Origin of the sequence: Dickeya sp. Secpp 1600, assembly GCF_003049805.1 — a bacterium.
Taxonomy (GTDB): domain Bacteria; phylum Pseudomonadota; class Gammaproteobacteria; order Enterobacterales; family Enterobacteriaceae; genus Dickeya; species Dickeya fangzhongdai.
Genome location: NZ_CP023484.1, coordinates 4841030 through 4898302, shown reverse-complemented (window position 1 = coordinate 4898302; position 57273 = coordinate 4841030). Strand labels below are relative to the sequence as shown.

Annotated in this window: 53 protein-coding genes and 1 pseudogene (2 of these 54 only partly in view); 31 read left to right on the top strand and 23 right to left on the bottom strand. The window is 57.1% G+C overall.

Annotated features, from left to right (window positions below; all coding sequences use genetic code 11):
• Together CPA59_RS21905 and CPA59_RS21900 are read left to right on the top strand one after the other, a co-directional pair.
• Nucleotides 1-81, top strand: the final stretch of a protein-coding gene (locus CPA59_RS21905; RefSeq protein WP_042858155.1) for a dicarboxylate/amino acid:cation symporter. The gene continues 1206 nt to the left of window position 1, outside the view; the window shows 81 of its 1287 coding nt (coding positions 1207-1287); its start codon lies beyond the left edge, outside the window; its stop codon occupies nt 79-81.
• Nucleotides 82-516: 435 nt separating this feature from the next.
• Nucleotides 517-2010 carry a pitrilysin family protein gene (locus CPA59_RS21900; protein WP_038917425.1) on the top strand — a complete coding sequence of 498 codons (1494 nt, stop codon included), beginning with the start codon at nt 517-519 and terminating at the stop codon, nt 2008-2010.
• 131 nt (nt 2011-2141) lie between these two features.
• On the opposite strand, the gene kdgK is transcribed toward CPA59_RS21900, so the two are convergent.
• The 3 genes from kdgK to yhjD all read right to left on the bottom strand — a co-directional run bounded on the left by kdgK (nt 2142) and on the right by yhjD (nt 4475).
• The gene (gene kdgK, locus CPA59_RS21895; RefSeq protein ID WP_107760687.1) at nt 2142-3074 is read right to left on the bottom strand and encodes a 2-dehydro-3-deoxygluconokinase; all 933 of its coding nucleotides are present in this window, start codon (nt 3072-3074) and stop codon (nt 2142-2144) included.
• Nucleotides 3075-3256: 182 nt separating this feature from the next.
• Complete coding sequence (locus tag CPA59_RS21890; RefSeq protein WP_015848366.1) at nt 3257-3460, bottom strand: 2-hydroxymuconate tautomerase family protein; 204 nt, start codon at nt 3458-3460, stop codon at nt 3257-3259.
• A gap of 28 nt (nt 3461-3488) precedes the next feature.
• Complete coding sequence (yhjD, locus tag CPA59_RS21885) at nt 3489-4475, bottom strand: inner membrane protein YhjD (RefSeq protein WP_049853787.1); 987 nt, start codon at nt 4473-4475, stop codon at nt 3489-3491.
• Between the two features lie 223 nt (nt 4476-4698).
• Between yhjD and CPA59_RS21880 the strand changes: the two genes are divergently transcribed.
• Nucleotides 4699-5922 (top strand): MFS transporter, encoded by a 1224-nt coding sequence (locus CPA59_RS21880; protein ID WP_038917428.1) that lies wholly within the window; start codon nt 4699-4701, stop codon nt 5920-5922.
• A gap of 55 nt (nt 5923-5977) precedes the next feature.
• Here the strand turns inward: CPA59_RS21880 and CPA59_RS21875 are convergent, their stop codons facing one another.
• Together CPA59_RS21875 and CPA59_RS21870 are read right to left on the bottom strand one after the other, a co-directional pair.
• Nucleotides 5978-6541, bottom strand: coding sequence for a DcrB family lipoprotein (locus CPA59_RS21875; protein ID WP_038917429.1), 564 nt, complete (start codon nt 6539-6541; stop codon nt 5978-5980).
• 171 nt (nt 6542-6712) lie between these two features.
• Nucleotides 6713-7384 (bottom strand): 7-cyano-7-deazaguanine/7-aminomethyl-7-deazaguanine transporter, encoded by a 672-nt coding sequence (locus CPA59_RS21870; protein ID WP_100850311.1) that lies wholly within the window; start codon nt 7382-7384, stop codon nt 6713-6715.
• 414 nt (nt 7385-7798) lie between these two features.
• Between CPA59_RS21870 and tusA the strand changes: the two genes are divergently transcribed.
• Nucleotides 7799-8044, top strand: coding sequence for a sulfurtransferase TusA (tusA, locus tag CPA59_RS21865; protein WP_038917431.1), 246 nt, complete (start codon nt 7799-7801; stop codon nt 8042-8044).
• Between the two features lie 44 nt (nt 8045-8088).
• Here tusA and CPA59_RS21860 read toward each other — a convergent pair whose 3' ends face one another.
• The gene (locus tag CPA59_RS21860; protein ID WP_107760686.1) at nt 8089-8718 is read right to left on the bottom strand and encodes a lysoplasmalogenase; all 630 of its coding nucleotides are present in this window, start codon (nt 8716-8718) and stop codon (nt 8089-8091) included.
• A gap of 273 nt (nt 8719-8991) precedes the next feature.
• On the opposite strand from CPA59_RS21860, the gene CPA59_RS21850 reads away from it, so the two are divergent.
• Entirely contained in the window at nt 8992-9318 is a 327-nt protein-coding gene (locus CPA59_RS21850; protein WP_038664391.1) for a DUF1820 family protein, read from the top strand.
• 60 nt (nt 9319-9378) lie between these two features.
• Here the strand turns inward: CPA59_RS21850 and CPA59_RS21845 are convergent, their stop codons facing one another.
• Both CPA59_RS21845 and rsmD read right to left on the bottom strand, forming a co-directional pair.
• Nucleotides 9379-9660 (bottom strand): DUF1145 family protein, encoded by a 282-nt coding sequence (locus CPA59_RS21845; RefSeq protein ID WP_038920753.1) that lies wholly within the window; start codon nt 9658-9660, stop codon nt 9379-9381.
• Nucleotides 9650-10270, bottom strand: a complete 621-nt coding sequence (gene rsmD / locus CPA59_RS21840; protein ID WP_038917435.1) for a 16S rRNA (guanine(966)-N(2))-methyltransferase — start codon at nt 10268-10270, stop codon at nt 9650-9652. Before rsmD ends, CPA59_RS21845 begins: the two co-directional genes overlap by 11 nt.
• Before the next feature lie 299 nt (nt 10271-10569).
• On the opposite strand from rsmD, the gene ftsY reads away from it, so the two are divergent.
• From ftsY to rpoH, 4 genes are all read left to right on the top strand, one after another.
• Nucleotides 10570-11916: a signal recognition particle-docking protein FtsY gene (ftsY, locus tag CPA59_RS21835; protein WP_038917437.1), complete on the top strand. Its 1347-nt coding sequence runs from the start codon at nt 10570-10572 to the stop codon at nt 11914-11916.
• Between the two features lie 5 nt (nt 11917-11921).
• Nucleotides 11922-12590 (top strand): cell division ATP-binding protein FtsE, encoded by a 669-nt coding sequence (gene ftsE / locus CPA59_RS21830; protein WP_038917438.1) that lies wholly within the window; start codon nt 11922-11924, stop codon nt 12588-12590.
• Nucleotides 12580-13545 carry a permease-like cell division protein FtsX gene (gene ftsX, locus CPA59_RS21825; protein WP_038917439.1) on the top strand — a complete coding sequence of 322 codons (966 nt, stop codon included), beginning with the start codon at nt 12580-12582 and terminating at the stop codon, nt 13543-13545. The genes ftsE and ftsX overlap by 11 nt, the downstream gene beginning before the upstream one ends.
• Before the next feature lie 335 nt (nt 13546-13880).
• The gene (gene rpoH, locus CPA59_RS21820) at nt 13881-14738 is read left to right on the top strand and encodes an RNA polymerase sigma factor RpoH (protein WP_038664402.1); all 858 of its coding nucleotides are present in this window, start codon (nt 13881-13883) and stop codon (nt 14736-14738) included.
• Nucleotides 14739-14870: 132 nt separating this feature from the next.
• Here the strand turns inward: rpoH and panM are convergent, their stop codons facing one another.
• Complete coding sequence (panM, locus tag CPA59_RS21815; protein ID WP_038664405.1) at nt 14871-15290, bottom strand: aspartate 1-decarboxylase autocleavage activator PanM; 420 nt, start codon at nt 15288-15290, stop codon at nt 14871-14873.
• A gap of 403 nt (nt 15291-15693) precedes the next feature.
• Here panM and CPA59_RS21810 point away from each other — a divergent pair, with 403 nt between their 5' ends.
• The 6 genes from CPA59_RS21810 to CPA59_RS21785 all read left to right on the top strand — a co-directional run bounded on the left by CPA59_RS21810 (nt 15694) and on the right by CPA59_RS21785 (nt 21828).
• Nucleotides 15694-16806: a branched-chain amino acid ABC transporter substrate-binding protein gene (locus tag CPA59_RS21810; RefSeq protein ID WP_107760684.1), complete on the top strand. Its 1113-nt coding sequence runs from the start codon at nt 15694-15696 to the stop codon at nt 16804-16806.
• 78 nt (nt 16807-16884) lie between these two features.
• A complete protein-coding gene (gene livH / locus CPA59_RS21805) occupies nt 16885-17811 on the top strand; it encodes a high-affinity branched-chain amino acid ABC transporter permease LivH (protein ID WP_038664411.1) in 927 nt (308 codons plus the stop codon).
• Nucleotides 17808-19082, top strand: coding sequence for a high-affinity branched-chain amino acid ABC transporter permease LivM (locus tag CPA59_RS21800; RefSeq protein ID WP_038917443.1), 1275 nt, complete (start codon nt 17808-17810; stop codon nt 19080-19082). Before livH ends, CPA59_RS21800 begins: the two co-directional genes overlap by 4 nt.
• On the top strand, nt 19079-19849 hold the full coding sequence (livG, locus tag CPA59_RS21795; RefSeq protein ID WP_038664417.1) for a high-affinity branched-chain amino acid ABC transporter ATP-binding protein LivG: 771 nt from the start codon (nt 19079-19081) through the stop codon (nt 19847-19849). Before CPA59_RS21800 ends, livG begins: the two co-directional genes overlap by 4 nt.
• A gap of 5 nt (nt 19850-19854) precedes the next feature.
• Nucleotides 19855-20556: a high-affinity branched-chain amino acid ABC transporter ATP-binding protein LivF gene (gene livF / locus CPA59_RS21790; RefSeq protein ID WP_107760683.1), complete on the top strand. Its 702-nt coding sequence runs from the start codon at nt 19855-19857 to the stop codon at nt 20554-20556.
• Between the two features lie 87 nt (nt 20557-20643).
• On the top strand, nt 20644-21828 hold the full coding sequence (locus tag CPA59_RS21785; protein WP_049853779.1) for a PLP-dependent aminotransferase family protein: 1185 nt from the start codon (nt 20644-20646) through the stop codon (nt 21826-21828).
• Between the two features lie 53 nt (nt 21829-21881).
• Here CPA59_RS21785 and CPA59_RS21780 read toward each other — a convergent pair whose 3' ends face one another.
• From CPA59_RS21780 to CPA59_RS21765, 4 genes are all read right to left on the bottom strand, one after another.
• A complete protein-coding gene (locus CPA59_RS21780) occupies nt 21882-22769 on the bottom strand; it encodes a fumarylacetoacetate hydrolase family protein (RefSeq protein WP_107760682.1) in 888 nt (295 codons plus the stop codon).
• 79 nt (nt 22770-22848) lie between these two features.
• The gene (gene ttdB / locus CPA59_RS21775) at nt 22849-23457 is read right to left on the bottom strand and encodes a L(+)-tartrate dehydratase subunit beta (RefSeq protein ID WP_107760681.1); all 609 of its coding nucleotides are present in this window, start codon (nt 23455-23457) and stop codon (nt 22849-22851) included.
• Complete coding sequence (gene ttdA / locus CPA59_RS21770) at nt 23454-24314, bottom strand: L(+)-tartrate dehydratase subunit alpha (RefSeq protein WP_245167398.1); 861 nt, start codon at nt 24312-24314, stop codon at nt 23454-23456. The genes ttdB and ttdA overlap by 4 nt, the downstream gene beginning before the upstream one ends.
• A 101-nt stretch (nt 24315-24415) precedes the next feature.
• On the bottom strand, nt 24416-25711 hold the full coding sequence (locus CPA59_RS21765; RefSeq protein ID WP_107760679.1) for an MFS transporter: 1296 nt from the start codon (nt 25709-25711) through the stop codon (nt 24416-24418).
• 388 nt (nt 25712-26099) lie between these two features.
• On the opposite strand from CPA59_RS21765, the gene CPA59_RS21760 reads away from it, so the two are divergent.
• Nucleotides 26100-27014: a LysR family transcriptional regulator gene (locus CPA59_RS21760; RefSeq protein WP_049853776.1), complete on the top strand. Its 915-nt coding sequence runs from the start codon at nt 26100-26102 to the stop codon at nt 27012-27014.
• 66 nt (nt 27015-27080) lie between these two features.
• Here CPA59_RS21760 and CPA59_RS21755 read toward each other — a convergent pair whose 3' ends face one another.
• Entirely contained in the window at nt 27081-28718 is a 1638-nt protein-coding gene (locus CPA59_RS21755; protein WP_162942954.1) for a methyl-accepting chemotaxis protein, read from the bottom strand.
• Between the two features lie 762 nt (nt 28719-29480).
• Here CPA59_RS21755 and CPA59_RS21750 point away from each other — a divergent pair.
• Nucleotides 29481-30404: a cell envelope biogenesis protein TolA gene (locus tag CPA59_RS21750; protein ID WP_107760678.1), complete on the top strand. Its 924-nt coding sequence runs from the start codon at nt 29481-29483 to the stop codon at nt 30402-30404.
• Between the two features lie 97 nt (nt 30405-30501).
• Here the strand turns inward: CPA59_RS21750 and CPA59_RS21745 are convergent, their stop codons facing one another.
• The 4 genes from CPA59_RS21745 to CPA59_RS21730 form a co-directional block, all read right to left on the bottom strand.
• Nucleotides 30502-32127, bottom strand: coding sequence for a methyl-accepting chemotaxis protein (locus tag CPA59_RS21745; RefSeq protein ID WP_107760677.1), 1626 nt, complete (start codon nt 32125-32127; stop codon nt 30502-30504).
• 572 nt (nt 32128-32699) lie between these two features.
• Entirely contained in the window at nt 32700-34328 is a 1629-nt protein-coding gene (locus tag CPA59_RS21740; RefSeq protein WP_049853775.1) for a methyl-accepting chemotaxis protein, read from the bottom strand.
• 671 nt (nt 34329-34999) lie between these two features.
• The gene (locus CPA59_RS21735) at nt 35000-36691 is read right to left on the bottom strand and encodes a methyl-accepting chemotaxis protein (RefSeq protein ID WP_107760676.1); all 1692 of its coding nucleotides are present in this window, start codon (nt 36689-36691) and stop codon (nt 35000-35002) included.
• Between the two features lie 341 nt (nt 36692-37032).
• Nucleotides 37033-38706: a methyl-accepting chemotaxis protein gene (locus CPA59_RS21730; RefSeq protein WP_107760675.1), complete on the bottom strand. Its 1674-nt coding sequence runs from the start codon at nt 38704-38706 to the stop codon at nt 37033-37035.
• 476 nt (nt 38707-39182) lie between these two features.
• Here CPA59_RS21730 and CPA59_RS21725 point away from each other — a divergent pair.
• The 7 genes and pseudogenes from CPA59_RS21725 to CPA59_RS21695 form a co-directional block, all read left to right on the top strand.
• Nucleotides 39183-39320 (top strand): annotated as a pseudogene (locus CPA59_RS21725) (serine hydrolase); the annotation flags it as partial.
• Between the two features lie 333 nt (nt 39321-39653).
• The gene (gene ugpB / locus CPA59_RS21720; RefSeq protein WP_038664440.1) at nt 39654-40973 is read left to right on the top strand and encodes a sn-glycerol-3-phosphate ABC transporter substrate-binding protein UgpB; all 1320 of its coding nucleotides are present in this window, start codon (nt 39654-39656) and stop codon (nt 40971-40973) included.
• An 83-nt stretch (nt 40974-41056) separates the two neighbouring features.
• Entirely contained in the window at nt 41057-41944 is an 888-nt protein-coding gene (gene ugpA, locus CPA59_RS21715) for a sn-glycerol-3-phosphate ABC transporter permease UgpA (RefSeq protein WP_038664443.1), read from the top strand.
• Nucleotides 41945-41973: 29 nt separating this feature from the next.
• On the top strand, nt 41974-42822 hold the full coding sequence (gene ugpE / locus CPA59_RS21710; RefSeq protein ID WP_100850300.1) for a sn-glycerol-3-phosphate ABC transporter permease UgpE: 849 nt from the start codon (nt 41974-41976) through the stop codon (nt 42820-42822).
• 6 nt (nt 42823-42828) lie between these two features.
• On the top strand, nt 42829-43905 hold the full coding sequence (locus tag CPA59_RS21705; protein WP_049853771.1) for a sn-glycerol-3-phosphate import ATP-binding protein UgpC: 1077 nt from the start codon (nt 42829-42831) through the stop codon (nt 43903-43905).
• Nucleotides 43902-44645 carry a glycerophosphodiester phosphodiesterase gene (gene ugpQ / locus CPA59_RS21700; protein WP_038917460.1) on the top strand — a complete coding sequence of 248 codons (744 nt, stop codon included), beginning with the start codon at nt 43902-43904 and terminating at the stop codon, nt 44643-44645. Before CPA59_RS21705 ends, ugpQ begins: the two co-directional genes overlap by 4 nt.
• Nucleotides 44646-44831: 186 nt before the next feature.
• Nucleotides 44832-45788 (top strand): AEC family transporter, encoded by a 957-nt coding sequence (locus tag CPA59_RS21695; RefSeq protein WP_038917461.1) that lies wholly within the window; start codon nt 44832-44834, stop codon nt 45786-45788.
• A 74-nt stretch (nt 45789-45862) separates the two neighbouring features.
• Here CPA59_RS21695 and CPA59_RS21690 read toward each other — a convergent pair whose 3' ends face one another.
• A complete protein-coding gene (locus tag CPA59_RS21690; protein ID WP_039695771.1) occupies nt 45863-46144 on the bottom strand; it encodes a DUF2756 domain-containing protein in 282 nt (93 codons plus the stop codon).
• A gap of 217 nt (nt 46145-46361) precedes the next feature.
• Between CPA59_RS21690 and CPA59_RS21685 the strand changes: the two genes are divergently transcribed.
• Both CPA59_RS21685 and CPA59_RS21680 read left to right on the top strand, forming a co-directional pair.
• Entirely contained in the window at nt 46362-46826 is a 465-nt protein-coding gene (locus CPA59_RS21685) for a tRNA (cytidine(34)-2'-O)-methyltransferase (RefSeq protein ID WP_038917463.1), read from the top strand.
• An 88-nt stretch (nt 46827-46914) separates the two neighbouring features.
• Nucleotides 46915-47460: a hypothetical protein gene (locus CPA59_RS21680; RefSeq protein ID WP_038917464.1), complete on the top strand. Its 546-nt coding sequence runs from the start codon at nt 46915-46917 to the stop codon at nt 47458-47460.
• Between the two features lie 17 nt (nt 47461-47477).
• On the opposite strand, the gene CPA59_RS21675 is transcribed toward CPA59_RS21680, so the two are convergent.
• From CPA59_RS21675 to cpxR, 4 genes are all read right to left on the bottom strand, one after another.
• Nucleotides 47478-48251, bottom strand: coding sequence for a DUF3142 domain-containing protein (locus tag CPA59_RS21675; RefSeq protein ID WP_107760674.1), 774 nt, complete (start codon nt 48249-48251; stop codon nt 47478-47480).
• On the bottom strand, nt 48221-50413 hold the full coding sequence (locus CPA59_RS21670; protein ID WP_107760673.1) for a hypothetical protein: 2193 nt from the start codon (nt 50411-50413) through the stop codon (nt 48221-48223). Before CPA59_RS21670 ends, CPA59_RS21675 begins: the two co-directional genes overlap by 31 nt.
• A 239-nt stretch (nt 50414-50652) precedes the next feature.
• Nucleotides 50653-52023, bottom strand: coding sequence for an envelope stress sensor histidine kinase CpxA (cpxA, locus tag CPA59_RS21665; protein WP_038917467.1), 1371 nt, complete (start codon nt 52021-52023; stop codon nt 50653-50655).
• A 16-nt stretch (nt 52024-52039) separates the two neighbouring features.
• A complete protein-coding gene (gene cpxR, locus CPA59_RS21660) occupies nt 52040-52738 on the bottom strand; it encodes an envelope stress response regulator transcription factor CpxR (protein ID WP_038664473.1) in 699 nt (232 codons plus the stop codon).
• Between the two features lie 185 nt (nt 52739-52923).
• Between cpxR and cpxP the strand changes: the two genes are divergently transcribed.
• The 5 genes from cpxP to CPA59_RS21635 all read left to right on the top strand — a co-directional run.
• On the top strand, nt 52924-53448 hold the full coding sequence (gene cpxP, locus CPA59_RS21655; RefSeq protein ID WP_107760672.1) for a cell-envelope stress modulator CpxP: 525 nt from the start codon (nt 52924-52926) through the stop codon (nt 53446-53448).
• 331 nt (nt 53449-53779) lie between these two features.
• Nucleotides 53780-55057 (top strand): phage tail protein, encoded by a 1278-nt coding sequence (locus CPA59_RS23215; RefSeq protein WP_255412253.1) that lies wholly within the window; start codon nt 53780-53782, stop codon nt 55055-55057.
• A gap of 213 nt (nt 55058-55270) precedes the next feature.
• Complete coding sequence (locus CPA59_RS21645; RefSeq protein WP_107760671.1) at nt 55271-56497, top strand: phage tail protein; 1227 nt, start codon at nt 55271-55273, stop codon at nt 56495-56497.
• A gap of 8 nt (nt 56498-56505) precedes the next feature.
• A complete protein-coding gene (locus CPA59_RS21640; protein WP_107760670.1) occupies nt 56506-56883 on the top strand; it encodes a tail fiber assembly protein in 378 nt (125 codons plus the stop codon).
• 232 nt (nt 56884-57115) lie between these two features.
• Nucleotides 57116-57273: the 5' end (the start) of a phage tail protein gene (locus tag CPA59_RS21635; protein ID WP_038917469.1), read on the top strand. Its footprint extends 961 nt past the window's final position; 158 of the gene's 1119 nt are visible here — the first part of the coding sequence; its start codon is at nt 57116-57118; the stop codon falls past the right edge of the window.

Below are 57273 nucleotides of genomic sequence, written 5' to 3'. Positions count from 1 at the left end.
AAGCAGCTTGATTCCAAACAGATGAACAACGTGCTGTCCGGCCGCGATGACGGCCCGGCGGCGGAATCCCGTCCGTCCTGATAGCGCGTTAACGCGGATTCACTCCTGCCAGTTACCCACAGTTCGCTTCGCGGACTGTGGGTAATTCTTATCCATTCTGTGCTAGATTTAGACGCCTTTAACTTTTTTACTCTTTATTTCACGTCGTTGAGTGACATAGACGAAAGCACGCTGTCTAACGGGATGGTACACTTCGCTTCTCTTTTTTGTGAGGCGAATATACCCGTCATACTTCATGTTGCAGGTGCGTTGGCTGCCCTCACTCACCCGGTTGCCGCGTTACAAGGCTCGTATGCGCCTTGCCCTTGAAGGGCCGACGCGTTGTGTTGTTCAAAGCGCGATCGTTTTGCCCTGCAACTCGACTTATTTTGGGTATAACACGTGAGGCGGCAGGACGATGCCGCCCGAATTCACAAAAACATACTGTATTGGTTAGTGATTAAAGTAGGGGTTCACATGCAAGGCACCAAATTTGGCCTTTTTGTTGGTGGAGTGTTGCTGGCGGCTGCCGTCGGCAACGTGCAGGCTGAAGCACTACAACCCGATCCCGCCTGGCAACAGGGCAAGCTGGATAACGGCTTTAGCTGGCAGCTTCTTGCAACACCCCAGCGTCCCAGCGACCGGATTGAACTACGGTTGATGATTAATACTGGTTCACTGACGGAAAATGCGCAACAGACGGGGTTTTCCCATTTTATTCCGCGTCTGGCGTTGTTGCCGCGCGACACCTTTTCCGCCGGGCAGCTACCGTCGTTGTGGCAGCAGTCTGAGAGCGAAACCCGACCATTGCCCCCGGCTACCACATCGTATGACTTTACCTCTTACAATCTGAGTCTGCCGAATAACCGGCCTGACCTGTTGAAAGATGCGTTGAGCTGGCTGGCGGATACCGCGGGCCAGTTGCAGATTAATGATAAACGCATCGCGTCGGCGATGAAGATGATTGATCCGGTGGCGACCGCGCCCACCAATCCGCAAGACCCGAGCTGGCGCTACCGCCTAAAAGGGTCGTCGCTGTTGTCGTATGCGCCGGGGCAACCGCTCAAGGCGTCGGTGAATGCCGAACAGCTGAACAAATACTACAAAACCTGGTACACCCCGGACGCCATGACGCTGTATGTAGTGGGCAATGTCGACAGCCGCGTCATCGCCGAGCAGATCGACAGAGTGTTTTCGCCGTTGCAGGGCAAGCGGGTGACGCCTTCTCCGTTGCCGACGCTGTCCGCGATGCCGTCGACGCCGATCAGCCTGATGGACAGCAGCGCGAAGCAGGATATCCTGTCGTTGGTATGGGACATGCCGTGGCAGCCTATCCGCGATTCTCAGGCGCTGGCCCGCTACTGGCATAGCGATTTGGCGCGCGAAGCGCTGTTCTGGCATATGCAGCAGGTGCTGACCAAAAGCCCGCTGAAAGACACCAACGTGCGTTTTGACTGCAATGTGGTGTATGCCCGCGCCCAGTGCGCCATCCATCTGGACAATGTCACCAGCGAATCGGCGCAGGCCGGCGTGACTTTCCTGAGCAAAGAGCTACTGGCGCTGCGGGATAAAGGACTGTCTCAGGCGGAGTTTGACACGCTGATGGCGCGTAAAGCGGAAGAGCTGAGCAAGCTGTTCGCCACGTATGCCCGCGCCAGTACCGATATTCTGATGGACCAGCGTCTGCGTTCGCAGAAAAACGGGGTGGTGGACATTGCGCCGGAGCAGTATCAGAAGCTGCGCCAGAACTACCTGTCGTCGGTCACGCTGGAGATGCTGAATCAGGAACTGCATCAGCAGTTGTCTCAGGAAGCGACGTTGGTGATGCTACAGCCGCAGGGCGAGCCGGAAGCCAACATGAAGGCGTTGCGGGAAACCTACATGAGCATCATGCAGCCGGATAGTGGCGCCGCTGCCGTCGCGCCGGATGCCGCCAAAGCGTCGCAAGACGAAACCTCGGCGGTGCGTTAAGCCAGCTTGCCGTGTGCCTGCGGGCACGGCGCGTTGAGACTGATACGTTGGTCGCACCGACAAACACGACAACGCCGGTTCAGCATGAGACTGAACCGGCGTTTTTTATTGAGTCAGCCGTGTGACCCTGCTCAGGCAGGCATTGCTTCCAGCGGAATAATCGCGCCGCGATACTGGATGACGGTGCTGGCGGTGAGATGGCCGCGTTTGGCGGCATCCTGCGCGCTGCCGCCGTTCAGGCGCACAGACAGGTAGCCGGCGCTGAACGAGTCGCCCGCCGCCGTGGTGTCGACGACTTTCTCTTTGGGCAACTTAATCGCCGGAACTTCCAGCAGCGATTCGCCCTGGATAGAAACCAGACAGGAGTCTGCGCCGCGTTTGATCACCACTTCCGTCACTCCGGCGCTATGGGTGCGTTTCAGCACCTCGTCTACCGGCAGTTCGCCCCACAGCATATCTTCGTCGTCCAGCGTCAGGAACGCGATATCCGTACAGGCCAGCATATCGCTGTACGATTGACGGGTTTCTTCTTTGCTCTGCCACAGGCGCGGGCGATAGTTGTTGTCGAAAATTACCTTGCCGCCGTTGGCGCGGCAGGCGCGCAGCACCGTCAGCAGGCGCGCACGGCTGGCTTGATTCAGGATCGCCAGGCTGATGCCGCTCAGGTAGATGTAATCGAACTGCGCCAGTTGCTGACTGATGGTGTCGGCATCCGGGCTTTCCAGCCAGTAACGGGCCGCGGCATCGTTACGCCAGTAGTAAAAGGTGCGCTCGCCGGTGGCGTCGGTTTCGATGAAATACAGCCCCGGCAGTTTGTTGTCCAGACGTTGGATCAGGTCGGTTTTGACCCCTTCCTTTTGCCAGGCAGCTATCATTTCGCTACTGAAGGAATCGGTACCCAGCGCGGTGACGTAATGTACGCCAAGCGCGTCCGGTTTTACCTGACGGGAGATGTAGACGGCAGTGTTGAGGGTATCGCCACCAAAACCGCGGTTGAGATCCGCGCCTTTCTGTGACAGTTCAATCATGCACTCGCCAATAATCGCAATGTTCTTCGTCGTCATGACAGCTGACCTGTAAAAAGAGAAGGTGAACCAAACGGAAACTAGCGCCAGTCTCAACATTACGCAGCATGGAGTCAATAGCGATGAAACGATGTTTTATTTTTTCATGATGTGGATCGGGAAAACCGTTTGTAATCCCGATCCTTAGCGGACTGTTGCCTATTGATACGTTGTGTGTCCGGTTATGAAGCCTGCTGGCGGCGCTCGGTGACGCTCTGTCCGCCAATGCCCCAGTTGTCGGTTTCCACCTCATCAATGATGACCACGGTCGTGGCCGGATTTTTTCCCAGCGTATCTACCAGCAGCTGGGTTACGCCGGCAATCAGCTGCTTTTTTTGTTCGGCGGTGGCGCCGTCTTTGGTGATGCGAATGTTGACGAAAGGCATGGTCGCTCCTGTTGATGGACTATGGGGGTCAGGCGCCGGGCAGCGGCGTCTGCGTGTTGGTATCGGTTTTCGGGTCCGCCGTGGCGATCCAGGCGGCGCAGAATAGCGTCAGGCGGGCAAAGAAATAGAAAAACGTCATTAAGCCGATGACGGAACCAAACGCGGCGCCGGAAGGCGATGTCGCCAGTTGAGGCAGTGCCACGGTCATGGCGAACTTCAGCATTTCAAAGCCGATGGCCGCCATCAGCGTGCCGCGCAACAACGGTCCGCGCCGGGGGTTATGGCGCGGCAGCACCCACAGTATCCACAAAAACAGCAGATAGTTGGCGAAGATGGAGATAGACAGCGCAATCAGCGTCATCACCGGGCGCAACCAATCAATGCCGTCCAGACCCAGGGCCCGGACGATCGTCGCCTGCGCGCTGCCGGCCACCGAGGTGAGAAACAGCGTGATCACCAGCGCCAGCAGCAGCCCGATCAGCGACAGAAAATCCCACAGGTAGCGCAGATAGATTTTCTCTTCCTCGTGCGGCTGGCGTTCCCACACATCGCGTGACTGGGCATGGATCGCTTCCCGCAGGTTGCCTATCCAGTTTACGCCGGAATAGAGCGCGATCAGTAAACCGGTCAGCCCGACGGTGGTGCGCTGTCGTACCGCGGTATTAACGGTGTTCTTCAGGGTGCGGGCGAGACTCGGGTCGCTGATGCTGTTGACGATACGGTTGATGAGACCGGTCAGCAGGTCGGGGTTGGACGCCAGCACAAACCCTGCCGTGGCGAACGATACCATCAGAATCGGAATCAGCGACAGAAACGAAAAGTAGGTGATGGCGGCGCCGAACTGGTTGCCCATCCGGTCGTTAAAGCGGTCTCCCGCGCGGATAAAATGGGCGACAACGGGCACCGACCTGATGCGGTGCAGCCAGCCTGCTAGGTACCCGAACCGCTGACGGGAAGCGCCGGATGGCGTGTCCTGTTCGGTCGAGGGGCGTGGCTGGTTGAGCTTCACAGGCATGCAATCTCTCCTGACGACGTATCCCATTGAGTATAACGCAGGCGCGGTTCTGTCATATAAGCGTAAAAGAGGTCATATAAGCGTAAAAGCGCAGAGGTCAAAGTCGTATGACGACGCACGCTAATTGGTGCTGAAAGACGCAAGTGTCTTGTTTATACTCAGAATCTCACAATGTCTGCCGCGTTCGCCTGTCGACGCGACCCGTAAGCGAGCCGATTTCTCCATGCCAGCTTCCACACCGCCTGTGTCTACGCCGCCCAAGCCCTCTCCCGGCGGCTTGCGTCTAAACTTGCGCATCATGTCCGTAGTGATGTTTAACTTTGCCAGCTATCTGAATATCGGGTTGCCGCTGGCGGTGTTGCCGGGCTATGTGCATGAACAGCTTGGGTTCAGCGCCTTCTGGGCCGGGCTGGTGATCAGTCTGCAGTATTTTTCTACTCTGCTCAGTCGCCCGCGAGCCGGTCGTCATGCGGATGAGAAAGGGCCGAAGCAGGTGGTGGTGTTCGGGCTGTCCGGCGTGCTGCTGAGCGGCGTATTTTATGCGCTGGCGGCCTGGAATGACGGCTCGCCGGTGCTGGCGCTGGCGCTGTTGTGCGTCGGCCGTCTGGTGCTGGGCATTGGGCAGAGCTTCGCCGGCACCGGCGCAACCTTGTGGGGCGTCGGCGTAGTCGGGTCGCTGCATATCGGCCGGGTGATTTCGTGGAACGGCGTGGCGACCTATGGCGCGATGGCGATTGGCGCGCCGCTGGGGGTGTGGATTTATCATCTGGGCGGGTTGTGGCTGCTGTCGATCGTGATCGTGCTGGTGGCCGGCGCGGCGATTCTGCTGGCGTTGCCCCGTCCGGCGGTGACGGTGACGCCGGGCAAGAAGCTGCCGTTCCGCGAGGTGCTCGGCAAGGTCTGGCTGTACGGCGTGATTCTGTCGCTGGCGTCCGCCGGGTTCGGCGTGATCTCGACTTTTATCACCCTGTTTTACGCCAGCCGTCAGTGGGACGGCGCCGCGCTGACCCTGAGCCTGTTCAGCTGCGCCTTTGTCGGCACCCGGCTGTTGTTCCCGAATGTCATTAACCGTTTTGGCGGCCTGCGGGTCGCGCTGGCCTGCTTTCTCGTAGAGGGCGCCGGTCTGGTGCTGGTATGGCTGGCATCGCACCCGCTGATGGCGGAAGCGGGCGCGTTTTTTGCCGGCGCCGGATTTTCGCTGGTGTTCCCGGCGTTGGGCGTGGTGGCGGTCAAGGCGGTGTCGGCGCAGAATCAGGGCAGCGCGTTGGCGACGTACACTATCTTTCTGGATTTGTCGCTGGGGGTGGTTGGACCGGCGGCCGGCGTCATGATGGCTTATACCGATATCGATGCCATTTATCTGGCGGCGGCGGGGCTGGCGCTGGCTGGGCTGCTGCTGACGGTACGGTTGTATCAGCGCGGGTTGCGCGACGCGAAAGCGGTGTGAACAGAATCCCGCCGACAACCGTTGCCGGCGCGGCGGGGATGACGCTGTGTGGGGATCAGTTCAGCTTCAGCGAGCTGATTACCTTAGCGGCGTCGGCTTGCGCCTGCTGCAGATTATCCGCCGGCAGCGTGATTTGCAGCGTCAGCAGACGATTGTCCGCTTTGGCCAGCACGATGGACGAAAACGCTTTCTGCCCGTTGCTGGTCAGGACGCTGTCCAGTTGCTGAATCTGATGGCCGTTGATCTCGGCGGTTTTGTTACCCAGTACCTGAAGGTTGGCATCGCGCCCGCGTTGCTGCTCTTCAAGACGTTGACCCAGAGCCGGCAGATCCAGCGGCGTGTCATCACCCACAATCACGATGATGGCTTTCTGGCCGCTCTGATCCGCATAGACGTGCATGTTGTTGTTCTGATTGCCCAGTTTGCCGCTCTGATCGCTCAGGCCGTCCGGCAGGGTAAAGGTCAGTTTGCCGGAGAGCAGGGACACGTTCTGCGCTGTGGTTTTCTCCGCTGCGGGGCTGGCGGCCGGCGCGTTGGTTTTCTTATCGCTGTTGCCGTCGCAGGCGGCCAGCGTGGCGGCCAGCAGACCAATACCGATATATTTCGCTAAATTTGGCATGGGTATCCTTTCTTTATCACGAACAAAAACAGAAGTGGCGCTATGGCACCTGATTCGGGGCGTAAAAACAAGCGTTTTGTTATCACGGTCCCTGTCTTGCACCCGAATCAGGTGGGGGAGGGCAATTTTTCCGGTTATTCCGAAACCCTGTTTATGAGCGAAAACAGCGTATCAGGCGGTTTGATCCTGGTACGGCGCGTTGTTCCCCGGCTGGCTCAGACGGCGCAGCAGCATGTTAAGCAGTACGCCGTACATCGGCAGGAAGAAAACCAGGTTGATGGCGATCTTGAAGAAATAATCCACCGTAGCGATTTCCATCCAGTGCGTGGCCATGAACGGATCGGTGCTGCGATAGAAGGCGATAAAGAAGAACGCCACCGTATCGCTGAGGTTGCCCAGCACCGCGGAAGCGGCCGGCGCCGCCCACCAGGCTTTGAGCCGGCGCAGACGGTTGAAGACATGCACGTCGAGAATCTGGCCCAGCACATAGGCCATCAGGCTGGCGGCGGCGATACGCGCCACCATCGGGTTCACCTGGCTCAGCGCGCCAAACCCCTGCCATTCGCCCTTGTAGAATAGGGAAGAAACCAGATACGAAGCGATCAGCGCCGGCACCATCACCGTCAGAATAATGCGGCGTGCCAGCGGAGCGCCGAAGATCCGCACGGTCAGATCGGAAGCCAGGAAGATGAACGGGAAAGTAAATGCGCCCCAGGTGGTATGAAAGCCGAAAAGCGTAATCGGCAGCTGAACCAGATAGTTGCTGGAAATAATCACCAGGATGTGAAAGAGGGATAGCCAGCACAGCGCTGTCAGCCGCTGTTGTGCGGAAAACTGAAACATAATGTGACCTTTTTTTGGTTATTGGGGTGAGGGAACCCAGACAAATTGCCTCGTTATACCCGTCATACTTCACGTTGCGGCATGACTCGGCCCACATACATGGCCTTACCCCCGAAGGGCCAACGCAACTCGAGTTATTTAGGGTATCTGCGCCTTTTTAACGCTAACGTGTCGGCATCATACCGCGTTGTTGCGGCTTTGCAATCGTTAGGCGATGTCTCAATTATGCGTGTAATTAGCGCAGGCTCAACTGACCGCGATCAAGGCGGAGGGCGCCTAAAAGGGAGAGACATTCACTGCCGTCACGCGTTATTCGCCGCTTATTGCGGCCTGCTAAACCGCGCGGCTTGCCCCCCTTTGCGGGAAGCGTAAACTAAGCCGCAATTTGTTCGACAATCGTTAATGAGACGCTGAATGACCGATATGTTCGCCAATCCGGACCGCACTCTGGATGCTCAGGGGCTACGCTGTCCGGAACCGGTAATGATGGTGCGCAAAACGGTGCGCCAGATGGAGGCGGGGCAAACCCTGCTGATTATCGCCGACGATCCGGCAACCACCCGCGATATCCCCGGCTTTTGCCGTTATATGGAACATGAGCTGCTGGCGCAGATGACCGAGCAATTGCCTTATCGTTACCTGCTGCGCAAAGGCGCGTGAGCACCGGCTTACGGCCCTCCGGCCAATCCGGAAGGCCGCTGTCGCTAGACGTAAAGCGAGCGTACTATCAGGAAGTGGCCGCCAAAGTAGCAGATGGCGACCAGCGCCTGATGGGCGCGGAAGTTCACGCGGAAGTGGTTCACCAGCCAGATGGCGTGGCCGGCAAATAACAGCAGCGTACCCACCAGCAGCGAGAAGTTGGATTCGTTGCCCAGCGCGAAGTAGTGTTCCCCCGCCACCCACGCCATGAAGGCGGTCACCAGCACCAGCGCGGCGACCGTCAGGCGCTCGGCTTCCAGCCGCGACCACAGCAGTGCCAGCAACAACGCCGACAGAATAATCAGCGCCAGCGGCAGCGGCCAGAAAAACCCCAGCGATGGCTGGGAGGCGAAAAAGCTGATGGTGTAGAGCAGGTGCGACGCCAGATAGGCCGACAGCGCGAACCGCAGTTTATCGCCGGAGAGCTGCATCAGCGCGTCGCCGACCAGCGTCGCGGCCAGCCCCAGCACCACCAGATAACCGGGGATGCCGAGCATCGGCGTTTGCCAGACCATCAGCATCATCAACAACAGGGTGACGGGTTTAAACAGCCAGCGCTGCCAGGCCGGACTACGGTAACTGGCATCGACATACAGCCAGCCGGAAAAAAATACGGCAATAAAAGACCAGAGCATACAGTGTCCTTAAACGTGGTGAATCGGGTGGAACTCCGCCATGCGGCGAAAGTCGGCGCACCGTCTTTTCTTGCTGACGTACCCGGCAATGTTTGTTATCCCAGCGGGCGCAGCCAGCCTAAGTATAGTAGGCGGATCCTGCGCGGATTCGTTCCGACAGCGAGTCTCCGCCCGCGCGGGGCTGCGGGTCGCCGGGCTTCATGCTATGTTAGCGGCCAGTTTTTGTGACGGAATAATGATACCCGGCGGTCTGTCGGAGGAGACGAACCTTTAATGAGCAATGAACCCGTACTTTACCGCATTCAGTTCATGAATAACGGCAAGAACTATCAGCTGTATGTGCGCGAGCTGGTGCAGAGCAATCTGTTCGGATTTATTGAAATCGCCGACTTTGTTTTCGACAACCCCTCCGCCGTGCTGGTCGACCCGACCACGGAAAAACTGAAAACGGAGTTTGCCGGCGTCGATCGCAGCTATATTCCGCTGCAGGCGGTCATTCGTATTGACGCCGTGACCGGGCGTGAACGCGATAGCGCGCGTATTTCGGAACTGGGCGACAACGTTACCCATTTCCCTTCTCTGCCAGGTAAGAAACCCTGATCTGTCCGGCGGCGCTTTGCGGTATCGCGTCGCCGTTTCCCCGGATTGCAAGTCTGCCGGTCAACGCCGTTTGCGCGGCGGCGTCGGCTGTTTGCGCTGCCAGTCCAGTAATTCAAATACCCCGAACAGGAAGATGCGCAATTGCAGCAGCCCGCTGAGCGGCGGCGCGTCTTTGGGCTGGCTCGCTTTGAGCAGCAGGAACTGCACGCCGTGCATCAGCAGCATGAATCCCATCGCCAGGATCATGAAAATATTCAGCGGGCGGGGAAAAGGGTGAATCAGGTTCATAACCAAAAATCCCCATACGCCCAACATCAGTAGCCGGCCAAGGTTAATCCAGATGCTCATCGTTGCCTCCTGGGGTCGCGTCGGATGCGTGACGGATATAAAGACGGTAGGAAACCTGCCCCGCGGTTTTTTCCCGATGCAGCGTCCAGGTGGACGGGATGGCTAGCGTGCGGTTTTCCGCTTCAGTTTCAATATAGATCCAGGCTTCCTCTGCCAGCCAGTCGCCGGCTTCCAGCAACCGCAGCGTATCGTCCAACAAACCGCGGCGAAACGGCGGGTCGAGGAACACCACGTCGTAAGGCTGCGGAGCCGGTTTAGCCAGCCATTGCAGCGTATCGGCATTCGCCACTTCAGCGTTGTCGGCGCGCAGCAGCGACAGGTTCTGCGTCAGTTGACGCGCCACATTGCGTTCGGCTTCCAGCAGCGTGGCGTGAGCGGCATAACGCGACAGCGCTTCCAGCCCCAGCGCGCCGCTGCCGGCGAAACAGTCCAGACAGCGTGATTGCTGAATCACCGGCGCCAGCCAGTTGAACAAGGTTTCGCGTACGCGGTCGGTGGTGGGGCGCAAACCGGGGCTGTCCGGCACGGGGAGTTTTCTGCCGCGCCACTGACCGCCAATGATGCGGATTTGACCGGGTGCGGATGTCGCTTGATGTTTTGCCATAGCCTGTATTTTGCTGAAATGAGGTACCGGCGGCGGCCCGCCGGATTTGATGAGGCGTTATTCTAACGGCGCCAGCCGGTGTAGCAAATGTAAAGATGCAGTTAATGGGAGACGGCGCGGAAAAATCCCTCAAATCAGTGGACATAGCCTGGGTTTGACACACCTGGTTACGGAGATTGTCGCCCTCCCCGGTGGTCCGGCGCGTGTTGCTGGCGGCGGGAAAGTGTTAAACTCGTTGTTTTATTGACTTCTATTGGTTATTGATTAGCCGCACTGGGTGGCAGGAGCGCAATTACACGATGGCGAAAGAGAAAAAGCGCGGATTTTTTTCCTGGCTGGGGTTAGGACGTCAGGACGAGGATAAAACCGAACAACCGCAACCGTCACCGGAAGCGCCGCAGGCGGATGACGCAACGCCCGCCGCTCCGGAACCGGCGCAGCACACGAGCGATGAAGCGCCGGAGCAGCCGGCGCTGAATAGTACGTTGGCTGAAACCGCGCTGGCTGAAACCGGGGAAACGCCGCCGCCAGAATCGCAACCGATTGAGGCTGAGGCGGAGGTACCGCCGACGCCGGTCGAACCGCCGGAAACGGTAGCAGAGGCGGCCGCGCCCGTCGCTGAACCGCAGACAGACGCGGAAGCGGAAGACGATGTCGAGTCCGAGCCCGAAACGGTGATTGCTCCGGCTGCGCCGGTGGTGTCGCAGGAGCAGGAACGCCCGACCAAAGAGGGTTTTTTCGCTCGCCTGAAACGCAGTCTGGTGAAAACCCGCCAGAATCTGGGGTCCGGATTTGTCGGGCTGTTTCGCGGCAAGAAAATTGACGACGATCTGTTTGACGAGCTGGAAGAGCAACTGCTGATTGCCGACGTCGGGGTGGAAACCACCCGTAAAATTATCGATCGGCTGACCGAGCACGCCAGCCGCAAGCAACTGAAAGACGCCGAAGCGTTGATTGCGTTGCTGAAAACGGAAATGAGCGACATTTTGGCGAAAGTGGATGCGCCGCTGGATATCGACAGCAAGACGCCGTTCGTCATTTTGATGGTGGGTGTCAACGGCGTGGGTAAAACCACCACCATCGGCAAACTGGCGCGGCAATATCAGGCGCAGGGCAAGTCGGTGATGCTGGCCGCGGGCGATACCTTCCGTGCGGCGGCGGTGGAGCAGCTGCAGGTGTGGGGCCAGCGCAATAATGTGCCGGTGGTGGCGCAGCATACCGGCGCGGACTCCGCCTCGGTGATCTTCGATGCGCTGCAGGCCGCCAAAGCGCGCGGCGTCGACGTGCTGATCGCCGATACCGCCGGGCGTTTGCAGAACAAATCGCACCTGATGGAGGAGTTGAAGAAGATCGTGCGCGTTATGAAGAAGCTGGACGAAAACGCGCCGCACGAAGTGATGCTGACGCTGGACGCCAGCACCGGTCAGAACGCCGTCAGTCAGGCCAAACTGTTCAACGAGGCGGTCGGACTGAGCGGCATCACGCTGACCAAACTGGACGGCACCGCCAAGGGCGGGGTGATCTTCTCCATCGCCGACCAGTTTGGCATTCCCATCCGTTACATCGGGGTGGGGGAAAGTATCGATGACTTAAGGCCGTTCAAGGCGGATGATTTTATTGAAGCCCTGTTTGCCCGTGAGGATTAAAACGGATGATTCGGTTTGAGCAGGTCAGTAAGGCGTATCTCGGCGGCCGTCAGGCGTTGCAAGGGGTGGACTTTCATATCCGCCCGGCCGAGATGGTATTTCTGACCGGTCACTCTGGCGCGGGGAAAAGTACCCTGCTGAAACTGATTTGCGGGATTGAGCGCCCAAGCGCGGGCCACATCCTGTTCGGCGGTCACGATATCAGCCGCCTGAGGAAAAGCGAGGTGCCGTTTCTGCGTCGGCAGATCGGCATGATCTTTCAGGATCACCATTTGCTGATGGATCGCACGGTGTATGAAAACGTCGCCATGCCGCTCGTTATCGCCGGCGCCAGCGCCGAAGATATCCGCCGTCGGGTGTCGGCGGCGCTGGATAAAGTCGGGCTGCTCGACAAGGCGCGCAGCTATCCGATTCAGCTCTCCGGCGGTGAACAGCAGCGCGTGGGTATCGCCCGCGCGGTGGTGAACAAACCGGCCGTGCTGCTGGCGGACGAACCGACCGGCAACCTGGATGATGCGCTGTCCGAAGGCATTCTGCGCTTGTTTGAAGAGTTTAACCGCGTGGGCGTCACGGTGTTGATGGCTACGCACGATACCGGGCTTATCGCCCGCCGCCATTACCGGGTGCTGACATTGTCGCAGGGGCGCATGCTGGGAGGTCACGATGGCGAATAATACCCGCGCGCAGCGAGCCGGTAGCAAAACCCGCTCTCTGCAAGGCGGCTGGCAGGAACAGTGGCGTTATGCCTGGGCCAATACGCTGCGCGATATGCTGCGCCAACCGCTGGCGACGTTGTTGACCATCATGGTGATCGCCATTTCGCTAACGCTGCCCAGCATCTGCTATCTGGTGTGGAAAAACGTCAGTCAGGCGGCGTCGCAGTGGTATCCCACGCCACAGCTGACGGTGTATCTGGACAAATCGCTGGACGACAACGCCGCCGAAGCGGTGATTGGCAAGATCAAGGCGGAAGAAGGCGTAGACAAGGTTAATTACCTGTCCCGCAACGAGGCGATGGGCGAGTTCCGCAACTGGTCCGGCTTTGGCGGCGCGCTGGATATGCTGGAGGAGAATCCGCTGCCGGCGGTGGCGGTCGTCTCGCCCAAACTGAGTTTTCAGGATAACCAGACGCTCAACACCCTGCGCGATCGCATCGCCGCCGTTCAGGGCGTGGCCGAGGTCCGCATGGACGACAGCTGGTTCTCCCGTCTGGTGGCGTTGACCGGACTGGTGGGCCAGATAGCGGCTACCATCGGGATTCTGATGGTGGCGGCGGTATTTCTGGTGATCGGCAACAGCGTGCGGCTAAGCATTTTCAGCCGCCGCGAAACCATCAATGTGATGAAGCTGATCGGCGCCACCGACGGTTTCATCCTGCGGCCGTTCCTGCATGGCGGCGCGCTGCTGGGGTTCTGCGGCGCTATCTTGTCGCTGATTCTGTCGCAGGCGCTGGTGTGGAAACTGTCGAGCGCGGTGACGCAGGTGGCGGCGGTATTCGGCACCACCTTCACGGTGCGTGGGCTGGGCTGGGATGAGACGTTATTGTTGATTCTGATCGCGGTGATGATTGGCTGGCTGGCCGCCTGGCTGGCAACGGTACAACATTTACGCCGTTTTACACCGGAATAATCTGTATTGACGCCCGGCGCGGGCGTTTTCTGGTATACTCTTCCCTCGTGATAGCGGCGAGCAGCGAGGGAAGCGTATTGCCAGCGTCTTCGATGCGCACCTTCCTTCATCACTCGCCAGCCTGCACCCCACGACGCCTATCTTGACAGGTAAAATAAGAGGGGCAAAAGTGGAACTTGTGCAGTCAATCACACTCTAACCAGAGTTAATCCAGAACTAGCGTTAATCCGGTTTTTGGGCACAGTAATTCTGTTTTTAGGCACAGAAAGTGCAGCAAAGATCGGTATGCTGTTCGATGATGCGCAACGATTTGAATGATCTATGAGAGGGGTGGAATGACCAAAGATATGCAAACTTTCGCCTTAGTTCCCCAGGGCAGTCTGGAAGGGTACATCCGTGCCGCCAATGCCTATCCGATGCTGACGGCGGAGGAAGAGCGGGCGCTGGCTGAACGGCTGCATTATCACGGGGATCTGGACGCCGCCAAGCAGCTGATTCTTTCACACCTGCGTTTCGTTATTCATGTTGCCCGTAACTATTCAGGGTACGGCCTGCCGCAGGCGGATCTGATTCAGGAAGGCAACATCGGCTTGATGAAAGCGGTGCGCCGCTTCAACCCGGATGTGGGCGTACGCCTGGTGTCGTTCGCCGTGCACTGGATCAAGGCCGAAATTCACGAATACGTGCTACGTAACTGGCGTATCGTCAAGGTGGCGACCACCAAGGCGCAGCGCAAGCTGTTCTTCAACCTGCGTAAGACCAAGCAGCGTCTGGGCTGGTTTAATCAGGACGAAGTGGAACTGGTGGCGCGTGAACTGGGTGTGACCAGCAAGGATGTCCGCGAAATGGAATCCCGCATGGCCGCGCAGGACATGACGTTTGATCCGTCGCCGGAAGATGATGCGCAGCCGGGCCAGCCGATGGCGCCGATGCTGTACCTGCAGGACAAATCTTCCGATTTTGCCGATGGCATTGAAGAGGACAACTGGGAAACCCATGCGGCGGACAAGTTGACCTATGCGCTGGAAGGGTTGGACGAACGCAGCCAGCATATTATCCGCGCTCGCTGGCTGGATGACGACAATAAGTCCACGTTGCAGGAACTGGCTGATCATTACGGCGTGTCCGCTGAGCGTGTACGTCAGCTGGAAAAGAATGCCATGAAGAAATTGCGGGCGGCCATTGAAGCGTAACGCATGCCGCAGCTAACGCATTATTCATCGTAAACGACCGGGACAGCCGCAAGCCGCCCGGTCTTTTTGTTTTATCACCCGAAGTTTTTTTATCGCCATCTGTCCTACGGGCGCCACTGCTTTTCCTGCTGTTTATTTCTCTTCCTGATTAACGACATATTCCCAGCCGCCGGACACCGGATAGAAGCCGCAGGACTGCATGAATGTGTCCATCACCGCTTCGCTGACCAGCGCATGGTCGGCGGCGTCGAGCCACCATTCCTTAACGTCAGGGCAGGCGCGCAGCACTTCTTCCACCAGATACTTACCGACGCCATGCCGCCGGGTGGAGGTTCTGACCTGCAGGTCGGTCAGTTCCGCGCTGTCGCTGTTATTGTCGATTTCGACGATGACGCCCGCCAGCAGATGGCCGTTAAAACGGGCGGCAAACAGACGATGCTCATGGTTCAGGTCGCGCTCCAGCGCGTCGAAATTCTGGTGTGGCCAGATATGGGCCAAATCATGCCTGTCCTGCTCGCTGATTTTTGTGAGGCGTTCAACCGAGAGTCTCATACGCGGGTGCTCCTGTTAATTCTTAAGAATATTGTAGCGAACCTGTAGAAAAAGGGTTGTGTAACTTTTTCTGTACGGTTATCAGGGAAAAAGGTTTCTCTGCCATTAATTTTTCGAGTAATCAATTATCTCTCAGTGGTAAAACCAGCATAACTGACTATTTTAGAAACAAAATACGGATTTTAAGAGCGGTATTTTATGCTGTTTACACCGTGTTTTACTGAGAATCCCAGTTGATTTACAGCATAAAACTCCTGTTTAATATCATGAATAATAAAGTCTTATTACAAACTATTGCTTATAATAGAGCCTAACTCGTTATTACTTATGAAAAAGTGCGAGTAATAGCGGTTGATGACAATAATTATAGCAATATCCAAAAATGACAGATGGGGTAAAACGGATGAAATTAAGCAAAGGTAACGCGCTGCTGATGGGATGCCTGGCAGCGGCGATGAGCCATGCGGTGAACGCTGCGGATATCAAGGTCGCGATCGTCGGAGCCATGTCCGGTCCGGTAGCGCAGTACGGCGATATGGAGTTTACCGGCGCCCGTCAGGCGATTGCTGATATCAATGCTAAAGGCGGAGTCAACGGCAACAAACTGGTGGGTATGGAATATGATGACGCCTGCGACCCGAAACAGGCGGTTGCCGTCGCCAACAAGGTGATCAACGACGGTATCCACTACGTGATCGGTCATCTGTGCTCGTCGTCCACGCAGCCGGCATCCGACATTTACGAGGATGAAGGCGTAATCATGATTACGCCGGCGGCCACTGCGCCTGACCTGACTACCCGTGGCTACAAGCTGGTTCTGCGCACTACCGGTCTGGATTCCGACCAGGGCCCGACTGCGGCGAAATACATTCTGGAACACGTGAAACCGCAGCGTATCGCCGTGGTGCACGACAAACAGCAGTACGGCGAAGGTCTGGCTCGCGCCGTGCAGGACAGCCTGAAAAAAGCCAACGCCAACGTGGTGCTGTTCGAAGGGGTGACCGCCGGGGATAAAGACTTCTCCACGCTGGTGGCGCGCCTGAAGAAAGAGAACGTCGATTTCGTTTATTTCGGCGGCTACTACCCGGAAATGGGGCAGATTCTGCGTCAGGCGCGCGCTGCCGGCCTGACCACCAAGTTCATGGGACCGGAAGGCGTGGGTAACTCGTCGCTGTCCAACATTGCGGGCGCGGCGTCCGAAGGCATGCTGGTGACGCTGCCGAAGCGTTATGACCAGGTGCCGGCCAACCAGCCGATCGTCGACGCGCTGAAAGCCAGGAAACTGGACCCGACCGGCCCGTTCGTGTGGACCACTTATGCCGCGCTGCAGTCGCTGACCACCGCGATGCAACGTACCAGCAGCACCGAGCCGGCCAAGCTGGCGGCCGACCTGAAAGCCAAGTCCGTGGACACGGTGATGGGCCCGCTGAGCTGGGATGAAAAAGGCGACCTGAAAGGGTTTGAATTTGGCGTATTCGAGTGGCACGCAGACGGTACTTCCTCTCCCGTGAAGTAATTGACCGAATCCGTAATACTCCCAATACCGATGCCCCCTCAGCCGTCAGGCTGCGGGGGCAATGTCTAAGGTTAAGGTATGTCCGAGCAGTTCCTCTATTTCCTTCAGCAGATGTTCAACGGCGTGACGTTGGGCAGCACCTATGCGCTGATCGCCATTGGCTACACCATGGTTTACGGCATTATCGGCATGATTAACTTCGCCCACGGCGAGGTCTACATGATCGGTAGTTATGTTTCTTTTATCGTGATTGCCGCCCTGATGATGATGGGCATTGACGCCGGCTGGTTGCTGATCGGCGTCGCGTTCATCGCGGCGGTGGTGATCTCCAGCGCCTACGGCTGGAGCATCGAGCGTGTGGCCTATAAGCCGGTGCGCAATTCCAAACGGCTGATCGCGCTGATTTCCGCCATCGGCATGTCGATTTTCCTGCAGAACTACGTCAGCCTGACGCAAGGGTCGCGCGATGTGGCGCTGCCGAGCCTGATCCACGGCCAGTGGGTGCTGGGCGAAAGCAACGGTTTTGCCGCTACGCTTTCCTCCATGCAGCTCACCATCTGGATTGTCACCTTCCTGGCGATGCTGGCGCTGACGCTGTTTATCCGTTACTCCCGCATGGGGCGCGCCTGCCGCGCCTGCGCGGAAGACCTGAAAATGGCGAGCCTGCTGGGCATCAGCACCGACCGCGTGATTTCTTTGACCTTCGTCATCGGCGCCGTGATGGCGGCGGTGGCCGGGGTGTTGCTGGGCCAATTCTATGGCGTGATTAACCCCTATATCGGCTTCATGGCCGGGATGAAAGCGTTTACCGCCGCAGTGCTGGGTGGTATCGGCAGTATTCCGGGAGCGATGATCGGCGGTCTGGTGCTGGGTATCGCCGAAGCGCTGACCTCCGCTTACCTCAGCACCGAATACAAGGACGTGGTGTCCTTCGCGCTGCTGATTGTGGTGCTGCTGGTCATGCCGACCGGGATTCTTGGCCGTCCGGAGGTGGAGAAGGTATGAAACTGCACACGCTGGTTAATGCCGTTGTATCGGCGCTGGTGCTGCTGGTACTGGCCACGTTCGTGATGGGAATGCAACTGAGTCTGGATGGGACTCAACTGGTGGTGCACGGCGCGGAAAAAGTGCGTTGGTACTGGATCGGCGCCGCCTGCGCGCTGGTGTTCCTGTTTCAACTGCTGCGGCCTGCGCTGGCTCAGGGGGCGAAGAAAGTGTCCGGCCCCGGTTTTGTGCTGCCGAGCTTTGACGGCAGTACGCCGCGGCAGAAACTGCTGGCGCTGGCGCTGATCATCGCCGCGGTTGCCTGGCCGTTTGTGGTATCGCGCGGCACGGTGGATATCGCCACGCTGACCATGATTTACATCATTCTGGGCCTCGGCCTGAACGTGGTGGTGGGGTTGTCCGGTCTGCTGGTGCTGGGGTACGGCGGTTTCTACGCTATCGGCGCCTACACCTACGCGCTGTTGAGTCACTACTACGGTCTTGGCTTCTGGCAGTGTCTGCCGCTGGCGGGCCTGACGGCGGCGCTGTCCGGTTTCCTGCTGGGGTTCCCGGTGCTGCGGCTGCGCGGCGACTATCTGGCGATCGTCACGCTGGGATTTGGCGAAATCGTGCGTATCCTGCTGCTCAACAATACCGGTTTCACCGGTGGGCCGAACGGCATCAGCCAGATTCCGAAGCCGACCTTCTTCGGTCTGGAGTTCAGCCGTTCGCCGCGCGAAGGCGGTTGGGATACCTTCCATCACTTCTTTGGCCTGACCTATGACCCCAGCGATCGCATCATCTTCCTGTACATGGTGGCGCTGCTGCTGGTATTGCTGACGCTGTTTATCATCAACCGTCTGCTGCGTATGCCGCTGGGTCGCGCCTGGGAGGCGCTGCGTGAAGATGAAATCGCCTGCCGTTCGCTGGGCCTGAGCCCGACCAAAATCAAGCTGACCGCGTTTACCATCAGCGCGGCGTTCGCCGGTTTCGCCGGGACGCTGTTCGCCGCCCGTCAGGGGTTCGTCAGCCCGGAATCTTTCACCTTCGTCGAGTCGGCCTTCGTGCTGGCGATCGTGGTGCTGGGCGGAATGGGGTCGCAGTTTGCGGTGATTCTGGCCGCCATTCTGCTGGTGGTGTCTCGTGAGCTGATGCGTGACCTGAACGAATACAGCATGCTGCTGCTGGGCGCCCTGATGGTGCTGATGATGATTTGGCGCCCGCAAGGGCTGTTGCCGATGAAACGCCCGCAGATGAAGTTGCAGATTGAGAAGAAGGAAGAGCAGGCATGAGTACGCAGCCATTATTGTCGGTCCGGGGCCTGATGATGCGCTTCGGCGGCCTGCTGGCGGTCAACAACGTCGAGCTGGATTTGCATCAGGGCGAGGTCGTGTCGCTGATCGGCCCCAACGGCGCCGGTAAAACCACGGTGTTTAACTGCCTGACCGGTTTCTACCGCCCCACCGGCGGCACCATTTTGTTGCGTGACCAGCATCTGGAAGGCTTGCCGGGCCAGCAGATTGCCCGCATGGGCGTGGTGCGCACCTTCCAGCACGTGCGTCTGTTCCGTGAAATGACGGTGATTGAGAACCTGCTGGTAGCGCAACATCAGCACCTCAAGAGCGGCGTGTTTGCCGGTCTGCTGAAGACGCCGGCGTTTCGCCGCGCCGAAGCCGACGCCCAGCAGCGCGCGGCCGTTTGGCTGGAGCGGGTGGGCTTGCTCGATCTGGCGAACCGTCAGGCGGGGAACCTGGCTTACGGTCAGCAGCGTCGGCTGGAGATCGCCCGCTGTATGGTGACCCGTCCGGAATTGCTGATGCTGGATGAACCGGCCGCCGGCCTGAACCCGAAAGAGACGGAAGAACTCAACGAGTTGATTATCGACCTGCGCGGCAACCACCAGGTTTCTGTGTTGCTGATCGAGCACGATATGAAGCTAGTGATGGGCATTTCCGACCGGATTTACGTGGTGAATCAGGGTACGCCGCTGGCGAATGGCACCCCGGCTGAAATTCGTAACAACCCGGATGTTATCCGTGCGTATCTGGGTGAAGGATAAAACGTATGTTGTCATTGAATCAGGTTTCTGCGCACTACGGCAAAATTCAGGCGCTGCATCAGGTGAGCCTGCATATCAATCAGGGCGAGATCGTGACGCTGATTGGCGCCAACGGCGCGGGCAAAACCACCCTGCTGGGAACGCTGTGCGGTGAGCCGCGCGCCTCGGAAGGGTCGATCGTTTTCGACGGCGAGGACATTACCGACTGGCAGACGGCGCGCATCATGCGCGAAGCTATCGCCATTGTGCCGGAAGGCCGCCGGGTATTTTCCCGCATGACGGTGGAAGAGAATCTGGCGATGGGCGGGTTCTTCGCCAGCCGCGAACAGTATCAGCAGCGCATTGCGCGCGTGTACGACCTGTTCCCGCGGCTGTATGAACGTCGCGTCCAGCGCGCCGGCACCATGTCCGGCGGCGAGCAGCAGATGCTGGCTATCGGCCGCGCGCTGATGAGCCAGCCGCGTTTGCTGCTGCTGGACGAACCGTCGCTGGGGTTGGCGCCGATCATCATTTTGCAGATTTTCGACACCATCCAGCAGTTGCGCGAAGAAGGCATGACCATCTTCCTGGTGGAGCAGAACGCCAATCAGGCGCTGCGTCTGGCGGATCGCGGTTATGTGCTGGAAAACGGCCGCGTGGTGCTGGAAGACACCGGCGATGCTTTGTTAGCTAACGAAGCCGTGCGTTCTGCCTACCTTGGCGGTTAAACTGCTTATGTACGACACCTTTATCGGGCCGGCTTCCTCCGGCCCGTTGTTCTATCATAATTTTTCAAAAAATAAGTGAGACTCAACATGTCAACGGATGGGTTACTGGCGCAGCGCATGGCGCGCCTGAAAAGCTCCGCGATTCGTGAATTGCTCAAACACAGCAAAATGGACGGCGTGATTTCGTTGGCGGGCGGCATTCCTTCTGATGCGTTGTTTGATTTCCAGGGACTGAATGAAGCGACCCAACTGGCGATTACCGAGCAGCCGAAATCGGCGTTCCAGTATGGCCTGACCGAAGGCAGCCCGCTGCTGCGCGAGCGTATCGCCGAACTGTGCGCGCTGCGTGGCGTCCGCACGCAGGCGCAGGACATCGTGGTGACGGCGGGCTCTCAGCAGGCGCTGGATCTGGTGATGCGCGCCACCACCAACCCGCAGGATATCTTTGTGGTGGAGCGCCCGACTTATCTGGCGGCGCTGCAAACGCTGGAGCTGGCGGAAGCGCAGGTGATGTCGGTGTCGTCCGACGAAAACGGCATGGTGGTGGACGAACTGGCCGCCCTGCTGGAAACGACGCGCATCAAGGGCGTCTACCTGGTGCCGAATTTCGGCAACCCTAGCGGCGTCACCCTGAGCGACGCGCGTCGTCGTCAACTGGTGGCGCTGGCCGCCCGTCACGATTTCCTGATCGTGGAAGATGACCCGTACGGCGAACTGCGTTTCACCGAAGAACGCCACGCCACCATTTATCAGCTGGCGCAGGAAGCCGGACACGCCGATCGCGTGGTCTATACCTCGTCGTTCTCCAAGATTCTGGCGCCGGGGCTGCGTCTGGGCTGGGCGATTCTGCCCGACTGGTTGCTGCACAAAGTGGCGATCATCAAACAGGCCGCCGATCTGCACGCCAGCTCGCTGTCTCAGACTATCGTGGAATACTATCTGGGAACCGGGCGTCTGCCGGCGCAGATTGACAAGATCCGTCAGGCTTACCGCCAGAAAGGCGAACTGCTGTCCGAACTGATGGCCAGTGAGCTGGGCGATGTGATCAGCTTCAACCAGCCGAAAGGCGGCATGTTTCTGTGGGCGCGTTTCCGTCAGCCGTTTGATACCACCGCCTGGCTGCAGAAAACGCTGGCGCAGGGGGTGGTGTTCGTGCCCGGCGAGTTCTTCTTCGCCGATCGGCCGGACCAGTCCACGCTGCGTCTGTCATTCGCCACCGCGACCGAAGAGCAGATGCACGAGGCGGTCGCCCGCCTGCGTCGCGCGCTGTGATTGATCGTTGTAACCGATGACGATGATGACCGCTGCCATCCGGCAGCGGTTGTTCAGACGGCGCAAGATACTGGACGGGGCGCATGGCTACCGTCGGCAGGCTGCGGCGTCGCGATGCGATTAACCAGCCGGCCAATCCCGCCGATCTCCACTTCCACCACATCGCCTTCCCGCATAAACAGCGGCGGCGTGCGCTTTTTCCCGACTCCGCCGGGCGAGCCGGTAATAATCACATCACCGGGCGACAGCGGCGTGAAACGTGAAATGTATTCGATCAGTTCGGCGACGGAGCGCACCATATTGCCGGTGTTGTCATGCTGTACCCGGTTACCGTTCAGATAGGTGCTGATGCTGAGCCGCTGCGGGTCGCCAATCTCGTCGGCGGTGACCAGCCAGGGGCCGAAACCGCCGGTACGGCGCCAGTTTTTGCCGGAGGTAAACCAGCTGTACTGCATATCTCGCACCGAACCATCCATAAAGCAGCTGTAACCCGCCACGACATCCAGCGCCTTGTCGCGGCTGACGTTGTCGGCGTGTTTGCCGATGATCACCGCGAGTTCGCCTTCATAGTCAAACTCGTTGGTGGAGGCCGGCTTGAGCAACGGCTGCTGATGGCCGCACAGGGTATCGGCAAAACGGATGAACAGCGTCGGCGCGTCGGTCGTCTGTTCAAATTCGATACGCTTTTCCATGTAGTTCATGCCGACGCACAGAATTTTCGACGGCCGTTCGATGACCGGCAGAAACGTCACCTCATCGAGATGAAAATCTGCGGTGGCGCCGTGTTGCGGCAGGGTCGTCAGCGCATCGGCCCGCAGCAGCGCCGCCAGATCGGTAACGCGGCCGGACAGACGGCGGCCCAAATCGATCAGGCCCCCTTCGTTCACCAGACCGACGCTTTTCGCGCCGGTTTGCGGATTGATAAAACTCGCCAGTTTCATAGATGTGTTCCGTTGCTGAACACCGGGGCGACGCGCCGGGCCGGTAGCTCGTCGCGTGTCGCCAAACCGGTGTGGGACGTTATTTGATAAAGCGAATCTGCTCGTTGATGTCGGCGATCACCGGCACCTTGCGTTCGTTGTAGGTCAGCTTGTTTTTCTCGAACAGGTTATTGCCGTGCGTGTCGATGGAGATGATCAGCGGACCGAATTCTTTTACCCGGTTGACCCACAGGGTTTCCGGCATCCCCAAATCGCGCCATTGCGCGTCTTCGATTTTCTCCACGCAGGTGGCGGCCAGCACCGCGCAACCGCCGGGGAACACCGCGTGTACCGCCTTGAATTGCTGGCAGCCCGCCTCGGTGTTCGGCCCCATGCCCCCTTTGCCGACAATCAGTTTCACGCCGGTCCGCTCAATAAATTCTTTTTCGAATTTTTCCATGCGCATGCTGGTGGTCGGGCCGATGGAGATCATGTCGAAGGTGCCGTCGTCCTTTTCCACCACGATTGGGCCGGCGTGCAGAATAGCGCCGCCGCGCAGGTCAACCGGCAGTTCGCGCCCCAGCTCAATCAACCGGCGATGCGCCACATCACGGCAGGTCACCAGCGTGCCGGTCAGGTAAACCACATCGCCGATATTCAGCTCAGCCAGGTCTTCGTCTTTGATGGGAGTGGTCAGAATCTTTTTCATAATACGGCACCTTCGTGAGACAGGATTTCATAGGACAGATCGGCGGAGAAACGGATGGCGCCGCGGCGATGCGCCCAGCAGCCAGTGGATACCGCGACCCCGATGGTGGAAGGGTGACGGGCGGATGATTCGATGTTGACGCCCATCACCGACGATGCGCCGCCCAGCCCCTGCGGCCCCAGTCCAACCTGATTCAGCCCGTCTTCGAGCAGTTTTTCCATTTTGGCGGCGTCGGCGTTGGGGTGTGAGGAATCGACCGGGCGCAGAATGGCTTTCTTGGACAAGCGGGCGGCGGTTTCCACCGAGGTGGATACGCCTACGCCCACCAGCAGCGGCGGGCAGGCATTCACGCCGTAGGAGGTGATCACATCAAAGACGAACTGGTTGACGCCTTCGTAGCCCTGCCCCGGCATCAGCACCTTGGCCGCGCCGGGCAGCGAGCAGCCGCCGCCGGCCATATAGACTTCAATGGTGCAGTGATCGTCGTCAGGGATGATTTCCCAGTCCAGCCAGGGCACGCGCGAACCGGTATTGGTGCCGGTATTCTTTTCAATGAAGGTTTCCACCGCATTGTGGCGCAGCGGCGCTTTTTTGGTGGCTTCCAGCGTGGCCTGCTGTAACACGTGTTCCAGATCGCCGATAAACGGGAAGCGGGCGCCGACGGTAATAAAATATTGAATGACGCCGGTGTCCTGACAACAAGGGCGGTCCAGCTCATCCGCCCGTTTCTGGTTTTCGAACATAGAGTCGTAGACCACTTTGGCCAGCGGGCTATCTTCCCTGGCTCGTAATTCTTCCAGCTTTTTAATGACGTCGGTGGGCAGCCGTTTGCCGACATAGCCGGTAAAACGGGTCATGACATCAATTAATTCCGATATGGATTCAGTATTCACAATAACCTCCGGGTGTAAGAGCCTAATGGGGCAGGCATCTAAAAATGCGTTAATGGCGCGATTCATCAGGCCATCGACGTTTTCATGACCTTACGTTTACGGCTGACTTCAATGAGCAGCGTTAACAGGGCGGACAATAAAAGCAGCGCCGCAATGGCATAGAGCGCGAGGGAAAAATCGCCGGTTTTTTCTTTTAACCAGCCGATTATCGCCGGGCCGAAGAAACCGCCCAGATTGCCGATGGAGTTGATGGCGGCCAGTCCCGCCGCGGCGGCCGGGCCGGATAAAAACAGTGACGGAATGCTCCACAATGGCGGTTTGCAGGAATAAATACCGATGCTGGCCAGCACCAGCGCCAGCATGGCGAAACCGAGGGAATGAACGGAGCCGGCCAGCACAAAGCCGAGGCTGGCGAGAATACAGGCGCTGACCACATGCCAGGTGCGCTCGCGGGTGGCGTCCGAATGTCTGGCCCAGAAAATCATCGCACCCACGGCAATTGCCGCCGGAATGGCGTTGATAAAGCCAATCTGCAGCGTGCTCAAACCGAAGGATTTAATAAACTGCGGCGACCAGATATTTAACGAATACAAACCGGCGGAGGTGCCGAAATACACCAGCGCCAGCGTTAATACGCGAATATCCGTCAATCCTTTCAGCGCGCTGGTTTTGGTTTCACTGCTTCTGGCGGCCTTTTCTTCTTTCAGCGTTTTCACCAGCCATTGCGTTTCCTCCTCATTCAGCCAGGTATTTTTTTCCGGCTTGTCATTCAGATAAAAGAAGGTGAACCCGCCCAGCAGGATGGCGGCGACGGCGTCGAGCAGAAACATGAATTGCCAGCCGGTCATCCCCATCACGCCATGAAAACTCAGAATGGCGCCGGCCAGCGGCGAGCCCAACATGGATGAAATGGGCGCCGCCGCCATAAAAAACGCGATGACCTGAGCGCGGCGTTTGACCGGAAACCAGGTGCTGAGATAAAGAATAATGCCGGAAAAGAACCCCGCTTCCGCCACGCCGAGGAAAAAACGCAGAATATAAAAACCGGTAACGGTTTTTACCGATATCATGCAGGCGGCCACAATTCCCCAGCTAATCATAATGCGCGCCAGCCAGATACGCGGGCCGACTTTTTGCAAAATAATATTGGAGGGAACATCCGTGAAGAAATAGCCGATAAAAAACATGCCGGCGCCGATGCCAAATACCGTCGAGGAAAAACCCAAATCCTGATTCATGGTTAATGCGGCGAAACCGATATTGATACGATCAAAAAAAGCGATGAAATACGCGAACATGACAAAGGGCACTATTCGCCAGGTTATTTTTTTGAGTGCCGCACCTTCAAGGTCTTTTTTCATGATGCATTCCAGATTGATAAAAATAGGGTAATAAAAATGACGCCCGACAAGGCGATAAGGGTCATGGAAATAAGCGAGGTGACTATGCACTGGCGTGGAATGCTGATCATCCATCAGCGTTTATATAAATAATTCGTATAATTCGGCGTGGTGCGTTAGCGAGGGGGTAATAGAATGACGCCGATCAATGTTTCACGTATTTTATGCCTGATGATGACCGTATTTTTACGGTTGATTAAAAATAACATAACAGAATGCGCGTGAATCAATTTTCTATTCTGTGATAAAGATCAGCTATGACGCAAAGAACTATTCCCCAGCGGTTGTACAGAAAAAAAACAGCGTTATGATTTATTCAAATATTTCACATAATCGCCTGAGGAAGAGAATGGAGCTTAACCAGCTGCGCTGTTTTATTGCCGTTGCTGAAACCCTGCATTTCGGCCATGCGGCTCAGCGGCTGGATATGCTGCCTTCCGCGCTGGGACGGCATATTCGTTTACTGGAGGAATGCCTGGGCACCCGGCTGTTTATTCGCTCGACGCGTAACGTGGCGCTGACGCCGGACGGGCAAACCCTGCTGGGAGAAAGCCGCAAACTGCTGGCTGACGCCGATGCGCTGGCGACCCGCTTTCGCTGTCAGGGAAGGGTGAACGCCAGCATTCTGCGCATGGGGGCGATCGATAGCGCCGCCATCGGCCTGATTCCGCATCTGCTGCACTTTTTTCGTCAGGCGTATCCCGAGGTAAATGTACAGATTCACGAAGATAAAACCTCCCGCCTGTTGCCCAGGCTGAAATCCGGTCGTCTGGACCTGATTTTTATCCGCCCTCCGGAGCGTCGGGCACCCTGGTTAACGACGCGCTTTCTGCTGTATGAAAACGTGGTGCTGGCGATTGCGGAACACCATGAACTGGCGGGGCATCAGGACGTCGGGATTCAGGATCTTGCCGCCCTGCCGTTGATTGTGCCTGACCGGCGCGCGCGGCCGCACAGCCATGATTTGACCATGAACCTGTTTAGCGACGCGGGGCTGAAGCCGAACGTGGTGCAAAAAGCGGATGAAAAACAGACCATTATCAATATGGTGGCGGCGGAGGTTGGCGGCGCGATCATGCCGCGCTGGGTATCCCGCATGTCGGTGCCGAATGTTCGGTTTATCCCCATTCGGCGTCAGGACGCCTCGTCATGCAAAGGATTGCCGCTGGCCGCCGCCTGGATGAGCGCCGGCAGCGATCCCGTGCGCGACAGCATGATTGCGATTCTGGAGCGCGAGCTGCCGTCGATTGCCCAGCAGTTCTGATGACGACGCCTTTTGGTTAGCGCACGGCAACCCGTAGTGTCGGTTGCCGTGCGGCAGGCAGCGTTTTCAGTGTATGACCAACTGCTGACCGGCGACCGGCACCAATGAGTGCTCGTCCAGGGTGTCCAGCCGCTTGCGGGAAATCACGTCGTCCACCACAAACACGCTGATGACTTCCACCAGATGCGCCGCCTGATGATTCAGGTTGTCGGTGGCGCAGGCGGATTCTTCAACCAGCGCCGCATTTTGGTGAGTGACCTGATCCAGCTGGGCGATGGCGGTGTTAATCTGCGCAATGCCTTGCTGCTGCTCGTTGGTAGTGATGCCTATCTCGTTGATCAGTTGCGCCACCTGACGGGATTGTTCCATCAACTCGCTTATGGTGCTGCCCGCCAGATTGACCCGGTCGGAGCCGGTTTCAATTTTCTTCACGCTTTCGCCGATCAGCGATTTGATTTCGCGTGCGGCGGAGGCGGAGCTTTGCGCCAGCGAACGCACCTCGTGGGCGACGACCGCAAAGCCTTTGCCTTCTTCGCCCGCCCGGGCGGCCTCCACCCCGGCGTTCAGCGCCAGAATGTTAGTCTGGAAGGCGATATTGTCGATCAGGCTGATGATTTCGACGATCTGATGTGAGCTCTGGGTGATGTCCGCCATGGTGGCGACCACGTCTCCCACAACCTGATTGCCTTTTGAGGCAGTCAGACTGGCGGCGTTGGCCAATTCGGTCGCCAGCCTGATGGTTTCGACGTTATGGCTGACCGCGTTACTGATTTGCTCCATAGACGCCGCGGTTTGCTGCAGGCTGGCGGCCTGCTCTTCGGTGCGCTGGCTGAGGTCATTGGTGCCGGCGGCGATTTCATTGGCGCCCGAGGCGATCGCATGGCTGCTCTGGCTGACCTGCTCGACGATGTTGATCAACCCGCCGCGCATCTGGTCGATGGCGGCCAGCACGCTGCCGCTGTCTTTATCCCGTACTGGGATATTCGTGATCAGGTTGCCCTGCGCGATCTGTTGGGCGATGCTGGCGGCGTCCGCCGGTTCGCCGCCCAGCTTGCTTCTCACCTGATGGGTAATAAACCAGGCCACCAGACTGCCGATCGCCATTGCGATGATAGCCAGCGTCAGCATGGCTTGCCCGGCGTTATCCGCCAGCTGTTCCGAACTGTGCGCCAGGTCGGTGGTGGCGTTTTTCTGATAATTGATAATGTCATCAATGGCGTTGAAGACTTTATTTTGCGCCGGCTGGAATTCATTCAGAATAACCGCTTTTGCCTCTTCATCCCGGTTTTCCAGCGCCAGCGCTTCAGCTTTTTTCAAAGCCTGAATATTTTCAGGCCGTACGTTTTCCAGATGTTTCAATAATACTTTCGCATCCGGGGAAACGGTCATACTGCTGAATGTATTGATAATCTCCGTGCTTTTATCGATGGTTTCCCTGATGCGTTTGCTTTCCACTTCCATTTGCGCCGTGTCGGTCATCATGACCATATTTCGAATGGCGTTGGCGACAATATTAATATTGTCTTTATAGGTATGGATAAGAACCAGTTTAACCAATCGGTTTTGCGCCAGCGTTTCGATATTTCCGCTTAACTGGTGCAATTGAAAACGACCGAAACTGGCGACCAGAAAGCCAATGATAATGACGGCGGCAAAGCTGATACTGAGCAGCGTGCCCAACTTCATCTTTTTGAATAAGTTCATAATATTCTTGCCTGTGTGTAAACGCCCGCGTGCACGATGGCGATGCCAGAACGAAAGGGGTATCACGCCGCCGTCGCTATTACGGTTAAGGCCTGACACGCCCGTTATTTATTGGGTTGTGACCCTTTTTTCCGGTGTTGTTGTTGCAGGTTGGTCGCCCCGGCATTCAACGGCAATATCCGCCCGCGGTTTGGAAGCTGGCCCCGCGAGTGCTGAATGTTTGCGTTCAATGACGAGGCGCAGACGCTGTACCATGCACGCCCGTTAAAGGATACCGCCACGCTACTGCTTTGGTCTGGTGCTGGACCCTCGCCTAAATCGGGCGAGAGCAAAAGAATGGATGCCGGCTTAGGCATACGTCACGCATCATTGCAGGCGCGGCCTGGATTCAGGCTTGTCGAACAGCGTCGCACTCGATCCGAACGACAGCGACAAGCGATGATTATTTGAACTACTCATTTGACTATGAGCGGCGTTTTGCCGTTTGTCTAATCGCCTCCCTGTGTATTTTTTTGTCAACAAGGCCGGGAAGCGCTCCGGTAAAGTGACGCCAGCCCGGCGGGTGCGCCCAACCGCGTGCGTGGCGCCGTCCGACGGTTCACGCATATTTATGTTTTAACAGACCGCGGGCCTAAAGACGGCGGGCGCGGTGCCGTTATGTTTCAATATGTGTCAGAAAGATTCGGCCTGATGGTGCGTGACTACACCCTCCATGCTGAGTCTTTGCTGATGACTCATGACAGGCACTGCACAGGATTCCCGATGACTTCTCCCATCTCTTTCAACCGTTCTGCCGCGGGTACATCGGCGCAGAATGCCAAAACTGATACTGACGCCGGTAGTACGACTCGTGCCGGCGCGCAAGCGGATGCTTCCCAGGAGCAACCGTCGGTTACCTCCGTGCTGGTGCAATTCAGCGACGAGGTTCGTAAACGGATTGATACCGCAATGCGGACCAATATGAGCAAAATGAACGATTTTGATCAGGATCTGGCGCGCGGACGCATCGAACAAATCAAACGGCGCATCCAGATGCTGAAGATGATGATGCTGTCGCTGGTCGGTCAGTCGGTTCCTCCCGGCGTGCTGCGCGAAATCCGCCAACTGGCCGCAGAGCTGGGCCAGGCGGCTAAAACCCTGAATGAAGGCGGGGGGAGCGGCGCGGCTAATACCGGAGCGGCGGGCGTGGCGGGCGGCGAAAATCAGTCCGGCGCTGTTGCTAACGGCAGTGGCGATACTTCCGCTTCCGCGCTTTCCGGGGCGATGGCGGTGTCCGCCGCGGGCGAGAGCGCGTCTGCCGAATCCGAGGGGGTGGGGGACGGTAGTGACCACGCAGCCGGGGCGTCAGCGGCGGCCAAAAGCGATGGGGACGCATCCGCGCAGGAGGCGGAGCAATTGCAGAGCGTGGCGGCCGCAATCACCGAACGGGGCGCCGGGTCGCAGCAGCGCAGGGCGGATGCGAAGTCGGTGCAGGATGCCGTCCGCGAGCTGAAATCGCTGCTGGCGATGGTGAAACATGCCAGCAGAAACGACGACAAAGAAGCCCAGAAACAGATTCAGGCCATAAATCAATATATTGCCGACACGGAGAAGACGGTTCAGTCGATGAGCATGACGGGAGGCGGAGTCAGCGTCGATCTGTCTGTCGGTCCCGCGGGTAATGTCTCGATTGATGTACAGGTCTGATGGTCAGGCGCGCAGCGTGGCTACGCGCAATAATTCGGGGAGTCGGCGTTTTTCCTCCTCCCCGACGGCTTGCCCGATATGCCGCTTGCGCGGTGGGTTAGCGTGACGCCAGCGCCAGACGCCAGGCGGCGCTGTCATCGTGTGACCGCTGCGGCTGAACGGTGTGACTGGCGAGGACGAACACATTCATCAGTTGTACCAGATGACTGGCCTGAGCGTTCAGGCTGTCGGCGGCGCTGGCGGACTGTTCCACCAGTGCGGCGTTCTGCTGGGTGACCTGATCGAGCTGGCTGACCGCCTGATGGATCTGGCCGATGCCGGATTCCTGTTCTGAGGTGGTTACGCCGATTTCCTGAATCAATTCCGCGACATGATGGGCCTGAGAGACAATCTCTTCCATGGTGACGCCGGCGTGGCCGACGCGCTGCGAGCCGCTTTCCACTTTTTCCATGCTCTCGGTGATCAGTTCTTTGATTTCCCGGGCGGCGGAAGCGGAGCGCTGCGCCAGCGAACGCACCTCGCCGGCCACCACCGCGAAGCCGCGGCCTTGTTCACCCGCGCGGGCGGCTTCCACCGCGGCATTCAGCGCCAGGATGTTGGTCTGGAAAGCAATGCCGTCGATGACGCTGATAATGTCGCCGATTTTGCGTGAGCTGGTGGTGATCTCTTCCATAGTGCGAATGACGTCGCTCACCACTTCGCTGCCTTTGGCGGCCGTCTGGCTGGCGGTGGTGGCGAGCTGGGCGGCTTCGCGCACCGTGTCGCCGTTCTGGCGAATAGTCTGGCTGATTTGCTCCATCGAGGCGGCGGTTTGTTGCAGGCTGGCGGCCTGCTCTTCGGTGCGCTGGCTGAGATCGGCGTTGCCCATGGCAATCTGCTGCGAGCCGGTGGCGATGGATTCGCTGCTCTGGCGCACCTGACTGACGATATGGCTGAGGCTGTCGCGCATCGCGCGCATGGCGGCCAGCAGGCTGTGGTGGTCGCTGGTTTTCAGCATGACATCGACGGACAGGTCGCCCTGCGCCACCTGTTGGGCGATATGCGAGGCATAAGTCGGTTCGCCGCCCAGCTGTCCTTTCACCCGGCGGGTGATCAGCCAGGCTACCACGGCGCCCAGCAGGGCGCTGATGGCGGTCACGATCAACAGCAGGGTGCCGGAGTAGCTGGCATCCGCCATGAAACGTTGCGACATGGCGATGGTGTCGTTCTTGTGTTCGGTGATCATGGTGTCCATCGCGTTGAACAGCACGGTCTGCGTGGTCAACAGGTCGCCCAGAATCAGCATGCGGGCTTGTTCCTGCTGGCCGGACATGCTCAGTTCAATCACTTTCCGTACCGCATTGGAATAAGGCGGGCGCGCCTGATTAATTTGCGCCAGCAATTCGCGTGACTTTTTCAGCTTCAGTTTTTCATCCAACTGCCTGAGCAAGTCGTTGTTACGGTCGATGAGCTGCTCAAGATCGTGTTTTTCCTGAGCGAGGTGGGCGGCGTCGGTCTGTATGGCGCTTTCCCGAATAATGCGGGCGGCCGCATTCAGGTTGTCCTTAATTTCCTGCATGGCAATCAGGTTATTCAGGCGAATATTGGACAGGTAATCCAGATTATTGCCCACATGAATCAGCTGGCTGCGTCCGAAAATCGCGACGATAAAGCCTATCAGGATGACCAGTATAAAACCGGATCCGAGCATAGCGCCGAGTTTCATATTTTTTAGTATCTGCATCATGTGCCTTATTCTATTTTAGTGTTGCCGTCATGAATGGATTCGCATTCCTGGTGTGAAGCGAACTGTGCGTATTGGTCGTGATGGGCGCTGGCGACGAAAACGTTGCCGAAGCAATCCATAGCGGAAATAATCCGTAGCGAATTGATCTCAACCTGTTAGCGGTAGGTAACGAAATGATTTTTTAGTTAATTAACTTTTTAACAAAATGTATACGACAGCTGGTTGGTACGGTGAGCGGGGAAATAGGCGGGCAGGATAACGACAGGCCAGTGGTTGCCTGATAAAAATATCATCCACTAAAACATTTAACGTCGTTAAACATTATGGCTGATGAATGCGTCTGCATTGGCGGAAGGTAAAAAGAATATCGGCCGGCAGGGCGGCAATATTTCGGAATAAATATACCCGCCATACTTCATGTTGCAGATCCGTTGTTGCTCGCTCCAGCCACTTACCTGAGTAAGCGGCCGGGGATTTGCGGCGACGTAAATAATTCAGAATATATGCCGCCTGTATGGGGAAGTGGAGTTCGTTTTCCGCTTCCCCACGGTATGAATCAGATCGGTAGGTTAGCGTGATGTCAGCGCCAGACGTAAATCGGCACGGGGAGGATACGCGGCGTGTTCGTCTTGCCGGTGATTTCCCGCGACCACAAATACATTCATCAACTGCACCAGATGGCGGGCCTGATCGTTCAGGCTGTCGGCGGCGCTGGCGGACTGCTCCACCAGCGCGGCGTTCTGCTGGGTGACCTGATCGAGCTGGTTGACCGCCAGATTAATCTGGCTGATGCCGGATTCCTGCTCGGTGGTCGTGACGCCGATTTCCTTGATCAAATCGGCGACGTGGCGCGCCTGCGTCACGATATCGTCCATGGTGGTACCGGCGTGACCGACCAGTTGCGAACCGCTTTCCACTTTTTCCATGCTCTCGGTAATCAGCTCTTTGATTTCCCGGGCGGCGGAGGCGGAGCGCTGCGCCAGCGAGCGTACCTCGCCAGCCACCACCGCAAAGCCGCGGCCTTGTTCGCCGGCGCGGGCGGCTTCCACCGCGGCGTTAAGCGCCAGGATATTGGTCTGGAAGGCAATGCCGTCAATGACGCTGATAATGTCGCCGATTTTGCGCGAGCTGGCGGTAATGTCGTCCATAGTGCGGATAACGTTACCCACGACGTCGCTGCCTTTGGCGGCGGTGTCGCTGGCGGTGGTGGCGAGCTGGGCGGCCTCACGCACGGTTTCGCCGTTCTGGCGGATGGTCTGGCTGATTTGCTCCATCGAGGCGGCGGTTTGTTGCAGGCTGGCGGCCTGCTCTTCGGTGCGCTGGCTGAGGTCGGCGTTGCCCATCGCTATCTGCTGCGAACCGGTGGCGATGGATTCGCTGCTCTGACGCACCTGGCCGACGATGTGGCTGAGGCTGTCGCGCATCGCACGCATGGCGGCCAGTAGACTGTGGTGGTCGCTGGTTTTCAGTATGACATCGACGGACAGGTCGCCCTGCGCCACCTGTTGCGCGATATGTGAGGCATAAGCCGGCTCGCCGCCCAGTTGCCCCTTGATGCGGCGGGTAATCAGCCAGGCGATCAGACTGCCGGCGACGGCAATCAGCGCTGCCAGCGACAACATCAATATACCGGCATTGTCGGCTTGTGATTCCGAGCTGTCAGCTGCCGTAGAGGTCGCGTTTTTCTGGTAGGTCAGCATGGTTTCTATCACTTTGAACAGTGCGTCCTGTGCGTTGCGCACGTCGCCCAGAATCAGGCTTCTTGCCTTCTCTGATTGGTTCGATAGCCCCAGTTCGATGGCTTTTCTGACCGCTTCCAGATAAGCCGGACGTTTCTGTTCAAGCTGGTCGAGCAAGGCGTTTTGTTCCGCCGTTTCCGATGCTTTTCGCAATATAGTGATGATGTCGCTGTTTCTTGGAATAATGGCATCAATACGCTGTTTTTCCACCGCCATTTGTTGTTGATCGGAAAGCAACGCAATATTCCTGATCACCCGGGCGGCCACATTCAGATTATCTTTGTATTCCTGTATCAAGAGCAGATTAGTGAGTCGTTCTTTTGATAATGTCTGGATATTTGTGCTGAGTTGACGTAACTGAACCTGACCATAAATCGCTACCAGAAAACCGATAACGATTACCATTGCGAACCCGGTGCCTAACATGGAGCCTAACTTCATTTCTTTAAAAAAACGCATAACGTCACCTTTTTTATATAAGATTTATTTTTATCCCTGATATACCCGTCATTCTTCACGTTGCAGGCACATTGGCTGGGTTAGCGGCCTATTCATGTTCATGGCCTCGCCTCTTCGGGGCTGCGGTAAGCCGCGCTCAACTCTGCCTTTTCCTGCAACTCGAATTAATTTAGGGTATAGATATTGGCTTCCGTAGCGTGTTTCAGGCAATAACAAGACCGCTGGCGAAAATTCTTCGTCAGGGAAAGGCTGGCCTGCAGGTGTGTATTAAACCGTTAATTTACTAATTGATTAATAATTCTAATCAAGATAAGAAATGTATAAAAATTATCTTCGGGTATTCTTAATACCTGAAATGAATGCTCTTCCTGAACAAATTGCAGTATGGAGGGTTTTTATGCGTTTGTCGATAAATCGTGATAAAAGTTTTTCTTATTACTCAATGGCTTTTTTATTAACGTAATTAGAAGCAATTTTTTAATGGAAGTTACAAAAAATAAACCCCCAATTAAAGGCCTGCATTTTGTAGTGATATAAAAAGTTATGGTGATATAAAAACCAATCCTTTTTGAGATTCGCCAATGACATTTATTCGCAATTATTAAAGCAATATTTTTTGTGTGGCTATTTAGGCCATGTCCCGAAATATATACGGGTCATGGCCTGATGGCTCAGAATGCTTCCCAGCCACTGTTATTAACCGTTGCCAGTGATGCCGCTGGTTTTAGCCGGGGCGCAGGGCGGTTGATTACGTGCGGCGGCGCTGCGATTTCGCTGCCGCGGATCGCAAATACCTGCACCAGTTCCACCAGATGGCGGGCCTGATCGCTCAGGCTGTCGGCGGCGCTGGCGGACTGCTCCACCAGCGCGGCGTTCTGCTGGGTGACCTGATCGAGCTGGTTGACCGCCAGATTAATCTGGCCGATGCCGGATTCCTGCTCGGTGGTCGTGACGCCGATTTCCTTGATCAAATCGGCGACGTGGCGCGCCTGCGTCACGATATCGTCCATGGTGGTACCGGCGTGACCGACCAGTTGCGAACCGCTTTCCACTTTTTCCATGCTCTCGGTAATCAGCTCTTTGATTTCCCGGGCGGCGGAGGCGGAGCGCTGCGCCAGCGAGCGTACCTCGCCAGCCACCACCGCAAAGCCGCGGCCTTGTTCACCGGCGCGGGCGGCTTCCACCGCAGCGTTAAGCGCCAGGATATTGGTCTGGAAGGCAATGCCGTCAATGACGCTGATAATGTCGCCGATTTTGCGCGAGCTGGCGGTAATGTCGTCCATAGTGCGGATAACGTTACCCACGACGTCGCTGCCTTTGGCGGCGGTGTCGCTGGCGGTGGTGGCGAGCTGGGCGGCCTCACGCACGGTTTCGCCGTTCTGACGGATGGTCTGGCTGATTTGCTCCATCGAGGCGGCGGTTTGTTGCAGGCTGGCGGCCTGCTCTTCGGTGCGCTGGCTGAGGTCGGCGTTGCCCATCGCTATCTGCTGCGAACCGGTGGCGATGGATTCGCTGCTCTGACGCACCTGGCCGACGATGCGGCCGAGACTGTCGCACATGGCATGCATCGAAGCCAGCAGGCTCTGTTGGTCGTGGCGGGCGAGGTCTACGCTGACCGCCAGATTTCCCTGCGCGACTTCCTGGGCAATGCGGGCGGCGTACTGGGGTTCGCCGCCCAGCTGGCGCCGGATGTAGCGGCTCAAATACCAGGCGGTGGCGCCGCCGATAACGCAGCCTGCCAACGCCAGCGCCAGCATCAGCAACCCCGCCTGATTGGCCTGCCGCTCGGCGTCGTTGGCCATCGACAAGGTTAGCGAGGACTGGTCGTCGATCATTTTATCCAGCGTGGTGAAAATTCCTTCCTGCGCTTTTTGCAGGTCGGCGACAATAATATTGCGCGCTTGCACCGGATGCCCCGCCATACCCGCTTCCACAGCGTTGTTCATCGCTTCGCTATAGGCGGGACGAAACTGGTCGAGCTGTTGCAGCCCTCGCTGCATGTCAGGGTCGTCAGCGGCCTGTACGATTTGCGCGACCAGCTTCGTCATGCTGGCGTTGGTTTCATCCAGCCGCTGTTTTTCCTGCTCTCGCTGCGTTTTGTCATTCAGGAGCGCGATGTTGCGTACCCGGCGGGCGGCATCATTGAGGTGGTCTTTTATTCTTTCCAACTGCAGCAACGTCACCATGTGTGATTTCGACAGCAACTGCATGTCGGTGCTCAGTTTTCGTAGCTGGAATTGACCGAATAACGCAATAAGAAAACCGATTACGATCACCCACGCAAAACCCGAGTTGAGCCGGGTGGAAAGCCTGATGTTTTTGAAGCTGATATTCCTGAAGCCGGTATTACTGAATGTAGTCATGCGTCCCCCCTGAGCGGTTGAGGTAACAGCGCCAATGGCATGGCGGATCAATGCATAGCAAAAAAGAACAATAAAACGCTGATATTGTTATGCGCCGCGACGACGCTTCGTTAGGCCTGAAGGCTGTCGGCGGCTGTGTGGCGTCGTGGCTGGTAATGTCAGGATATAAATAACCAAAATGGCACTGGTTGAGTAATAGATATTCGCTATACCCACCATCTTTCATGCTGCCGGGGTGCTGGTCGCCTTATTGACCTTTTTGGTATGAAGACTTCGGTCGTCAGGGGCTAAATTCGGAAGAAACCGCCACCGTAACGGCGGCGGTCAGGGGAAAGGTAAACTCAGAACTGTTCCCAGTTGCTGTTGCTCGCCAGCGCCAGTTTGGATGGCGTTGGTTTTTTCAACCCGGTTCCCGGTTTTTGCAGTAAGTCGCTCTGGCTGTTAAACGCATTCTGAATAGTGAATATGCTCATCAGTTCCACCAGCCGCGCGGCCTGATCGCTCAGGCTGTCGGCGGCGCTGGCCGACTCTTCCACCAGAGACGCGTTCTGCTGGGTGACCTGATCGAGCTGGTTAACCGCATCGTTAATCTGCGAAATACCGGATTCCTGCTCGTGAGTGGTCACGCCGATTTCGCCAATCAAATCCGCCACGTGGCGCGCCTGTTTCACCAGTTCGTCGATGGTGGACCCGGCTTCGCCCACCAGCGTTGAACCGGCTTCCACCGTTTCGACGCTGGCGGTGATCAACTCCTTGATTTCCTTGGCGGCGGAAGCGGAGCGTTGGGCCAGATTTCTCACCTCGCCCGCCACCACGGCAAAGCCGCGGCCCTGCTCGCCGGCGCGGGCGGCTTCCACCGCGGCGTTAAGCGCCAGAATGTTGGTCTGGAAGGCAATGCCGTCGATGACGCTGATAATGTCGCCGATTTTGTGCGAGCTGACGGAAATGTCTTCCATCGTGCGGACGATATTGTTGACGGCCTCACCGCCTTTGGCGGCGGTTGAACTGGCCGATTGCGCCAGTTTGGTGGCGGTGCGCACGGTATCGCCGTTCTGGCGGATGGTCTGGCTCATCTGCTCCATAGAGGCGGCGGTTTGTTGCAGGCTGGCGGCCTGTTCTTCGGTGCGCTGGCTCAGGTCGGTGCTGCCGGCGGCGATTTCGCTGGCGCCGGTGGCGATGGATTCGCTGCTCTGGCGTACCTGGGTGACGATCTGCCCCAGTTTTTCCCGCATGTCGTTCATGGCTGCCAGTACGCTGTGATTGTCGCCCGCGCGCAGTTCGACATTAAAGGCCAGATTGCCGTCGGCGATTTGCTGGGCAACCGCCGCGGCGTAAATCGGCTCGCCGCCCAGCTGGCCTTTGACGGTGCGGGTGATCAGCCAGGCGGTCAGCGCGCCGAGCACCGCGGCGGCCAGCGCCAGCGCCAGCATTACCGTGCCGTCTGAACGGGCGTTTTGCATGGAATCCGCCACCACGTTCATGGTGATTTTTTTCTGGAAGTCGAGCATGTTGTCCAGCGCCCGGAAGACGCCGTTCTGGGCGGTCTGCATGTCGTTGAGAATCAGTTCACGGGCCTGATCGCGCTGCTCTGGCTGGCCGGAAATGCCCAATTGCACCGCATTATTGAATGCCTGCAGGTAAGCGGGGCGCGCCTGCGTCAACTGGTTAAGCTGATCGCGGGTTTCCGGTGTATCGAGCCGTTCCGATAACTGTTTAAGCACCTCGGTGTTGCGGGCGATTTGCCGGTCGATCAGCTGCTTCTCGCGCGCGATGCGTTCAGGATCGTTACTGAGCGCAATATTACGCACCAGACGGGAATTGGTGTCGAAGCCGGTTTTGGCTTCCTGAATCAGCATCATGTTGGTGAGTGTGGTGGAGGAGAGGTGATCGATGTCGTCCCCCAGCCCCGCCAGTTGGGTTCGGCCAAATGTCGCTACCAGCAGACCAATCACGATGACGAGAGCGAATCCGGCACTCAACATGGTGCCCAGTTTTATTTTTTTCAGCGCGTTCATAGATATCCTTACGTCGTGTATTCCATGCGTTTATTCGGGACCTCGTCCAGGAGGTAAAATGGAAATAGCTCTATGTGTGTATAATTTGGGTTAGTTCTATTTCATGTGAATAATTTTTGTGGGTCAGCCGACAGATCTCCTGTTTATTACGATTGCTTTTTAAATAGATAGAGAGGTAATGGTCTTATAAAAATCGATAACAAGAATCTTTAACTCCAATAATTAATATAAGAAAGTAACTGGAATTGAAGTTTATAGTGGAGCTTATTGGTTAATAAGAGTAAGGAATAGAGATTGGTTTGTCGAATGCAATATATAAACTTTTCAAATAAAGTATCAAAAGAATAATTTCCGGTGGTATTTCTGCAATTCCGATCGCGTTTTTACCGCAAGGGTGTGTCGATGACGATAGCCGGATAATGCGTCGCCGTGATTGGCTCGCGATGGTAAGCGGCTCCGGCGAGAGGTGCGGCGCTGGGATAATCGGCGGGTATTCCAGTTTTATCGGCTTTGATAAGCAAAATGGCAACGCAATTGTCGTCCTGCAAAACGCTTTTAACTGGAGTAACTATCTGGGGATTGCTCTATTAACGGATTTAGCGAAGCGACGCTGACCGACCGTGGGAAATAAAATGCCATCGGGTGCGGCGTTGATGCGCAGTCCGTATTCTTGTGGGCGTTCCTGCCCATCATCCTGGCGTAAGGTTGTTTTTTATAATGTCATGATTATTTTATAAAAAATAATCACCTGTCGTATCGGTTTACTGCCGGTTTTTCTCCCCGCTGCAATCGTATGCACTTGTCATCCGGTTGTCATGATGCAGTTATTTTTCTGTCATCCGGGCGTGTCATGTTACAGCCGAACATAAAACGCGCTTTTTCGCTCATGGCGCCAACAATTATCAGCATCCGCAATGATCAGCACCCACATGATCTCAGGAGACAGCATGTTTCAGCACGCTATCCGTAAAACCGCCGCCGTTGTCATTATGGCGTTAGCCGCCAGCGCACAAGCGCAGGCTGTTACCGAAATCCCGTTCTGGCATTCGATGGAAGGAGAACTGGGTAAAACCGTTAATTCTCTGGCTGACCGTTTTAACCAGACGCACAGCGACGTCAAAATCGTGCCGGTGTATAAAGGCAACTACGAGCAGAGCCTGGCGGCCGGTATCGCCGCGTTCCGCAGCGGCAATGCGCCGGCTATCCTGCAGGTGTATGAAGTGGGCACCGCCACCATGATGGCCAGCAAGGCAGTTAAGCCGGTGTATCAGGTGTTCAAAGATGCCGGCGTGCCGTACGACGAGAAAATCTTCGTGCCGACCGTCTCCGGTTATTACTCCGATTCCAAAACCGGACACCTGCTGTCTCAGCCGTTCAACAGCTCCACCCCGGTGCTGTACTACAACAAAGACGCCTTCAAAAAAGCGGGTCTGGACCCGGAACAGCCGCCGAAAACCTGGCAGCAGATGGCTGAGTACACCGCCAAACTGCGCGCGTCCGGCATGAAATGCGGCTACGCCAGCGGCTGGCAGGGCTGGATTCAGATTGAGAACTTCAGCGCCTGGCACGGCCTGCCGATCGCCACCAAAAACAACGGCTTCGACGGTCTTGATGCGGTGCTGGAGTTCAACAAGCCGGTTCAGGTCAAACACATCCAGATGCTGGAAGACATGAACAAGAAAGGGGACTTCACCTACTACGGCCGCAAAGACGAGCCGACCGAGAAGTTCTACAACGGCGATTGCGCCATGACCACCGCGTCGTCCGGTTCGCTGGCCAATATTCGTCAGTACGCCAAATTCAACTACGGCGTGGCTATGATGCCGTATGACGCCGACGTGAAAGGCGCGCCGCAGAACGCCATTATCGGCGGCGCCAGCCTGTGGGTGATGAACGGCAAAGACGCCGCCACCTACAAAGGCGTGGCTGAGTTCATGCAGTTCCTGTCGACGCCGGAAATCGCCGCCGAGTGGCACCAGAAGACCGGCTATCTGCCGATCACCACCGCCGCTTACGAGCTGACCAAGCAGCAGGGTTTTTATGACAAGAACCCCGGCGCCGACATCGCCACCCGTCAGATGCTGAACAAGGAACCGCTGCCGTTCACCAAGGGGCTGCGTCTGGGCAATATGCCGCAGATTCGCACCATCGTGGACGAAGAGCTGGAAAGCGTCTGGACGGGTAAGAAAACCCCGCAGCAGGCGCTGGATGCCGCTGTGGAACGCGGCAACGCGCTGCTGCGCCGCTTCGAACAAGCGAACAAGTAACCGTATTCCGGGCCGAAGGGATTCGGCCACCCTTTTCTGAGAACTCGGTTTTCTGAGAATCCTGTTTTCTGAGAGCATTGTGCATGACTGCTTCCCGTCCTGTTTTTGGCCGCAGCCTGCTGCCTTACCTGCTGGTGCTGCCGCAGCTGGCCATCACGGTGATCTTTTTCCTCTGGCCCGCCGGGCAGGCGCTCTGGTACTCGGTGCAGAGCGTAGACCCGTTCGGCCTCTCCAGTCAGTTTGTCGGGCTGGACAACTTCACCAATCTGTTTCACGACAGCTATTACCTCGGCTCGTTTTACACCACGTTGCTGTTCAGTTTTCTGGTGGCGGCGTCTGGGCTTATCGTGTCGCTGTTTCTGGCCGCGCTGGTGGATTACACCCTGCGTTTTAGCCGCCTGTACCAGACGTTGCTGATTCTGCCTTATGCGGTAGCGCCCGCGGTGGCGGCGGTGCTGTGGATGTTTCTGTTCAACCCCGGTCTGGGGCTGATTACCTGGCTGCTGCACCAGTGGGGTTACGACTGGAACCACGCTCAGCACAGCGGTCAGGCGATGTTTCTGGTGGTGCTGGCCTCGGTATGGAAGCAGATTAGCTACAACTTCCTGTTTTTCCTGGCGGCGTTGCAGTCCATTCCCCGCTCGCTGATTGAAGCGGCGGCGATTGACGGCGCCGGGCCAGTGCGCCGTTTCTTCAATCTGGTGCTGCCGCTGATTTCGCCGGTGAGTTTTTTCCTGCTGGTGGTCAACCTGACCTACGCCTTCTTCGACACCTTCCCGGTGATCGACGCCGCCACCGGCGGTGGGCCGGTGCAGGCCACGACTACCTTGATCTACAAGATTTACCGCGAAGGGTTCGCCGGTCTTGATCTCTCCAGTTCGGCGGCGCAGTCGGTGATACTGATGTTGGTGGTGACCGTGCTGACGGTGATTCAGTTCCGCTTTGTCGAGCGTAAGGTGAATTATCAATGACCGCAAAATACGTAATGACAGGGAGCCGGATGATTGAGAATCGTCGCGGGCTGGATATGTTCAGTCACGCCATGCTGGTGGTCGCCATTCTGGTGGTGCTGTTCCCGCTGTACGTGGCGTTTGTCGCTGCGAGCATGAGTTCGGAACAGATGTCCCAGGTGCCGATGTCGCTACTGCCCGGCGGCCACCTGTGGGAAAACCTGGCGGATATCTGGCGGCACGGGGTAGGCGACAACAACAGCGCGCCGTTCGGCCTGATGCTGTTTAACAGCTTCGTGATGGCGCTGGCGATCACCATCGGCAAAATCAGCGTCTCGATGCTGTCGGCTTTTGCCATCGTCTATTTCCGTTTTCCGTGCCGTAACCTGTTCTTCTGGATGATTTTCTCCACCCTGATGTTGCCGGTGGAAGTGCGTATTTTCCCGACGGTCGAGGTGATTTCCCATCTCCATATGACCAACAGCTATGTCGGGTTGACGCTGCCGGTGATGGCGTCCGCCACCGCCACGTTTCTGTTCCGCCAGTTCTTCATGACGCTGCCGGACGAACTGCTGGAAGCGGCGCGTATCGATGGCGCCAGCCCGATGCGCTTTTTCTTCGACATGGTGCTGCCGTTGTCCAAAACCAATCTGGCGGCGCTGTTTGTCATCACCTTTATCTACGGCTGGAACCAGTATCTGTGGCCGCTGTTGATCGTCAACGACCCCCATTTGGGCACCGCGGTGGCCGGGATCCAGAGCATGATCGCCACCGGCGACACCGCTACGCCCTGGCACCAGGTGATGGCGGCGATGCTGATAACCATGCTGCCGCCGTTGTTGATTGTGTTGCTGATGCAGCGCTGGTTTGTTCGCGGTCTGGTTGATAGTGAGAAATAGAATCTTATGGCATGTTTAAAACTTCAGGCCGTCACCAAATCCTATGACGGCAAGACTCAGGTGATTCAGCCGATCGATCTCGATGTGGCGGACGGCGAATTCGTGGTGATGGTCGGCCCGTCCGGCTGCGGCAAATCCACGCTGCTGCGGATGGTGGCGGGTCTGGAGCAGACCTCCAGCGGCGATATTTACATCGGTGAGGAACGCGTTACCGACAAAGAGCCGAAAGATCGCGGCATTGCGATGGTGTTCCAGAATTACGCGCTCTATCCGCATATGAGCGTTTACGACAACATGGCGTACGGCCTGAAAATTCGTGGTTTCGGCAAAGCGCAGATTCGCCAGCGGGTGGAAGAAGCGGCGCGCATTCTGGAACTGCAACCGCTGCTCAACCGCAAGCCGCGCGAGCTGTCCGGCGGCCAGCGCCAGCGCGTGGCGATGGGGCGCGCCATCGTGCGCGAGCCGGCGGTATTCCTGTTTGATGAACCGCTGTCCAACCTTGACGCCAAGCTGCGGGTGCAGATGCGCCTTGAACTGCAACAGCTGCACAAACGGCTGAAAACCACCAGCTTGTACGTCACCCACGATCAGGTGGAGGCGATGACGCTGGCGCACCGGGTGATCGTGATGAACAAAGGCGTGGCGGAGCAGATCGGCGCGCCGGCGGAGATTTACCGCAAACCGGCGTCGCTGTTTGTCGCCAGCTTCATCGGCTCGCCTGCCATGAATCTGTGGGCCGGACAGGTGAGCGCCGACGGCAGCCGGGTCGCGCTGTCGGCGGATTTCTCGCTGCCGCTGCCGGTCGCAAAACCGGCATGGCAAGGGCGCGACGTCACGCTTGGCATGCGCCCGGAGCACATTTTGCAGTCCACCGCCGACGCCGGCGGCGTGCCGCTGGTGGTGGAGACGCTGGAATTGCTGGGCGCGGATAATCTGGCGCACGGCAAATGGGCGGGGCAGAATATCGTGGTGCGCCTGTCGCACGAGCATTGTCCGGCGGTGGGGGAAACCCTGTGGCTCAATCTGCCGGCCGCATCCTGGCATATATTTGATTCGCAAAGCGGATTACGGATGGAAGCATGACCCCGAACTGGCCTTATCCTGCTATCGTCGCCCACCGCGGCGGCGGCTCTCTGGCGCCGGAAAATACGCTGGCGGCGATTGATGTCGGCGCGCATCACGGCCACAAAATGATTGAGTTTGACGCCAAGCTGTCGCAGGACGGGCAGATTTTCCTGTTGCACGACGACACGCTTGAACGCACCAGCAACGGCTGGGGCGTGGCGGGCGAGCTGCCGTGGGACAAGCTGGTGGGGCTGGACGTCGGCAGTTGGTACAGCCGCCAGTTCCACGGCGAACGCCTGCCGCTGTTGTCGGAAGTGGCGAAGCGTTGCGCACAGTACGGTCTGGCGGCCAATATCGAGATCAAACCGACCACCGGCTGCGAGGAATTGACCGGTCGCGTGGTGGCGCTGGCCGCGCGCGAACTGTGGCAGAACCATCCGGTCGCGCCGCTGCTGTCGTCGTTTTCGGTTGCGGCATTGGAGGCCGCGCAGCAGGCGGCGCCGGAGCTGCCGCGCGGGCTGTTGCTGGACGAGTGGGACGACGACTGGCGCATCCTGACCGAACGGCTGGGCTGCGTGTCGATCCACCTTAATCACCAACTGCTGGATGAGGCGCGCATCAGGCTGCTGAAAGACGCCGGGTTGCGTATTCTGGTGTACACCGTTAATCAACCGGATCGCGCTCGCATCCTGCTGCAGTGGGGCGTTGACTGTATCTGTACCGACCGGATAGATTTGATTGGACCACAATTTAATTAACGCCGGCTGAATGTCGTCTGTCCCGACAGCGCGCCACGCCGGCCAATAAACCGGCGTGTTTCTTCAGGCGTATCCTGTATGACCTCGGGCCGCCCGGCCCGTTCCCCCGACGGGGCTATTGCTGCGCCGTCGTGATAAGCCATCAGCCTTCGCCTGGGTGAGCCGCGCGTTTTTTAAGGAAGGGCGATGCCCACGTTTATTCTTTCTCTCTGGCACCAGATTTTTCTTTCACTGCCGCTGTTTGTGCTGATTGCGCTGGGGTATGGCCTGATTCGCTTCGGCCGCTGGCCGTCGACCGTAACCGATGCGCTGACCAAATTCGTATTTTCAGTGGCGCTGCCTGCCATGCTGTTCCGCATGATGTGCGATTTCTCCAAACGACCGGCGGTGGACGCCCGGTTGCTGATCGCCTTCTTTGGCAGCTGTCTCATCGTGTTTGTGCTGGGCCGGATTGTCGCCAGCCGGGTGTTTCGGCTGGATGGCGTATCCGGCTCGGTGTTTTCGCTCAGCGGGATTTTCTCCAACAACGTGATGCTCGGTTTGCCGATCGCCACCCTGATGCTCGGCCCGCAGGCGATTCCGTCCGTGGCGCTGGTGCTGGTGTTCAACGGCCTGATTCTGTGGACGCTGGTGACCGTTTCGGTGGAATGGGCGCGCAACGGTTCGCTGTCGATGCAGGGGTTCACCAAAACCGCGCTCGGCGTGCTGAAAAACCCGCTGATCATCGGCATTCTGTCCGGCACGTTCTACAGCCTCACCGGATTGCCGCTGCCGGATAGCATCGATAAGCCTATCGGTATGCTGAGTCAGATCGGCGTGCCGCTGTCGCTGGTGGCGCTGGGCATGGGGCTGGCGGAATACCGTATTCGCGACGGCTGGCAAATCAGCGTCGCTATTTGTCTTATCAAGCTGGTGGTGCAGCCGCTGGTGGTGTGGGTGCTGGCGGTGGCGCTGGGTCTGCCGGAGATGGAAACACGAGTCGTGGTGCTGCTGGGGTCGATGGCGGTGGGCGTCAATATCTACCTGATGTCCCGGCAATTCAATGTGCTGGGCGGCCCGGTCGCCGCCAGCCTGTTGATGTCGACCGCGCTGGCCGGCATTACCACACCGCTGATTCTGACGCTGATGGGCGTGAGAGTATAGCCCCATTCGCAACCCGCCGACCATCCTGAGGTGAGCGGCGGGAACCGGTTGGAAACGTCAGTATCGGTTGAGCGTTAGTACCGGTTGGTATTGCCCGGAGCGGATTGCTGGATGCGCTGGCGATTCTGTTCCAGTTGCTGTTGCAGCTGGCGCTGTTGTTCACGGCTGCGCTGCTGGATGTCGCTATTCAGTTGCTGTTGCTGCAACGCCTGATTTTGCTGCATCTCCTGCAGCAGCCGCTTCTGGCTGCTGATGCCGTTTTCAAATTGCTGCTGCTGGGGCGATATCTGTTGCGTGGCGGCCTGCGCCAGCAACGGCAGGCTCAGGAGCAGCATCAGGGGAGATATTATTTTCATGATTCCTCCGGGGAAACGGCTGTCGGATACCGCTTTATTCTAGCCGTTAATCGGGGCGTCGTCCCCGCCTTCTGCGACACTATTCAGGTGGGCACTATTCAGGTGTGGCACTATTCATATGTGGCACTTCAGACGATTCGCGGCGCCAGCCCCGGCTGGGGCGTGAGCGTGGAATAGGCTATACTGACGCCCACCTTTTTTCGTACCTGACTTCATCATGTTTCATATCGCGCTCTATGAGCCACAGATTGCGCCCAATACCGGCAATATTATCCGTCTGGCGGCCAACAATGGCTGTTCGTTGCATCTGATCGAACCGCTGGGCTTCGATTTCGAGGAAAAAAAGCTGCGCCGCGCCGGGCTGGATTATCACGATCTGGCGAATGTCAGCCGTCATCGCAACTATCAGGACTTTCTGCTGGCGGTGGCGGGGCACCGGATTTTCGCCTGCACCACCAAAGGCAGCCGCCCTTACGACGAACCCGACTACCAGCCGGGCGATGTGCTGCTGTTCGGCTCTGAAACCGCCGGTCTGCCGGATGATATCCGCAACGGCTTCACACCGGAATGCCGTATCCGCATCCCGATGGAGCCCAACTGCCGCAGTTTGAATCTGTCCAACTCGGTGGCGATCATCAGTTACGAGGCCTGGCGGCAGAATGGCTTTGGCGGCCGACGCTGACGCGCCTCGCCCGTCATGGCCAATTGTTCGACACGACTAACCCATCGACACGACTAACCCATCGGAACGACCAACAGGAGAGCGCGTGATGACCTGTTCGATACCTGCTTCTGCGCTGCGGCGCACCCTGATCATGGGCAACAGCGGTTCGGGGAAAAGCTGGCTGGCGGAACAGCTGGCGGCCCGGCTACAGGCGCCCGCCATCGACCTGGATCTGATCAACTGGGAGCCGGGCGGCTACGGAAAAGCGCGCGACCGGGCGCTGGTCAAAGCCGAGGCTCGGGAGCTGGCGCAGGCTGAATGCTGGATCATGGAAGGGGTTTACGGCTGGTTGATGCAGGAAGTGGTGCAGCAAGCCACCGCGTTGGTTTGGCTGGATATCCCGGTGGAGGAATGCCTGACCAATATTCGTCAGCGCGGGCTGCGCCGTGGCGGCGACGAAGCGGCGCTGGCCGAATTGCTGCGTTGGGCGGGCGAGTACCGGGAGCGGCAAAGCAACAGCTCGTTCAGCGGGCATCTGCGGGTGTTTGAGCAGTGCGCGCCATCGCAGCGAGTCGTGACGCCACAGCGTATCTTGCTGCACAGCCGCGAAGACACCGAACGTTTTATGGCGGGGATTCTGTCGGACGACTGAACGCCCGGCGCGTGGAATCAACGTTGCTGCAGGATGGGAGAACGGCGCGCCGGTATCGGATTGAGCAGGAACACCACTTCTCCGCGGTAAAACGGCGATGCCAACAGCCGGCGCTGCCACTGTTCATCCCATTTGCCGTGTTGCACCAGCCCGAGGCGGAACGGCAGTTTCAGGTTCATCAGCGTTGGCAGATAGGCGGCGTAATTCTCCACCGTGCGCCGTCCCTGATAGGTCTGCACCACCAGTTCATCCACCACGCCGTTCAGACGGTTGAGTTGCCGGACATCGCCGGTTTTGGCCCAGTCCAGCAGCCCGGTGACGCTCAGGCGACAGTCGGGCGGCAACTGCTGGCGGAGCGTTTGCAGAAAAGCGACGTAGTGCGACAGGTGGTAGCTTTGGGCGTCGAAATCGATCTGGATGCCGTCGACCCGGTTGCCGGCGGCGGCCCAACGCTGCCGCAGTTGCAGCAGACGCCGCAGTTCCGGTGCGCCAAGGCGCAGCTCGGAAACCCGAAACGACAGCCAGAGATGCCTGACCGGCAGGGCGCTGACCGGAATTCCCTGACGCAGAAATACGGTTTTGCCGTTCCGGCGGGCGATTTCCCCCTGATGCAGATAGAGCGTGTCCGCCTGAGACAACACCGGTTGCGGCTGCACCGCCGCCCACAGCCAGAAGGCGTGATAGCGGGCGGCGTTAACGGTGGCGCTGTACGCTGTGGAACTCAGACACAGCAGGCTCGCCAGCACAAAGGTACAACGGACTACCAGTAGTATTTGAGCTGTCGCGCCCATTGGCTGCCTTTAAAGTCCGCTTTGAGCTGCCGGAACCACGCCTTGCGCGTTTCCTTGCTGATATCCTGCGAACCGCAGTCGTTGTAACCGCTTGGCGCATAGCAGTAGATGGCGCGGTAGAGCGCGTAACTCTTGTCTTCCGGCGCGGCTTTCGCGTCGGCGATCACCTGCATGTAGTTGTCCAGACGATTGAATTCCTTGCCTGGATACTGGGCGGCGGCATCCGTCAGGCCGTTGAGCATGTTGCTTTCGCCCCAGTCGAATCCGACGCCGTTGCCGGTGCGCAGGACGAACTCGCCCAGACAGTTGAGGGCATGGGCGTCACTGGCGTTCTGGCTCAGGGTTGTGACCGTTTCCTGTAGCGTCGGGCATTCGTATCCTTCCTCGGTGTCGCTGCCGTCCCAGCCGAATACCGTCAGGTCTTCCTCGTTCCAGCTCATGTTTTCGGTGCTTTTCAGCGGTGCGATGGTTTTCAGCAGCGCGCTGTCTTTCAGAAAACCGGCGTAATCGCGGTGTGTCAGCTGCTTGGTCAACAGCGTATGCAGGGCGATGGCGCGTTCTTCATGCGTCTGCTGAGGGCCGGTCTGGCGGTGCAACAGCTCGGCATCGGCGCTGACTTTCAGGATGGCGGAGCGAAAACGCAGGTTTTTGACCGGGCTTTCCGGCGTGAATACCCGTTCCGGCTGGCCGCTGTCCACCAGCGTTTGCGCCAGCGTCAGTTGCAGGAATTGTTGCTGGGTGTAGGTGGTTTTCAGCATCAGCAGATGGCGCCAGTGCGCTTCCGCCTCGTCCCACTGTTTTTGCTGTTGCATCGCCAGCCCGCGCAGCACCTGGCTACTGAAGGCGGTGACGTTGGTGATATCGTCCGCGGTGGTCATCGGCAAGGTCTTCAACACCGCGGCGTAGTCCCGTTGCAGGTAGTAATGAAACGCCGCCTGCAGATAGCGGAATTCTTCCTGCATACCCGCTTTTTCAAACAGCGGCTGCTGGCGGGTGATTTCTTCCTGCGTCAGCGCGGGCAGCGTCATCCAGCCGTCAGGGCTGCGCAGGCGTTTGATATCCTGCACCAGCATCAGGACCGGCGTATCGGCCGAGCTCACAAACTGGTTGTCTTCCAGCAACTTGTTATCAATTTCGTTGCCGATGGCCTGCAACTGATCCACGCTTTTGGCGGACGCCAGCACCTGGCTGAAACGACCGGCCAGCGCGACGGTGTCGCCGCTGATCCACTCGGCCCGGCGGTACAGACCTTTGGCCGAGTCGGCGTATTTTCCCCGCGGATACTGTTTCAGGTACTCATCAATACGCTGAACCGCCTGTTTCCCGGCGGCCTTGTCCATCTTGCGGGGATCGAACATGTTGTATTCGTCCTGCGCGTCTTTCATCGCCTGATTAATCGATACCCGAATCAGCATATAACGGGCCGTTTCCGCCACCCACGGCTGGCTGGCCGGCAACAATTGTTGGAAGCCTTTATCCGCCTGATCCAACTGCCCTTCATAAAATGCCACCGCGTTGGCGAGGTAGCGGCGCAGTTCGCCGGCGTGGCCGGCGTCCGGTACGCTGCTGGCCAGATCGGTATTGGCGTCGCCGACGCCGTAATCGCTGGACAGCATTTTCATGCGCACCAGCGCCAACTGGGTGCGCTGGGCGTCGTTCAGTTCCTTGTCCGCCAGCAGCAGATCGAAAAAGCTCTCCAGCGTGGTGGCGTCGTTGGAAACCCAACGCCCATCCAGGTCAACCGGCGTCAGGTCGCGCAGCTTATTCAGTTCGGTATCCGGAAAATGCAGTTGGGCGGCTTTTTGCAGCAACGAGGCGTTCTCTTCGTCGGCTTTGTCGTCCGAGGGGGCGCTGGGGTCGGCCGGCGCACCGGCGCTGTTGTCTTCGGTAGCGGCCAGCCCCATCACGCGGTAAGCGGTGAACGGGTCGACACGGGAACGAGTTTGATCCGGCTCCGGCTGAGGTATCGGCAGCGGAATATGATTACGGCTGCTCTGCAGCAACACCAGATTGGTGCGGGTGTCGTTATCCGGCAGAAGGTAGGGAAGCGCGGGCATACCGCAATCGGCATCGGAAAAACCGCATACGCCATCGCCGGAAGCATATGTCGGCATCTGTACAAGCGTGGCGATGAATCCAGCCAGTAAGGCTAATCCTTTCATGTCCTTTTCCTGTGCAGGGTGTCAGGCAACATCAAGAACTTATTCCATCAGGCATGTGCAGCTTCATGCATGACTGAGGGGATAATTTCTTTTGCCAGCGGGGTGGTGCGCGCGATTTCTCGCGGCCATTCGCCCGGCGGCACAGGTTCACACTCTACCCGAGCAGGGAAAAAACTCAATCGGTTGACGGCATGGATGTGACGTCGGGCGCGGGTGTCCGCGCCCGAAAAGGCAGGTTATCAACGTTGATAGAGCGGCAGCCAGAGCGTGAGCTGCAAACCGCCCAGCGGGCTTTCATCGGCTTTGGCCCAACCGCGATGCTGGGAAATGGCGGTTTCGACGATCGCCAGTCCCAGACCGGTGCCGCCGGACTCGCGATCGCGGGCTTCATCCGTGCGGTAGAACGGCCGGAAAATCTGTTCCCGATCCTCCGGGCTAACACCGGGACCATCGTCGCCGACGACAATGGTGACGCCCTGTGCATCGGCCGAGAACGACACGGCGATACGGCTGTGCGAATAACGAAGCGCGTTACGCACCACGTTTTCCAGCGCGCTATCGAGCGCGGTCGGGTTGCCGAACAGCGGCCAGGGACCAGGCGGCGATAATACCTCCAGCGTTTTACCCATTTGCTCGGCTTCAAAGCGGGCGTCGTCCAGCACATCGTTCCACAGCTCATCCGCCTGTAGCTCTTCCCGCGACAGTTCATGCTTGTGCTGGTTGCGCGACAGCACCAGCAGGTCGTTGATCATGCCGTCGAGCCGCTGGGTTTCGGTTTCGATGCGGTTCAGTTCGTTGCCTTCGCCCTGACGGCGGCGTAATAGCGCGGTCGCCAGTTGCAGACGGGTCAGCGGGGTGCGCAGCTCATGGGAAATGTCGGACAACAGGCGTTGCTGCGCCGTCACCATCCGCTCCAGCGCGCTTACCATCTGGTTGAAGCTGGCGCCGGTCGCCCGGAATTCCTGCGGGCCGGATTCCAGTTCCGGATGCTGTTTCAGATTGCCGCGCGCCACTTCGTCGGCGGCGTTTTTCAGCTTACGCGCCGGTTTCGCCAGGCTCCAGGCCAGCCACAGCAACAGCGGCGAGCTGGTAAGCATGGTGACGATCAGCAGCAACAGCGGGCGGTCGAACAGCAGGTTGATAAAATCGGACTGCGGGCTGCTGGCGGGGCGCAGCATGTACATCAGGTAGCTGTCCTCGCCGTCGCGTACGGAAAACGGCCCCAGCAATTCCAGCCGACCGTATTTTTTCTTCTGCGGGAAATCGGCGCTGTCGGACTGGCCGATGAAGTTGCGCACCATCTGCATTTCATTACGCTGGGCGCCAATCACGCGCCCTTCGCTGGTAACCAGCAGTAGGCGCTGGCCGGGCGGCGCCCATTTTTCGATCACGCGAAACAGACGTCGCCACCATAACAAATCGTTAGCCGGGTCGCTCGCCAGCTCGGCCTCAATGTGCTGTTCCAGCATCAGCCCCTGCCGTTGCTCGTTTTCCAGCAGGGGAGTGAGTTGCCGGGAATCCAGCTTGGGCAGCATCAGCACCAGCATCAGCACCAGAGCCAGCGTCAGCCAGAAAATGGCGAAGATTCGGGCGGTAAGACTGTTGATCATACAGCGGCAGCCCGAATCATGCGGTGGAAACCATCAGATAGCCTCTGCCGCGCAGGGTTTTAAACCAGGGCAGCCCATCCTTGCGCTCAGGTAATTTGCGCCGCAGGTTGGAGATATGCATGTCGATGGCGCGATCGAACGGCGTGAGGCGCTTGCCCAGTACTTCCTGACTGAGATGTTCGCGCGACACCACCTGACCCAGGCGCTGCGCCAGCAGGTAGAGCAGCGTGAATTCGGTGCCGGTCAGATCCAGCACTTCGTCGTCGAAGCTGGCTTCCTGACGGCCCGGATTAAGTCGCAGCGCATCCACCTCGATGGTCGGCGCGCTGGCTTCGCCCGCCTGTTGTTGGTCGGTCCAACTGGAGCGGCGCAGAATGGCGCGGATGCGGGCAACCAGCTCGCGATCGTTGAAGGGTTTAGGCAGATAGTCGTCCGCGCCCAACTCCAGGCCGAGCACGCGGTCCAGCTCGCTGCCGCGGGCGGTAAGCATGATCACCGGCGTCTGGTAGCGCTGACGCACTTCCTTGAGTGTATCGATGCCGTTTTTCTTCGGCATCATGATATCCAGCAATAACAGGTCAATCGAGTCATCCAGCACGCTTAACGCCTGTTCGCCGTCATGGGCGACAACGACGTTAAAGCCTTCCATTTCGAGCAATTCCCGCAACAGGGATGTCAGCTCGCGATCGTCATCAACCAACAGGATTTTATTCATGATTTACCTACCTCCACGGGCAAAATACGTCATAGATCGCCGCTATTCCATGACTTTACGTAGTTTTACATCGTCTGACGCATGTTTGCAGCAAGGCAATTAGACTAACTCCATCGATTCGCCAAACAGTACACGTCACACCGTACGCAAACACAAGCCGTACGTGAATTACAGAGGAGTCATTGATGCGGGGCACCATCATCACGTTATCTTTTGCTTCACTGCTAATGTTGGTAACCGGCACCGTAATGGCGACTGAAAACGACGCCCCCGAGTTGGGGAACTGTTATCGCGATGACTCTGCCATGAAACGCGAAGAGAGTCAGCAGGGCATGTTTGACGGTGTGAAGTTGACGGAACATCAGCGCCAGCAAATGCGTGATCTGATGCGGCAAGTTCGCCATGAGCAGCCAGCCTATGACGCGAACGATGTGGAAATTATGCATCGGCTGGTGACGGCGGAAAAATTCGACGCTCCGGCGGTGCAGGCGCAGGTCGCCAGAATGGTTCAGGAGCAGATTGCGCGCCAGGTGGAGATAGCCCGGGTGAGCAACCAGATGTACAACATGCTGACGCCGGAGCAGAAATCGATTCTGAATCAGAAGCATGAACAGGCGATGCAGAGCATGCGGCAGCAGATGTCGGCATCCGGATCGAGTAGCCAGAATTTGGAACTGTCCCGTCAGGGGCAGGATGAGAGTACCGAGTAATGCGTGTTTTTCCGAGTAGTGAGAGTAGTGCTGAGAGTAGTGTGTAGAGAAGTAACCTGTTTTCCTTGCCATAGACACCATCCCTGTCTTTTCGCCCTCCTTGATGGAGGGCTTTTTTTTGCCTGTATTCTGTACCGCCTTTTCCCGGCGCTGTTGTGCCATTGCTGTACCAACCCTCATGACGCGCGTTTTTGCTGGCCCGTCAGCATAATGTCCTCCACTGCCACAACGGGCTGAAATCGCTTGAGAAAGCGTGTATCGACGGGCGTGGCGGTATTGGTTCCATACCCTGCATGGGTCCCTTTTATCGCTAATTCTGATGAGACACGTTATGAGCACAAAATATACCGCTCTGCTTACCGAGGTTGGTGCAGCCAGGCTGGCGAATGCGATTTCGCTGGGAAAACAGCTGGAAATTACCCAGATGGGGGTGGGAGACGGTAGTGGTACGTTGCCGACGCCGGATACGACGCAAACCAAACTGATTAATGAAAAACGGCGGGCACCGCTCAATGCACTGAACATTGACCCGGCCAATCCCAATCAGGTTATTGCCGAGCAGGTGATCCCGGAAAATGAAGGTGGGTTCTGGCTGCGTGAAATCGGTTTGTATGACGTCGATGACAATCTGGTGGCGGTGGCAAACTGTCCCGAAACCTATAAACCGCAGATGCAGGAAGGCTCCGGTCGCGTGCAGACGGTACGCATGATTCTGGCGGTCGGCCAGGCTGATGCCGTATCGTTGAAAATCGACCCGGCGGTGGTGCTGGCAAGCCGGCAGTATGTGGACAACATGGCTCTGGCTAAAGCTCAAAATGGCGCGGATATTGCGGATAAAGCTCAGTTTATAGAGAATTTGGGCGTGAGGAGTTCATTCTCCGGTGTCATTGGTATGACACGAAATGCCATGATGAATATTCCCTCCGCTTCTTCTAATGCCAGGTTTGTTGCCGATGAAATCATTGTTGGAACGTCTTTGGGAGGAAGCCAATATCGTATTGGTTTATTCGAGAAAACGATCGATCTGACAAAGAATGGCGTTGGGGGGATGGATGCCGGAAAGGTCCCTGATGAAGGGTTTGTCGGGATTTACGCTATTTATAATCCGGTGACGATGGCGTCTGGCTTGCTCGCGGTTAACGCCACCGCCGTCAAATTACCGGAGATCTATAGCGGAACCAATATGCCAGATGGATATACGGCATCGGCATTATTGACGGTTGTGCCGGTCAAAGCGGGTAAGTTTACCGTATTATCTGTCTTTGGAAGGAAGGTGTATACCCCTGCAATACAGCTCTATTCTGGCTCGAAAAATTCATCAGGCATTGATGTCCCTATTAGTAGTTTAATTCCATTAAATGTCAAGTCTGTTGGTGGTGTAGTCCGACAAGGTAGTACAGTAGACGGTTTTTTATCCATGACAATCGCTAGCAGTAAAAGTAATGTATCTAGTCAGCAGGTAACAACTTATGTATCTGCTGGGGTCGATATATCAAATGATTATTCTGATATTTTTATTATTAATGAAGGATATATTATCGTTGCGACAAGTAATGCAACATCCGGAAATGCAACTTTTTCCGTCTTTGCATCTAAATACTCCATATAGAGTATTGTTAAATAAATTTCTTGTTTTATTCACGACTCCGTTTTTTATTTGAAATTTTATTGTTATTTATATTTAAGCACGAAAATAACTTTTTAAGTAGCGACAGTGGGCGTGAATCACTTGAGATGTATGGTATTCCATTTTCTTTCATGAGTACCACATCCTTGATGTCGTGTGACTTTTCCCCTGTAAGTACTTCTGATGAGAGAAACTATGGGTACTAAATACTTTACATTACTTACCCAGGTCGGTGAGGTCAAATTGGCCGCGTCGATCTCGGCTGGAAAACCACTGCAAATTGCCCTTATGGGGGTAGGTGATGGAGGTGGTTCATTGCCGGCACCGGATCCGTCACAAACCAGGCTGATTAATGAAAAGCGGCGTGGAGTAATCAATTCGCTCACGATTGATCCGGACAATCTTAACCAAATGATTGCCGAGCAGGTGATTCCTGAGAATGAAGGTGGGTTTTGGTTACGTGAAATTGGTTTGTACGATATAGATGGCGATCTTATCGCGGTCAGCAATTGTCCGGAAACCTATAAACCGGAGTTGAAAGAAGGTTCAGGCCGGGTACAGACGGTGCGTATGATTTTGATTGTCAACAGCACCGATGCAGTGATGCTGACGTTTGATCCGACGGTGGCGCTGGCGACGCGGCGTTATGCCGATATGCTGCTGGCGAACCATGTTTTAGCGACTAACCCGCACAAGCAATATGCACTCATTGAAAGCCCGATTTTTACCGGTAATCCCGTAGCACCTATCCCGCCACTGTTTGATGCCGATACCAGTATTGCCACCACCGCGTTTGTACAGCGGGCGTTGGGAAATATGAAATCAGCGTTTGGTGTCAGAGAAAATAAGGTACTTACCAGTGATGCCTTTGGTTGTTTCATCGAATCGCAAGTAGCAGATATTACGATTACATTGCCTGATGCACGGCTTTGTCCTGGTGGAGTTATTGAGTTTAATAATATTTCCAATGGTGCAGTTATTATTTCTGGCGCAGGTTTAGATATTCTCGGGCCGAATAATCCATCTGGTTCGAAAACGTTGAGAATTCAAAGTGGCGCAAATGTAAAATTTCTTTCCACTGGCCCGCAATGGCGAGCTATTGGTGGTGCAGGGGTTGCCGGTGCAGGGTTGAACGGTTATCAGGTATTGCCGTCTGGTATTATTATTCAATGGGGTATTGGAAGAACGTTAGCGGCAGGTGTTATTAACCAGTCATTCCCTATTGTATATCCCAATAATTTTTTCTCAGTAGTCATTACAGAAAACAACTCTGTTGGATGGAATTATACTGGTGTAACCGTTTATGGACAAAGCAACAGCACCAGAGAAATGTTGAAAGGGTACGGTGCGTTTGTCCGTAATGGTGGTTCTGTGGAATTTTCTTCTGATATTTCTTATCAGTTTATTGCGATAGGGGACTGAGGTGTAATATGTTTTATTCCAAATCAAGTAATGGTTTTTATAGTAAAGAAGTTAATGGTGATAACATCCCCGATGATGCGGTTGAAATAGGTGATGACTATTATCAACGCTTATTGATTGAGCAGGCGATTGGTAACACAATTATTTTTGATGAATTGACGAAAAAACCTATTGCTGTTGCCCCAGCACCTGTATCAGAAACGCAGTTGGCTGAGGCAGTGCGGCGGCAGCGAGACAATTTATTGCTTGCCAGCGATTGGACCCAGGTACCGGATGCGCCGGTTGATCAGCAAGCCTGGCGTTCTTATCGTGAAGTATTGCGCCAGGTTCCAGAGCAAGGCGGTTTTCCTCACAATATAGCGTGGCCGGTATCGCCTGGAAAATAAATAGTTCACACTCTTTATTCTATTTTTCCCCGCCTTTATGGCGGGTTTATTTTTACTGGTGTGTTGTGCCATGGCTGACACAACGTCAGTTCAGCGATTTAATACCCACCCCTCAGCATAATGTTGTCAGAAGTAACAACGAAATAAAGCGGTTTGCAAAAATAGGCAGCGTTTTCGCTGTGGTGGTTGCGATGTCACGAGACTGTTTAAGATGACTCAGAGGGAAAATAGTATGGCCTTGAAATACATGACATTACTCACGCAAGTAGGCGCGACGAAGCTGGCGAATGCCACTGCGTTGGGAAAAGTACTGGATATTACCCATATGGCGGTAGGTGATGGAGGCGGAAATCCGACAACGCCAGACCCGGCTCAGACTGCGTTGATTAA

Coding starts and splice junctions, on each gene's coding strand:
- CPA59_RS21850 (WP_038664391.1), top strand. CDS start 8,992: ATGAGCAATGAACCCGTACTTTACCGCATTCAGTTCATGAATAACGGC.
- CPA59_RS21645 (WP_107760671.1), top strand. CDS start 55,271: ATGGGTACTAAATACTTTACATTACTTACCCAGGTCGGTGAGGTCAAA.
- CPA59_RS23215 (WP_255412253.1), top strand. CDS start 53,780: ATGAGCACAAAATATACCGCTCTGCTTACCGAGGTTGGTGCAGCCAGG.
- CPA59_RS21780 (WP_107760682.1), bottom strand. CDS start 22,769: ATGAAACTGGCGAGTTTTATCAATCCGCAAACCGGCGCGAAAAGCGTC.
- CPA59_RS21880 (WP_038917428.1), top strand. CDS start 4,699: ATGCCAGCTTCCACACCGCCTGTGTCTACGCCGCCCAAGCCCTCTCCC.
- ftsY (WP_038917437.1), top strand. CDS start 10,570: ATGGCGAAAGAGAAAAAGCGCGGATTTTTTTCCTGGCTGGGGTTAGGA.
- CPA59_RS21785 (WP_049853779.1), top strand. CDS start 20,644: ATGTCAACGGATGGGTTACTGGCGCAGCGCATGGCGCGCCTGAAAAGC.
- CPA59_RS21870 (WP_100850311.1), bottom strand. CDS start 7,384: ATGTTTCAGTTTTCCGCACAACAGCGGCTGACAGCGCTGTGCTGGCTA.
- livH (WP_038664411.1), top strand. CDS start 16,885: ATGTCCGAGCAGTTCCTCTATTTCCTTCAGCAGATGTTCAACGGCGTG.
- CPA59_RS21760 (WP_049853776.1), top strand. CDS start 26,100: ATGGAGCTTAACCAGCTGCGCTGTTTTATTGCCGTTGCTGAAACCCTG.
- CPA59_RS21730 (WP_107760675.1), bottom strand. CDS start 38,706: ATGAACGCGCTGAAAAAAATAAAACTGGGCACCATGTTGAGTGCCGGA.
- CPA59_RS21705 (WP_049853771.1), top strand. CDS start 42,829: ATGGCATGTTTAAAACTTCAGGCCGTCACCAAATCCTATGACGGCAAG.
- CPA59_RS21640 (WP_107760670.1), top strand. CDS start 56,506: ATGTTTTATTCCAAATCAAGTAATGGTTTTTATAGTAAAGAAGTTAAT.
- ftsX (WP_038917439.1), top strand. CDS start 12,580: ATGGCGAATAATACCCGCGCGCAGCGAGCCGGTAGCAAAACCCGCTCT.
- cpxP (WP_107760672.1), top strand. CDS start 52,924: ATGCGGGGCACCATCATCACGTTATCTTTTGCTTCACTGCTAATGTTG.
- CPA59_RS21900 (WP_038917425.1), top strand. CDS start 517: ATGCAAGGCACCAAATTTGGCCTTTTTGTTGGTGGAGTGTTGCTGGCG.
- CPA59_RS21875 (WP_038917429.1), bottom strand. CDS start 6,541: ATGCCAAATTTAGCGAAATATATCGGTATTGGTCTGCTGGCCGCCACG.
- CPA59_RS21680 (WP_038917464.1), top strand. CDS start 46,915: ATGACCTGTTCGATACCTGCTTCTGCGCTGCGGCGCACCCTGATCATG.
- tusA (WP_038917431.1), top strand. CDS start 7,799: ATGACCGATATGTTCGCCAATCCGGACCGCACTCTGGATGCTCAGGGG.
- rpoH (WP_038664402.1), top strand. CDS start 13,881: ATGACCAAAGATATGCAAACTTTCGCCTTAGTTCCCCAGGGCAGTCTG.
- CPA59_RS21740 (WP_049853775.1), bottom strand. CDS start 34,328: ATGCGTTTTTTTAAAGAAATGAAGTTAGGCTCCATGTTAGGCACCGGG.
- ugpE (WP_100850300.1), top strand. CDS start 41,974: ATGATTGAGAATCGTCGCGGGCTGGATATGTTCAGTCACGCCATGCTG.
- CPA59_RS21755 (WP_162942954.1), bottom strand. CDS start 28,718: ATGAACTTATTCAAAAAGATGAAGTTGGGCACGCTGCTCAGTATCAGC.
- CPA59_RS21690 (WP_039695771.1), bottom strand. CDS start 46,144: ATGAAAATAATATCTCCCCTGATGCTGCTCCTGAGCCTGCCGTTGCTG.
- yhjD (WP_049853787.1), bottom strand. CDS start 4,475: ATGCCTGTGAAGCTCAACCAGCCACGCCCCTCGACCGAACAGGACACG.
- CPA59_RS21750 (WP_107760678.1), top strand. CDS start 29,481: ATGACTTCTCCCATCTCTTTCAACCGTTCTGCCGCGGGTACATCGGCG.
- ugpQ (WP_038917460.1), top strand. CDS start 43,902: ATGACCCCGAACTGGCCTTATCCTGCTATCGTCGCCCACCGCGGCGGC.
- CPA59_RS21675 (WP_107760674.1), bottom strand. CDS start 48,251: ATGGGCGCGACAGCTCAAATACTACTGGTAGTCCGTTGTACCTTTGTG.
- CPA59_RS21735 (WP_107760676.1), bottom strand. CDS start 36,691: ATGACTACATTCAGTAATACCGGCTTCAGGAATATCAGCTTCAAAAAC.
- CPA59_RS21685 (WP_038917463.1), top strand. CDS start 46,362: ATGTTTCATATCGCGCTCTATGAGCCACAGATTGCGCCCAATACCGGC.
- CPA59_RS21890 (WP_015848366.1), bottom strand. CDS start 3,460: ATGCCTTTCGTCAACATTCGCATCACCAAAGACGGCGCCACCGCCGAA.
- panM (WP_038664405.1), bottom strand. CDS start 15,290: ATGAGACTCTCGGTTGAACGCCTCACAAAAATCAGCGAGCAGGACAGG.
- CPA59_RS21765 (WP_107760679.1), bottom strand. CDS start 25,711: ATGAAAAAAGACCTTGAAGGTGCGGCACTCAAAAAAATAACCTGGCGA.
- ugpB (WP_038664440.1), top strand. CDS start 39,654: ATGTTTCAGCACGCTATCCGTAAAACCGCCGCCGTTGTCATTATGGCG.
- rsmD (WP_038917435.1), bottom strand. CDS start 10,270: ATGGCAAAACATCAAGCGACATCCGCACCCGGTCAAATCCGCATCATT.
- cpxA (WP_038917467.1), bottom strand. CDS start 52,023: ATGATCAACAGTCTTACCGCCCGAATCTTCGCCATTTTCTGGCTGACG.
- ttdA (WP_245167398.1), bottom strand. CDS start 24,314: ATGACCCGTTTTACCGGCTATGTCGGCAAACGGCTGCCCACCGACGTC.
- CPA59_RS21745 (WP_107760677.1), bottom strand. CDS start 32,127: ATGCAGATACTAAAAAATATGAAACTCGGCGCTATGCTCGGATCCGGT.
- CPA59_RS21800 (WP_038917443.1), top strand. CDS start 17,808: ATGAAACTGCACACGCTGGTTAATGCCGTTGTATCGGCGCTGGTGCTG.
- kdgK (WP_107760687.1), bottom strand. CDS start 3,074: ATGACGACGAAGAACATTGCGATTATTGGCGAGTGCATGATTGAACTG.
- ftsE (WP_038917438.1), top strand. CDS start 11,922: ATGATTCGGTTTGAGCAGGTCAGTAAGGCGTATCTCGGCGGCCGTCAG.
- livF (WP_107760683.1), top strand. CDS start 19,855: ATGTTGTCATTGAATCAGGTTTCTGCGCACTACGGCAAAATTCAGGCG.
- livG (WP_038664417.1), top strand. CDS start 19,079: ATGAGTACGCAGCCATTATTGTCGGTCCGGGGCCTGATGATGCGCTTC.
- cpxR (WP_038664473.1), bottom strand. CDS start 52,738: ATGAATAAAATCCTGTTGGTTGATGACGATCGCGAGCTGACATCCCTG.
- CPA59_RS21695 (WP_038917461.1), top strand. CDS start 44,832: ATGCCCACGTTTATTCTTTCTCTCTGGCACCAGATTTTTCTTTCACTG.
- CPA59_RS21670 (WP_107760673.1), bottom strand. CDS start 50,413: ATGAAAGGATTAGCCTTACTGGCTGGATTCATCGCCACGCTTGTACAG.
- ttdB (WP_107760681.1), bottom strand. CDS start 23,457: ATGAAAAAGATTCTGACCACTCCCATCAAAGACGAAGACCTGGCTGAG.
- CPA59_RS21810 (WP_107760684.1), top strand. CDS start 15,694: ATGAAATTAAGCAAAGGTAACGCGCTGCTGATGGGATGCCTGGCAGCG.
- ugpA (WP_038664443.1), top strand. CDS start 41,057: ATGACTGCTTCCCGTCCTGTTTTTGGCCGCAGCCTGCTGCCTTACCTG.
- CPA59_RS21860 (WP_107760686.1), bottom strand. CDS start 8,718: ATGCTCTGGTCTTTTATTGCCGTATTTTTTTCCGGCTGGCTGTATGTC.